50 protein-coding genes (1 of these 50 cut by a window edge) are annotated in these 56,902 nt (G+C 67.0%); 31 read left to right on the top strand and 19 right to left on the bottom strand.

Going from position 1 to position 56,902, the window contains the following annotated elements:
• The 3 genes in view from FJ386_03945 to FJ386_03935 are tightly spaced (at most 1 nt apart) and all read right to left on the bottom strand, a layout consistent with a single transcriptional unit that may run on beyond the window.
• Positions 1–1,169, bottom strand: the 5' portion of a protein-coding gene (locus FJ386_03945) for a hypothetical protein (GenBank protein ID MBM3875857.1). The gene continues 193 nt to the left of window position 1, outside the view; 1,169 of the gene's 1,362 nt are visible here — the first part of the coding sequence; its start codon is at positions 1,167–1,169; its stop codon lies beyond the left edge, outside the window.
• Positions 1,166–2,449 (bottom strand): MFS transporter, encoded by a 1,284-nt coding sequence (locus FJ386_03940; protein MBM3875856.1) that lies wholly within the window; start codon positions 2,447–2,449, stop codon positions 1,166–1,168. Before FJ386_03940 ends, FJ386_03945 begins: the two co-directional genes overlap by 4 nt.
• Position 2,450: 1 nt before the next feature.
• Positions 2,451–3,473 carry a hypothetical protein gene (locus FJ386_03935; protein MBM3875855.1) on the bottom strand — a complete coding sequence of 341 codons (1,023 nt, stop codon included), beginning with the start codon at positions 3,471–3,473 and terminating at the stop codon, positions 2,451–2,453.
• A 241-nt stretch (positions 3,474–3,714) separates the two neighbouring features.
• On the opposite strand from FJ386_03935, the gene FJ386_03930 reads away from it, so the two are divergent.
• From FJ386_03930 to FJ386_03920, 3 genes are all read left to right on the top strand, one after another.
• Entirely contained in the window at positions 3,715–5,118 is a 1,404-nt protein-coding gene (locus FJ386_03930) for a DUF1501 domain-containing protein (GenBank protein ID MBM3875854.1), read from the top strand.
• Between the two features lie 110 nt (positions 5,119–5,228).
• The gene (locus FJ386_03925) at positions 5,229–5,951 is read left to right on the top strand and encodes a UMP kinase (protein MBM3875853.1); all 723 of its coding nucleotides are present in this window, start codon (positions 5,229–5,231) and stop codon (positions 5,949–5,951) included.
• A gap of 91 nt (positions 5,952–6,042) precedes the next feature.
• Positions 6,043–6,603, top strand: a complete 561-nt coding sequence (locus tag FJ386_03920) for a ribosome recycling factor (protein ID MBM3875852.1) — start codon at positions 6,043–6,045, stop codon at positions 6,601–6,603.
• A 292-nt stretch (positions 6,604–6,895) separates the two neighbouring features.
• Here FJ386_03920 and FJ386_03915 read toward each other — a convergent pair whose 3' ends face one another.
• Both FJ386_03915 and gltB read right to left on the bottom strand, forming a co-directional pair.
• Positions 6,896–8,380 (bottom strand): glutamate synthase subunit beta, encoded by a 1,485-nt coding sequence (locus tag FJ386_03915; protein MBM3875851.1) that lies wholly within the window; start codon positions 8,378–8,380, stop codon positions 6,896–6,898.
• Positions 8,381–8,445: 65 nt separating this feature from the next.
• Positions 8,446–13,074 carry a glutamate synthase large subunit gene (gene gltB, locus FJ386_03910; protein MBM3875850.1) on the bottom strand — a complete coding sequence of 1,543 codons (4,629 nt, stop codon included), beginning with the start codon at positions 13,072–13,074 and terminating at the stop codon, positions 8,446–8,448.
• Between the two features lie 256 nt (positions 13,075–13,330).
• Here gltB and FJ386_03905 point away from each other — a divergent pair, with 256 nt between their 5' ends.
• Positions 13,331–14,200 (top strand): hypothetical protein, encoded by an 870-nt coding sequence (locus FJ386_03905; protein MBM3875849.1) that lies wholly within the window; start codon positions 13,331–13,333, stop codon positions 14,198–14,200.
• Positions 14,201–14,430: 230 nt separating this feature from the next.
• On the opposite strand, the gene FJ386_03900 is transcribed toward FJ386_03905, so the two are convergent.
• Entirely contained in the window at positions 14,431–16,542 is a 2,112-nt protein-coding gene (locus FJ386_03900) for a S9 family peptidase (protein ID MBM3875848.1), read from the bottom strand.
• A gap of 149 nt (positions 16,543–16,691) precedes the next feature.
• Between FJ386_03900 and FJ386_03895 the strand changes: the two genes are divergently transcribed.
• The 8 genes from FJ386_03895 (at position 16,692) to FJ386_03860 (ending at position 24,047) form a co-directional block, all read left to right on the top strand.
• Complete coding sequence (locus FJ386_03895; GenBank protein MBM3875847.1) at positions 16,692–17,963, top strand: CvpA family protein; 1,272 nt, start codon at positions 16,692–16,694, stop codon at positions 17,961–17,963.
• A gap of 118 nt (positions 17,964–18,081) precedes the next feature.
• Entirely contained in the window at positions 18,082–18,954 is an 873-nt protein-coding gene (ilvE, locus tag FJ386_03890) for a branched-chain-amino-acid transaminase (GenBank protein ID MBM3875846.1), read from the top strand.
• Between the two features lie 5 nt (positions 18,955–18,959).
• Positions 18,960–19,463 carry an excinuclease ABC subunit B gene (locus FJ386_03885; protein ID MBM3875845.1) on the top strand — a complete coding sequence of 168 codons (504 nt, stop codon included), beginning with the start codon at positions 18,960–18,962 and terminating at the stop codon, positions 19,461–19,463.
• Positions 19,464–19,466: 3 nt separating this feature from the next.
• Positions 19,467–20,555 (top strand): protein arginine kinase, encoded by a 1,089-nt coding sequence (locus tag FJ386_03880; protein MBM3875844.1) that lies wholly within the window; start codon positions 19,467–19,469, stop codon positions 20,553–20,555.
• Between the two features lie 132 nt (positions 20,556–20,687).
• On the top strand, positions 20,688–20,867 hold the full coding sequence (locus FJ386_03875; GenBank protein MBM3875843.1) for a hypothetical protein: 180 nt from the start codon (positions 20,688–20,690) through the stop codon (positions 20,865–20,867).
• Between the two features lie 9 nt (positions 20,868–20,876).
• Entirely contained in the window at positions 20,877–21,830 is a 954-nt protein-coding gene (locus tag FJ386_03870) for a tyrosine recombinase (GenBank protein MBM3875842.1), read from the top strand.
• 117 nt (positions 21,831–21,947) lie between these two features.
• The gene (locus tag FJ386_03865; GenBank protein ID MBM3875841.1) at positions 21,948–23,573 is read left to right on the top strand and encodes a hypothetical protein; all 1,626 of its coding nucleotides are present in this window, start codon (positions 21,948–21,950) and stop codon (positions 23,571–23,573) included.
• Between the two features lie 6 nt (positions 23,574–23,579).
• On the top strand, positions 23,580–24,047 hold the full coding sequence (locus FJ386_03860) for a DUF5069 domain-containing protein (GenBank protein MBM3875840.1): 468 nt from the start codon (positions 23,580–23,582) through the stop codon (positions 24,045–24,047).
• Positions 24,048–24,075: 28 nt separating this feature from the next.
• Here FJ386_03860 and FJ386_03855 read toward each other — a convergent pair whose 3' ends face one another.
• On the bottom strand, positions 24,076–24,378 hold the full coding sequence (locus FJ386_03855; protein ID MBM3875839.1) for a DUF971 domain-containing protein: 303 nt from the start codon (positions 24,376–24,378) through the stop codon (positions 24,076–24,078).
• A 2-nt stretch (positions 24,379–24,380) separates the two neighbouring features.
• Positions 24,381–24,713 carry a DUF4404 family protein gene (locus FJ386_03850; GenBank protein ID MBM3875838.1) on the bottom strand — a complete coding sequence of 111 codons (333 nt, stop codon included), beginning with the start codon at positions 24,711–24,713 and terminating at the stop codon, positions 24,381–24,383.
• Between the two features lie 159 nt (positions 24,714–24,872).
• On the opposite strand from FJ386_03850, the gene FJ386_03845 reads away from it, so the two are divergent.
• From FJ386_03845 to FJ386_03835, 3 genes are read left to right on the top strand one after another with little or no spacing between them, the layout of a single operon-like run.
• A complete protein-coding gene (locus FJ386_03845) occupies positions 24,873–25,760 on the top strand; it encodes a fumarate hydratase (GenBank protein ID MBM3875837.1) in 888 nt (295 codons plus the stop codon).
• Position 25,761: 1 nt separating this feature from the next.
• Positions 25,762–26,355 carry a fumarate hydrolyase gene (locus tag FJ386_03840; GenBank protein MBM3875836.1) on the top strand — a complete coding sequence of 198 codons (594 nt, stop codon included), beginning with the start codon at positions 25,762–25,764 and terminating at the stop codon, positions 26,353–26,355.
• Positions 26,352–26,711 carry a hypothetical protein gene (locus FJ386_03835; protein MBM3875835.1) on the top strand — a complete coding sequence of 120 codons (360 nt, stop codon included), beginning with the start codon at positions 26,352–26,354 and terminating at the stop codon, positions 26,709–26,711. Before FJ386_03840 ends, FJ386_03835 begins: the two co-directional genes overlap by 4 nt.
• 79 nt (positions 26,712–26,790) lie before the next feature.
• Here the strand turns inward: FJ386_03835 and FJ386_03830 are convergent, their stop codons facing one another.
• On the bottom strand, positions 26,791–28,347 hold the full coding sequence (locus FJ386_03830) for a hypothetical protein (protein ID MBM3875834.1): 1,557 nt from the start codon (positions 28,345–28,347) through the stop codon (positions 26,791–26,793).
• 232 nt (positions 28,348–28,579) lie between these two features.
• Between FJ386_03830 and FJ386_03825 the strand changes: the two genes are divergently transcribed.
• From FJ386_03825 to FJ386_03810, 4 genes are all read left to right on the top strand, one after another.
• Positions 28,580–29,305, top strand: coding sequence for an RluA family pseudouridine synthase (locus tag FJ386_03825; GenBank protein ID MBM3875833.1), 726 nt, complete (start codon positions 28,580–28,582; stop codon positions 29,303–29,305).
• Positions 29,306–29,408: 103 nt separating this feature from the next.
• Positions 29,409–29,831, top strand: coding sequence for a hypothetical protein (locus tag FJ386_03820; protein MBM3875832.1), 423 nt, complete (start codon positions 29,409–29,411; stop codon positions 29,829–29,831).
• Positions 29,828–31,258, top strand: coding sequence for a hypothetical protein (locus tag FJ386_03815; GenBank protein MBM3875831.1), 1,431 nt, complete (start codon positions 29,828–29,830; stop codon positions 31,256–31,258). The genes FJ386_03820 and FJ386_03815 overlap by 4 nt, the downstream gene beginning before the upstream one ends.
• 267 nt (positions 31,259–31,525) lie before the next feature.
• On the top strand, positions 31,526–33,394 hold the full coding sequence (locus FJ386_03810) for an ABC transporter ATP-binding protein (GenBank protein ID MBM3875830.1): 1,869 nt from the start codon (positions 31,526–31,528) through the stop codon (positions 33,392–33,394).
• A gap of 171 nt (positions 33,395–33,565) precedes the next feature.
• Here FJ386_03810 and FJ386_03805 read toward each other — a convergent pair whose 3' ends face one another.
• Positions 33,566–34,351, bottom strand: coding sequence for a class I SAM-dependent methyltransferase (locus FJ386_03805; protein MBM3875829.1), 786 nt, complete (start codon positions 34,349–34,351; stop codon positions 33,566–33,568).
• Between the two features lie 93 nt (positions 34,352–34,444).
• Here FJ386_03805 and FJ386_03800 point away from each other — a divergent pair, with 93 nt between their 5' ends.
• A complete protein-coding gene (locus FJ386_03800; GenBank protein MBM3875828.1) occupies positions 34,445–35,830 on the top strand; it encodes a hypothetical protein in 1,386 nt (461 codons plus the stop codon).
• A gap of 15 nt (positions 35,831–35,845) precedes the next feature.
• Here the strand turns inward: FJ386_03800 and FJ386_03795 are convergent, their stop codons facing one another.
• The gene (locus FJ386_03795) at positions 35,846–36,541 is read right to left on the bottom strand and encodes a DUF1080 domain-containing protein (protein MBM3875827.1); all 696 of its coding nucleotides are present in this window, start codon (positions 36,539–36,541) and stop codon (positions 35,846–35,848) included.
• 160 nt (positions 36,542–36,701) lie between these two features.
• On the opposite strand from FJ386_03795, the gene FJ386_03790 reads away from it, so the two are divergent.
• The 7 genes from FJ386_03790 to FJ386_03760 all read left to right on the top strand — a co-directional run bounded on the left by FJ386_03790 (position 36,702) and on the right by FJ386_03760 (position 42,896).
• Positions 36,702–38,861 (top strand): ATP-dependent DNA helicase, encoded by a 2,160-nt coding sequence (locus FJ386_03790; protein MBM3875826.1) that lies wholly within the window; start codon positions 36,702–36,704, stop codon positions 38,859–38,861.
• A gap of 118 nt (positions 38,862–38,979) precedes the next feature.
• Positions 38,980–39,924: a ribose-phosphate pyrophosphokinase gene (locus FJ386_03785; GenBank protein ID MBM3875825.1), complete on the top strand. Its 945-nt coding sequence runs from the start codon at positions 38,980–38,982 to the stop codon at positions 39,922–39,924.
• 37 nt (positions 39,925–39,961) lie between these two features.
• Entirely contained in the window at positions 39,962–40,762 is an 801-nt protein-coding gene (locus FJ386_03780; GenBank protein ID MBM3875824.1) for a 50S ribosomal protein L25, read from the top strand.
• 9 nt (positions 40,763–40,771) lie between these two features.
• Positions 40,772–41,437: an aminoacyl-tRNA hydrolase gene (locus tag FJ386_03775; protein MBM3875823.1), complete on the top strand. Its 666-nt coding sequence runs from the start codon at positions 40,772–40,774 to the stop codon at positions 41,435–41,437.
• Complete coding sequence (locus FJ386_03770; GenBank protein ID MBM3875822.1) at positions 41,311–41,760, top strand: 30S ribosomal protein S6; 450 nt, start codon at positions 41,311–41,313, stop codon at positions 41,758–41,760. The genes FJ386_03775 and FJ386_03770 overlap by 127 nt, the downstream gene beginning before the upstream one ends.
• 26 nt (positions 41,761–41,786) lie before the next feature.
• Complete coding sequence (gene ssb, locus FJ386_03765) at positions 41,787–42,257, top strand: single-stranded DNA-binding protein (GenBank protein MBM3875821.1); 471 nt, start codon at positions 41,787–41,789, stop codon at positions 42,255–42,257.
• Positions 42,258–42,293: 36 nt separating this feature from the next.
• Positions 42,294–42,896 (top strand): 50S ribosomal protein L9, encoded by a 603-nt coding sequence (locus FJ386_03760; protein ID MBM3875820.1) that lies wholly within the window; start codon positions 42,294–42,296, stop codon positions 42,894–42,896.
• 11 nt (positions 42,897–42,907) lie between these two features.
• On the opposite strand, the gene FJ386_03755 is transcribed toward FJ386_03760, so the two are convergent.
• From FJ386_03755 to FJ386_03725, 7 genes are all read right to left on the bottom strand, one after another.
• A complete protein-coding gene (locus FJ386_03755; GenBank protein MBM3875819.1) occupies positions 42,908–43,474 on the bottom strand; it encodes a gamma carbonic anhydrase family protein in 567 nt (188 codons plus the stop codon).
• A gap of 391 nt (positions 43,475–43,865) precedes the next feature.
• A complete protein-coding gene (locus FJ386_03750; protein ID MBM3875818.1) occupies positions 43,866–44,564 on the bottom strand; it encodes an SDR family NAD(P)-dependent oxidoreductase in 699 nt (232 codons plus the stop codon).
• 33 nt (positions 44,565–44,597) lie between these two features.
• Entirely contained in the window at positions 44,598–46,571 is a 1,974-nt protein-coding gene (mutL, locus tag FJ386_03745) for a DNA mismatch repair endonuclease MutL (protein ID MBM3875817.1), read from the bottom strand.
• A gap of 199 nt (positions 46,572–46,770) precedes the next feature.
• Complete coding sequence (locus tag FJ386_03740) at positions 46,771–49,863, bottom strand: c-type cytochrome (GenBank protein MBM3875816.1); 3,093 nt, start codon at positions 49,861–49,863, stop codon at positions 46,771–46,773.
• A complete protein-coding gene (locus FJ386_03735) occupies positions 49,860–50,375 on the bottom strand; it encodes a hypothetical protein (protein MBM3875815.1) in 516 nt (171 codons plus the stop codon). Before FJ386_03735 ends, FJ386_03740 begins: the two co-directional genes overlap by 4 nt.
• Before the next feature lie 8 nt (positions 50,376–50,383).
• A complete protein-coding gene (locus tag FJ386_03730) occupies positions 50,384–51,328 on the bottom strand; it encodes a prepilin-type N-terminal cleavage/methylation domain-containing protein (GenBank protein ID MBM3875814.1) in 945 nt (314 codons plus the stop codon).
• Positions 51,329–51,492: 164 nt separating this feature from the next.
• Entirely contained in the window at positions 51,493–52,254 is a 762-nt protein-coding gene (locus FJ386_03725) for a hypothetical protein (GenBank protein MBM3875813.1), read from the bottom strand.
• Between the two features lie 333 nt (positions 52,255–52,587).
• Between FJ386_03725 and FJ386_03720 the strand changes: the two genes are divergently transcribed.
• The 3 genes from FJ386_03720 to FJ386_03710 all read left to right on the top strand — a co-directional run bounded on the left by FJ386_03720 (position 52,588) and on the right by FJ386_03710 (position 55,289).
• Positions 52,588–53,061, top strand: coding sequence for a DUF1501 domain-containing protein (locus FJ386_03720; GenBank protein MBM3875812.1), 474 nt, complete (start codon positions 52,588–52,590; stop codon positions 53,059–53,061).
• Between the two features lie 39 nt (positions 53,062–53,100).
• On the top strand, positions 53,101–54,867 hold the full coding sequence (locus FJ386_03715; GenBank protein ID MBM3875811.1) for a hypothetical protein: 1,767 nt from the start codon (positions 53,101–53,103) through the stop codon (positions 54,865–54,867).
• Between the two features lie 65 nt (positions 54,868–54,932).
• Positions 54,933–55,289 carry a sulfite exporter TauE/SafE family protein gene (locus FJ386_03710; protein MBM3875810.1) on the top strand — a complete coding sequence of 119 codons (357 nt, stop codon included), beginning with the start codon at positions 54,933–54,935 and terminating at the stop codon, positions 55,287–55,289.
• Between the two features lie 310 nt (positions 55,290–55,599).
• On the opposite strand, the gene FJ386_03705 is transcribed toward FJ386_03710, so the two are convergent.
• The gene (locus FJ386_03705) at positions 55,600–56,034 is read right to left on the bottom strand and encodes a hypothetical protein (GenBank protein MBM3875809.1); all 435 of its coding nucleotides are present in this window, start codon (positions 56,032–56,034) and stop codon (positions 55,600–55,602) included.
• 88 nt (positions 56,035–56,122) lie between these two features.
• Here FJ386_03705 and FJ386_03700 point away from each other — a divergent pair.
• A partial coding sequence (locus FJ386_03700; GenBank protein ID MBM3875808.1) for an MBL fold metallo-hydrolase occupies positions 56,123–56,902 on the top strand: 780 nt, incomplete at its 3' end.

The following is a 56,902-nucleotide window of genomic DNA, read 5'->3' as shown; positions in this document are numbered from 1 at the left end:
AAACGGTCCACGCCCTCGAGCGCTTCCTTCAAGCCGGGCGTGGCCTTCACGTAGATGAACCGGTTCAGGCAGGACACTTGAAAGCGCGGGTCCACCTCGAAAATCACCGTCCACGCGGTCGAACCCTCGCTGGCCCACTGGCGCGTGCCGAGGCTGTGCGCCTGCCGGACTTCATAGAAGCCGCGCATCATCGCGATGCGCGACGCGGCCCCGGCATCCACCGGTCCGCGCGGCTCGGCGGCTTCGCGGCGGTCGAGCTCCGCGGCGAGCTGCGACGCGAACTGCTCCGCGTCGCCGGTCGCGTTGTCCTCGACGTAAAACGCGTGCGGCGAGAGGCAGCCGAGCTGGTTCCACGCGGTCACGTCGTCCGCCGCGGCCGCGACGATTTTCTTGAAGCGCCAGCCGCTGAGCGCTTCGCGCGTGATGTAGCCGAAGCTGACGCGGTGGCCGTAGCCGACGAAGCTGACGCGCGGCGGGAGTTTCTGCCGGACGGCCTGCAGGGTTTCGTCCGAACCCATCACGGTGACGCACCGGGCCTGCGAAAACAGCTCGCGCTCGAGTTCCTCGGTGCCGCCGGGCCACTCGGCGATCTCGATGCACGCGCCAAGTTTGGCCTCGGTCTGCCGCAACGCATGCGCGAAGAGGCGCGGGATGAACGACGTCCCGCGCGCGCACTTGACGAACTGCGCCGAGCGCAGCAGCAGGCCGAGCACGAGGTTGTTGATGACCGGATTGGGCACAAGCCCGCCGGTGATGTGCACCAGCAGGTCCGGCCCGGTGGCCATCGCGAAGCGCTGCGAGCGGTGCTCGTTCGGCGGCGACGCCATCCCGTCGAGGCGCTGCAAATGCCCGAGCTCCTGCAGCAGCAGCGACTCGATATGCTCGCCGTTGAGCTGCTTGAAATACGCGTCGAGCCCGCCCATCAGCGTGGCCTGCGAAAACCCCGTCTGCGCGGGGCCCTCCTGCGCGGCAAGCCGGCGCAGCGGGAACTCGTCGTCCAGCCAGTTTTCCGCCGTGAGGATGAGCGCGCGGACCAGGCTCTGCGTGCGGCGCACGGCAAGGTATTGAAGCCGGTTGCGCTTCAACGTGAGGCACGCCTCGCGGATCATCTCCGCGCTGAAGACCGTCCCCACCGGCAGGTCGGCCAGGAAATAATTGGGCAGCGTCATGAGGCGGCGGATGGTTCGCCCGCGGTGGAAGGCAGGACGGCCGGCCCGCGACCGCCGGCATCGCGGGCCGCCTGCTCCGCGCGCCGCAGCCAGTGCAGGCACGCGAGGCCCGCAAGCGAGATGACCATCAAACCGGAAAGTCCCGCATACACGCTGAAGTAGGCGGGCGGGTCCGAGGCGCGCGGGCCGAGGTTTTCCACGAGCCGGCCCGCGAGCGCGTGCGAGGTGTTGCCCACCATGCCGCCGATGGTGATGAACAGGCCGAACACCCGCCCGCGCACCGAGTCCGGCACCGACTCCATCAACGCCGCCTCGACCATCGGGTAGCTCGCCATGAGGAAGAATCCATACAGCAGAAACACCGGCACCAGCCCGCCGCGCGCGAGGTGCGGATACACCGCGATGAGCGCCGCGCTCGCCAAGAGCACGGCGCACGTCCATCGAATCCGCCCGCGGTCGCTGAAGTGGCCGAAGATCGGGTTGCTCAGGGCCGAGAGCAGATACATCGCGCCGAGCGCCGCGCCGACTTCCTTCACCGAGAACGCGTGCGCCTTCTGCAGAAACAGCGAGCCGAGGCTGGCCATCCCGTGACCCGCGAAATCCCGCAGCCCAAACGCCAGCGCCGCCCCGACGAACAGCACCCACGCCGCGCGCGTGTTGAACATCCGGGCCGGGACCGGCCGCGGCGGCTCCTTCGTGGAAGCACCCGTGGCGCGCACTTCCCTCGCAACCCACGCAAACACGCCGGCCATCACCACGCCCAGCACGCCGAGTTCGAGCACCGGCGCGCGCCAACTGCCCGTGGTCTCCGCGCGCCAACCGGAAAACAGCGGCCCAACGAAGAACCCGAGGCTCGCACCCACGCCGAGCAGGCCGAGCGCGCGGCCGGTCCCCACCGGGTAGAGCTGCGCCACGAGCGCCGTCGCCGACGGATGGAAAAAGCTGCCGCCCACGCCCGACACCGCGACGCAGGCGAGCGCGACGGCGTAGTTCGGCGCGAAGGCGAGCGCGATGAAAGCCACGGCGTTGAGCAGCAGGCCCCAGCCAAGCAGGGTCGTGCGGCTGAATTTGTCCGCGAGCATCCCGACCGGATACGCGGGCCCGAAATACGCCACGAGCATCACCGTCACCAGCAGCGTCGCCTGACCTTCTCCCTCGAGCTTGAGGTCTGCGACGATCGGCAGGTAAAGCGGCATGAGCGCCACCTGGTAGATGTGCGTGAAGGCATGCAGCACCGCGGCGAGCGCAAGCGTGCGGGAGCGATGGGGCGCCGGGCTCATGTCAGGCCGCCATCAGCGAACAGCCGCGCGGCTCGGCGGGCGCAGCGCGTCCCACCAGCTCGAACCCGGAGCCGCGCCTCACCGCGAGGTCCTCCGTTTGAATCGCCATCACCGACCAGACGTTGGCGAGGTCCACCACGCGGAGCAAGCCGGTTTCACCCTCGGCCACCTCCCGTCCCGTCTCGGGCGACACCACGAGCGCGCGCGCCCACGGCGGAAAGCGGAACCCGCCGCCGGCCGCGCCGCCGTAGGCCTGCGAGCTGAGTTCGCTCATGCCGTATTCGCGCACGATGTCGCGCGGAGCGACGCCGAGTTGCCGCGTCATGATCTCGTGCAACCGGCCCGGCGCAAGCTCGCGGGAGCGGCCCTTGTAACCGCCCGTTTCCATCACGCGCGAACCGGGGGCAAGCGCCACGCGGCGTCCCGCGCCGGCGAGCCCGTCCAGCAGGTGAACGAATGAAAACGCCGTGCCGAGAACAAGCGCCGGCAGCTCCGCCGCCGCCGACGCGGCGAGGGAATCCGCGAGCGGTTCCAAATCCAGGTGCCACGCCCCGGCCGAGTCGGCGCGACCGTGGAAACACGCGTCACCCGCGGACAGCTTGCGCCGCACCGTGTCGAACATGCGGACCAGCGAGGAGTGCGGCGCGGCGGCCGGCGGCGGCGTGAGAATGAAAAGCCGGCTCCGTTCCGCCGGTCTCACGCAACCTTCGAACCAGTGCCATGCGGAATCGTCGTAGAGCGCGAGCGAGTCGCGCCCGTGGAAGTGGCGGCTCGGCGTTGCGCCCGTGGTGCCGCTCGAGTGGAAGACGGCGGTCCGGTCCGCGGGTTCGAGGCACGAGAACTCAAACTCCCTGAACGCGCACGCGGGCACCGCCGGGATGTCGCGCCACGAGGCGACACCCGATGCCGGGAGCCCGCGCTGCCCGCCCAGGCGCCGGTAGGGTGGATTGGCGTGCGACTGCGCCGCATAGAGGCGCAGGGCAAGTCCGGAAAAGGCTGCATCGCTCGCCCCCGGGCTGCGCATCAGCGCGCGAACGTCGGAAGCCAGTGCGTGAAGGGAATCCGGGCAAGTCATGCGGTGTTTGATTCGCGGCTGGTTTTCCGCGACAGCCGTGCCGCGCATCTTCCGCGCACCCGGACCCAAGTCGAGCGGGAAATCGGATGCACCCCGCTGCCGGGCACCGGCCGGATTTCGAATTGCCAATGGCGGGAGACGCGCCCACAGTGGCGACCATCAAAGCCCGGGCAATCCCCGCCCACACGCCATGCTAGACTTTCAAGACTGCGTCTTGTCCGGTGCATCGCTTCGCCGGCGCCGCTTTCTGAGCGTCGGCGGGCTGGCGCTGGGCGGCTGGACGCTCGCGGATTTGCTTGCCGTCCGCGCGTTCGCCCGCGCGAACAAGCTGCCGCTGCGCGACAAGTCGGTCATCTTCCTCTTCATGCACGGCGGGCCGTCGCAGATCGAGACGTTCGATCCGAAGATGGACGCGCCCGACGGCATCCGCAGCGTGACCGGCGAGGTGAAGACCTCCATCCCCGGCGTCACGTTCGGCGGCACGTTCCAGCGACTCGCACGGCTCGCGGACAAGTTCAGCGTCGTGCGCTCGTTCGTCACGGGCGACGGCAACCACGACATCAAGCCCGTCGTCGGCCGCGACACGTTGCGTGCGAACATGGGCTCGCTCTACTCGCGCATCGCGGGTCCGCTTCGGCCGGACTCGGCCATCCCCACAAACATCGCGCTGTTCCCGCGCGCCGTGGACCCGTCGGCGGGGCCGCCGGTGGCGCAGTTTGGCAACTTCGAGTCCGCGGGCGAACTCGGTCCCGCCTGCGCGCCGTTCGTGCCGGGCTCGGGCGCGGGCTTGCAGCAGGACATGAGGCTCAACCTGCCGCAGGACCGGCTCAATGACCGCCGCGCGCTGCTCGGCGCGCTCGACCAGTGGAAGCGCCGCGCGGGCGAGGGCGGCGGGCTCGACGGGTTGGGCGCGTTCCAGCAACAGGCGTTCGACACGCTGCTCGGCGGCGCCTCCGATGCGTTCGACCTTTCGCGCGAGGACCCGCGGCTCGTGGCGCGTTACGACACCGCTCCGCTCGTGCCGAAGGACACCATCCGCACCGTGTGGAAAAACCATCCGCGCTACGCGGAGAACGCGGCGACGCTCGGCCGGCTGCTGCTCCTCGCGCGGCGCCTGTGCGAACGCGGCGCGGGATTCGTCACGGTGACCACAAACTTCGTGTGGGACATGCACGCGGACGCGAACAACGCAACGATGACCGAGGGCATGGGCTATGTCGGCACGCCGTTCGACCACGCGGTGTCGGCGTTCATCGAGGACGTCGAGGCGCGCGGGCTGCGGGACAAAATCCTCCTCGTGTGCTGCGGCGAGATGGGCCGCACGCCGCGCATCAACCGGAACGGTGGCCGCGACCACTGGGGCAACCTCGCGCCGCTCATGCTCTACGGCGGCGGGTTGAAGATGGGCCAGGTCATCGGCCAGTCGTCGCGCGACGGCGGCGAGCCGGCGTCCAATCCCGTGACGATCCCCGACCTGATGGCGACCATCATGCACACGCTGCTCGACATCGGGCAGGTGCGCGTGACGGACGGGCTCCCGCCAAACCTCATCGAGGCCGTGACCCGCGGACAGCCGATTCGCGGGCTTGCGTAGTTGCGGGAAAGCTTCAGTCCGAAGTCACGCAGCGGTTTTTCCCGCCGCAACCCCGGGTTCCCAAGCGGGCGTTGACGCTTCAAAGCCGCTGCCCCACACTCGCAGCGCCCATGGCACGGAAGCCCCAACCGAAGTTCAAGCGCGTCCTCCTCAAGCTCAGCGGCGAAGCCATCGGGGGCGAGGCGGGCTCGGGCATCTGCCCCGAGGTCGTCCGCGACATGGCGAAGCAGATCGCCGAGATTCGCGCGCTCGGCGTCCAGCTCGTGATCGTCGTCGGCGGCGGCAACATCTACCGCGGCATCCAGGGCGAGGAACGCGGCATCGACCGCGCCACCGGCGACTACATGGGCATGCTCGCGACGGTCATCAACGCGCTGGCCTTGCAGGACGCGCTCGAAAAGGCCGGCGTGGCCACGCGCGTCCAAACCGCCATCGCGATGGCGCAGATTGCCGAGACGTTCATCCGCCGGCGCGCGGTGCGGCACCTCGAGAAGGGCCGCGTGGTCATCTTCGCCGGCGGCACGGGCAACCCGTTTTTCAGCACCGACACCGCCGCCGCCCTTCGCGCGAACGAGATCGGCGCCGAGGTCATCCTCAAGGCGACGAAAGTGGACGGCATTTACGACAGCGACCCGAAGAAAAACCCGCGGGCGAAGAAGTTCGCCGAGATCAAGTATCTGGACGCGCTGCAGCGCCAGTTGAAGGTCATGGACTCGACGGCGTTCTCGCTCTGCATGGACAACAAGACGCCGATCATCGTGTTCGACCTGTTCAAGCCGCACAACATCCGGCGCGTGATCCTCGGCGAAAAGGTCGGAACCCTCGTCCACTGACACGCATGGCGGGAGTCTCAGGTTTGAAGTTGAACGCCGGCACGCCGAACCCGAAACTCGAGGCCCGAAACCCAAAACCGACGACAGGCTTATGACCGTGGACGACATCCTGCTGGAGACCGAGGAGAAGATGATCAAGACCGAGCAGCACGTGGTGAGCGAGTTCTCCGCGCTGCGCACGGGCAAGGCTTCACCCGCGCTCATCGAGAACATCCAGGTCGAGGCCTACGGCGCGACGATGCGACTGCGCGAACTGGCCTCCATCAGCACGCCCGAACCGCGCGCGCTCGTGGTGCAGCCCTTCGACGCCGGCAACGCAAAGGCCATCGAGAAGGCCATCCAAGCCGCCAACATCGGGCTGAACCCATCCGTGCAGGGACGCGTGATCCGGCTCTTCCTCCCCGAGCTCAGCACCGAGCGCCGGCAGGAACTCGTCAAGGTCGGCAAGAAAATGGCCGAGGACAACCGCATCGCCATCCGAAACGAACGCCGTCAAGCCATTGAGGCTCTGAAGAAGCTCAAGAAGGACGGCCACATCTCCGAGGACGACATCAAGGGCGGCGAGGAGGAAGTGCAGAAGCTCACCGACCAATACATCAAGAAGATAGACGATCACCTTGCACACAAGGAAAAGGAGATCATGACGGTGTAGCGCCGAGTCGGGCGGACCTTCGAACCATGAGCAATCCGTGGTTGCCACCCAGTCCGCGATGCCACAACGATCGGCGGAAGCCCAGCTCCGCAGCCTTGTCACCCGCTACTCACCAAACGAGCGCGGATACGAGGGCGTTCTTGCAATCCGGGCGAGCGCGAACGGCGCCAGGCGCTGCTTCCATCGCGGCAGGGACTTGCCGGATCCTGCGAATGAGTTGCGGGGGGCCGGCAACCAGACCCGCTTGATTCACCCGGATGGCGCGTCCACCCCGCCTGCACGAGGGGTTTGCTCAGGGCAGGTTCGTCGCGCCCATCAGGTAGCGGTCGCACTCGCGCGCGGCGCCGCGGCCTTCGTTGAAGGCCCAGACGACGAGGCTCTGGCCGCGACGGCAGTCGCCCGCGGCGAAGACGTTCGGCAGGCTGGTCTGGAATTTGCCGTGGTCGGCCTTCACGTTGGAACGCGGGTCGCGCTCGACGCCGAGGGCTTCGAGGAGCGGCTGCTCGGGTCCGAGGAAGCCCATCGCCAGCAGGACGAGTTGCGCGGGAAGGACGCGTTCAGTGCCCGGGATGTTCTTCGGGATGAACTGCCCTTTCTCGTTGCGGGACCACTCGACGTTGATGAGGTGAACGGCTTTGACCTGACCGTTCTCGTCGCCCTCGAACTTCGTCGCCGTGGTGAGATACACGCGCGGATCGGCGCCAAACTTCGCCGCAGCTTCCTCCTGCCCGTAGTCGAGCTTGTAGGTCCTGGGCCATTCAGGCCAGGGGTTGTCTTTGGCACGGTCCAGCGGCGGCTTGGGAAGAATTTCCACCTGCACAAGGCTCTTGCATCCGTGCCGCATCGCGGTGCCGACGCAGTCGGTGCCGGTGTCGCCGCCGCCGATGACGACGACGTCCTTGCCCCCGGCCGTGATGAAGCTGCCGTTCTTGTGCTGGTCGAGAAGCGCCTTGGTGTTGTTGTGCAGGAACTCCATCGCGAAGTGGACGCCCTTGAGCTGGCGGCCCTCGATCGGCAGGTCGCGCGGCTTGGTCGCGCCGGTGGCGAGCACGACGGCGTCGAACTCCTCCATGAGCTGCTTGGTGGTGAGGTCTTTGCCGACTTCGCAGTTGCAGACGAACTTGATGCCCTCCTCCTCCATCAGCTTGAGGCGGCGCAGCACGACCTCGTTCTTGTCGAGTTTCATGTTGGGGATGCCATACATGAGCAGGCCGCCGGGGCGGTCGGCGCGCTCGAAGACGAGCACGCGGTGGCCGACGCGGTTGAGTTGCGCGGCGGCGCTGAGGCCGGCGGGACCCGAGCCGACGACGGCGACTTTCTTGCCGGTGCGCGTGGCGGGCGGCTCGGGTTTGACCCAGCCTTCGTCCCAGCCGCGGTCAATGATTGCATTCTCGATGTTCTTGATCGTGACGGGCGGCGCGCTGAGGCCGAGCACGCAGGAGCCTTCGCACGGCGCGGGGCAGACGCGGCCGGTGAACTCGGGGAAGTTGTTTGTCTTGTGCAGGCGTTCGAGGGCCTCCTGCCAGAGGCCGCGATAGATGAGGTCGTTCCACTCCGGGATGAGGTTGTTGATGGGGCAGCCGCTGGCCATGCCGCTGAGGAGCTGGCCGGTGTGGCAGAAGGGCACGCCGCAATCCATGCAGCGCGCGCCCTGCTCGCGGAGCTTGGGCTCCGGCATGGGGTCGTGAAACTCGCGCCAGTCGGCGGTGCGCACGAGCGGTTCGCGGTCGGCGGGAAGCTGCCGCGTGAATTCAAGGAATCCGGTGGGTTTGCCCATGTCAGTGGTTGAGAATCGGTGCGGGGGTTTCCGCTCGGTTGACGGTCGGCCAGAAGGTCATCGCATCAACCGCCGCCCACGCGCGCGGCGTCCTTCGAGTTCTCCTCGAACGCGGCGGTGAGGGCGTCGTCGCCGGTGAGTCCCGCCGCCTCGGCCTTCTTCAGCGAAGCCAGCACGCGCTTGTAGTCCTTGGGCATCACCTTCACGAACTTCGGCACGATGGCCTGCCACATCGCAAGCACGTTGCGGCCGCGCTCGCTGCCGGTGTAGATCACGTGCCGCTCGATCAAGTCGCGCACCGCGTTCGACTCGTCGCGGCCCTCGATGCGCTCCAAGCCGACCATCTGCATGTTGCAGCGCCGGGCGAAGTCGCCGTCCTCATCAAGCACGTAGGCGACGCCGCCGCTCATGCCCGCCGCGAAGTTGCGGCCCGTCCTGCCGAGCACGACCACGGTGCCGCCGGTCATGTATTCGCAGCCGTGGTCGCCGACGGCCTCGACGACCGTGCACACGCCGGAGTTGCGCACACCGAAGCGCTCGCCCGCCATGCCGCGGATGAACGCCTCGCCGCCCGTCGCGCCATAGAGCGCCACATTGCCGACGATGATGTTGTGCTCCGCGCGGAACGTGGAGCCGCCGGGCGGATAGATGATGAGCCGGCCGCCGCTCAGTCCCTTGCCGCAATAATCGTTGGCGTCGCCTTCGAGGCGGATGGTGACACCGCCCGGCACGAACGCGGCGAGGCTCTGTCCCGCCGACCCCTTGAAGTGAAGCTGAATGGTGTCCTCGGGCAAACCCCCCGCGCCGTGGCGCTTGGTGATTTCGTTGCCGAGGATCGTGCCGACGACGCGATTCGTGTTCCGAATCGGCAACTGCACCACCACCTTTTCCCGCTTCTCAATCGCGGGCTTGCACAGGTCGAGTAGGATCGTCATGTCGAGAGACTTCTCGAGGCCGTGTTCCTGCGGCACCTGGCAGTAGCGCCCGACGCTGAGATGCACGTCGGGTGAGTGCAGGATGTTGCTGAAGTCCAGCCCGCGCGCCTTCCAATGCTCGACGGCCTTGCGCGGCTCGAGCACGTCCACGCGACCGATCATCTCGTTGATCGTGCGGAAGCCGAGCTGCGCCATCAGCTCGCGGACTTCCTGCGCGATGAAGGTCATGAAATTCACCACGTCCTCGGGCTTGCCGGGGAAGAGGCCGCGCAACCGCGGATCCTGCGTGGCCACGCCGACCGGGCAGGTGTTCAGATGGCAGACGCGCATCATGATGCAGCCCATGGCGACGAGCGGGCCGGTGGCGAAGCCGAACTCCTCCGCGCCAAGCAGCGCGGCGAGGATGACGTCGCGACCGGTCTTGAGCTGGCCATCGGTCTCGACCGCGATGCGCGCGCGCAGGTTGTTCAGCACGAGCGTCTGGTGCGTCTCGGCGAGGCCGAGTTCCCACGGAATGCCCGCGTGCTTGATGCTCGTCTGCGGCGATGCGCCCGTGCCGCCGTCGTAACCGCTGATGAGCACGACATCCGCGTGCGCCTTCGCGACGCCCGCGGCGACGGTGCCCACGCCGACTTCGGCGACGAGCTTGACGCTGATGCGCGCCTCGCGGTTCGAGTTCTTGAGGTCGTGGATGAGTTCCGCGAGGTCCTCGATGGAATAGATGTCGTGATGCGGCGGCGGTGAAATGAGTCCGACCCCGGGTGTCGAGTGGCGGACGCGCGCGATCCACGGATACACCTTGCCGCCGGGAAGCTGGCCGCCTTCGCCGGGCTTCGCGCCCTGCGCCATCTTGATTTGCAGTTCCTTCGCGTGCGTGAGGTAAAGGCTCGTGACGCCGAAGCGCCCGCTCGCGACCTGCTTGATCGCGGAATTCTTCGAGTCGCCGCGGTCGTTGGTCCACGCGTAGCGCGCGGGATCCTCGCCGCCTTCGCCGGTGTTGGATTTGCCGCCGATGCGGTTCATCGCGATGGCGAGGGTCTCGTGCGCCTCGCCGCTGATGGAGCCGTAGCTCATCGCGCCCGACTTGAAGCGCCGCATGATGCTCTCGACGGGCTCGACCAGCCCGATCGGGATGGCCGTCGCCGGCTTGAACTCCAGCAGCCCGCGCAGCGTGTAGAGGTCGCGCATCTGCGAGTTCACGAGCGCGGAGTATTCCTTGAAGGTCTTGTAATCGTTGTTGCGAACGGCCTTCTGCAGCTTGTGGACGGTCTGCGGATTGAAGAGGTGCAGCTCGCCGTCCGCGCGCCACTGATACTGGCCGCCCACGTCGAGCGCGTGCCCGTTCGCCGGGCGGTCGGGGAACGCGTGCTCGTGCCGCGTGAGCACTTCCCTGCCGATGGCTTCGATGCCGATGCCGCCGACGCGCGAGGGCGTCCAGGTGAAATACTTGTCTATGACCGCGTCGTTGAGGCCGATGGCCTCGAAGATCTGCGCGCCGCGGTAACTCTGGATGGTGCTGATGCCCATCTTGGACGTCACCTTCACGACGCCTTTCACGGCCGCCTTCGTGTAGTTCTTCACCGCGGTCTTGTGATTGATGCCGGTGAGCAAGCCCTGCTGGATGAGGTCGTCGAGCGTCTCGTAAGCGAGATACGGATTGATCGCGCCGCAGCCGTAGCCGATGAGCAGCGAGTAGTGGTGCACCTCGCGCGGCTCGCCGGATTCGAGCACGAGTCCGGTGCGCGTGCGCGTGCCCTCGCGGATGAGATGATGATGCACGCCGGCGACCGCGAGCAGCGCGGGGATGGGCGCGTTGTCCTTGTTCACGCCGCGGTCGGAGAGGATGAGCACGTTCGCGCCGTCCTTGATGGCCTTCGTCGCGGCCTCGCACAAGTCGTCCATCGCCTTCTCCAAGCCGCCGGGTCCCTCGCCCGCCTTGAAGAGGATCGGCAGCGTGGCGGACTTGAAGTGCGGATGGTTGAGGTGCTTGAGCTTCGCAAACTCCTCGTTGCTGAGGATGGGCTGCTTGAGCTCGATGAGCCGGCAGCTCTCGGCCTCGGGCTTGAGCAGGCTGCGCTCGGAGCCGATGGTCGTCTCGGTCGAGGTGACAATTTCCTCGCGGATGCAGTCAATCGGCGGGTTGGTGACCTGCGCGAAGAGCTGCTTGAAATAAGTGTAGAGCAACTGCGGCTTCTGCGAGAGCACCGCGAGCGGGGTGTCCGTGCCCATCGAGCCGACGGCCTCCACGCCGTCGCGCGCCATCGGGACCATCAGCAGCCGCAAGTCCTCGAACGTGTAGCCGAACGCCATCTGCCGGTGCAGCACCGTGTTGTGGTCGGGCTCGGGCACGTGCGGCGCGTCGGGCAGCTTGTCGAGCTCGACCATGTTCTCGTTGATCCACTGGCGATACGGCTGCGCCTTGGCGATGGAGTCCTTGATCTCCTCGTCGGCGATGATGCGGCCCTGCGCGGTGTCCACAAGAAACATGCGGCCGGGCTGGAGGCGGCCCTTTTGCAACACGCGCTCCGGCGCGATGTCGAGCACGCCGACTTCGCTCGCCATCACCACGAGGTCGTCCTTGGTGACGTAGTAGCGCGAAGGCCGCAGCCCGTTGCGGTCAAGGCACGCGCCGATTTGAACGCCGTCGGTGAACGCAATCGAGGCCGGACCATCCCACGGCTCCATCAGGCACGAGTGGTATTCGTAAAACGCCTTGCGCTCGTCGCTCATGGACTCGTGGTTCGTCCACGGCTCGGGGATCATCATCATCATTGCGTGCGGCAGCGGGCGGCCGGCGAGCACGAGCAGTTCGAGGCAGTTGTCGAACATCGAGGAGTCCGAGCCGTTCGGGTTGATGATGGGGAAGATCTTGTTGATGTCCTTGCCGAAGACGTCCGACTCGAACATCGCCTGGCGCGCGTGCATCCAGTTGATGTTGCCGCGGAGCGTGTTGATCTCGCCGTTGTGCGCGAGGTAGCGATACGGGTGCGCGCGCTCCCAGCTCGGGAAGGTGTTCGTCGAGAAGCGCGAGTGCACCAGCGCCAGCGCCGTCTCCATGTCCGGGTCGCGCAGGTCGGGATAATAATGGTCCACCTGCCCCGGCATGAGCATGCCCTTGTAAACGATCGTGCGGCACGAAATGCTCGGCACATACCACCACTGCGTGCCGCGCTCGCCGGAGTTGCGGATCTCGGTGAGGGCGCGCTTGCGGATGATGAACAGCTTGCGCTCGAACGTCTGCTCGTCGCGCGCCTTGCGCGTGTTGCGGCCGATGAAGCACTGGCGGACGAACGGCTCGGCCGCGCGCGCGGTCGCGCCGAGCGTCGAGTTGTCCGTCGGCACCGTGCGCCAGCCGAGCACCGTCTGCCCTTCCTCGCGCACCACCCGCTCGAAGATCCGCTCGCAATGGTGGCGGTCATCCGACTTCTTCGTCATGTAGATCATCGCCACGCCGTAGCGGCCGGGCGCGGGCAGTTCGAAGTCGTGCGCGGTGGCGACCTTCTGGAAAAACTTGTGCGGAATCTGGAACAGCACGCCCGCGCCGTCGCCCGTGTTCGGCTCGCATCCGCACGCGCCGCGATGGTCGAGGTTGACCAGGATCTGGACGCCCTGCCGCAAAATCTCATGCGACTTCTTCCCTTTGATGTTCACGACGAAGCCGACGCCGCACGCGTCATGCTCGAACCGCGGATCGTAAAGGCCCTGCTTGGGCGGGAGGCCGTGCCAGCGGGCCTGGGTGCTCGTCTGTGACTGGCTCATCGTGATGATGCTTCGGTTTGCGCTGCGTGGAAGCCGGCGGGGTTCTGTCGGAGAAGCGACTCAACCGGGAATGGGTCAGCCAGCCGGACACCAAGCTCGCGAAACGTATCGAAGCCCGTCACGGAGTGCAAAAGCTATTTCAGACAATGACCGCGCAGGCAGCGCAGGCCTGAATCGCCTCCCGAGCCCGGCGAAACCCGCCCGCGAAAATCTGTTCGCCTTCCGGCCCGCGCGCGCCTACAACCCTCGCACCCCCATGACACTCGCGCGCCTCCCGCTGCTCCTCGCCGCCTTCACCGCCGCCGCCGCCGCGCAGGACTTCGAAATCCGGCTCCACCGCCCTCTGAAGGCCGGCGACCGCTTCGCCATCACCAAAACCGTCCACGAGGAAACCGAGACCGCGCTCTCCGCTGGCGGCAAGGCCGTCACCAATCGCAGGGAAAAGCTCCTCATCGAGTTCAAGTCCGAGGCGACCGTCGAGGAGGTGGACGCGAAGGGCAAGCCCCAACGCTTCACGCACAAGGTCTCGAACCTCGCGCTCACCGTCGGCGCGGAGCGCAAACAGCTCCTCGGCGGCGGCGCCGTGGTGAAGGCCTTCCTTGAGGACGGCAAGCCCGTGTTCGAAGCCGCCGGTGAGCGCGCGACGGGCGAACTCGCGCGCGCGTTGAGCGCCGCCGCGTCCGTCGGCAAGTCCGGCGCGTCCGACGACGAGTTCTTCGGCACCAAGGAGCGCAAGAAAGTCGGCGACTCGTGGAACGTCAACGCCGCCGCCATGATCAAGGACATGCAGGCCAAGGGCAACCTCCGCGCCGAGAATCTCGCGGGCAAGGTGACGCTTGAGAAAGTGACCACCGACGGCGGCAAGCGCATCCTGCACCTCGGCAGCGAGGTCAAGGGCAGCTTCTTCCCGCCGCTGCCCCCCGGGCTGACCATCAAGGAATCCACCATGCGCATCAAACTCGGCGCCAAAGTGCCCGCGAGCGTCACCGACACGCACACCGAGGAGGAAGGCGACGTGTCTTTCGCGCTCATTGCCACCGGCAAGCCCGACCCCAACGGCGCGGAAGTCGAACTCAAATCCTCGCAACGCCGCTGGGGCACCTCCGCTCAGATTCCGATCAAGTAGCCAGATGGCAGCCAGCGCAAGCCTGCCGTCGTTCCGGAACAGCAACCGGTCCGCGCCAGACTTGCCGTCCGCCGTCAGCATTGCATCCCGGGCGGGCACTGATACCGCCGGTCGAAATCCCGCGGAAGAGCACGACGAGGCCAACCAGCCTTGCCGGGAGCCCGCGCCCTCGGCATCTCCCCGGTGACATGCTTCCGTCAGGCTCGGCGGCAAAGGACAATCCCGCTGGTTCAATTCGCCGGCAGCTTCATCCCCAGCTCGCGCACGAGGAAGCCGAACTTGTCCGCCGACTCCTCGATGAGCTTCGTCGTCGGTTTGCCCGCGCCGTGGCCGGCCTTGGTCTCGATGCGGATGAGCACGGGCGGGCCGTCGGAGGGCTGGCATTCCTGCAGGCGCGCGGCAAATTTGAAGCTGTGCGCCGGCACCACGCGGTCGTCGTGGTCCGCCGTCGTCACGAGCGTGGGCGGATACTTCACGCCGGGCTTGAGGTTGTGCAGCGGCGAGTAGGCAAGGAGCGCCTTGAACTCGTCCGCGTTGTCCGCGCTGCCGTAGTCGCTCGTCCACGCCCAGCCGATGGTGAACTTGTGGAAGCGGAGCATGTCCATCACGCCCACCGCGGGCAGCGCCGCGCCGAACAGCTCGGGCCGCTGCGTCATGCACGCGCCGACGAGCAGGCCGCCGTTCGAGCCGCCGGCGATGGCGAGCGTCTTCGGCGAGGTGTATTTCTGCGCGATGAGCCGCTCCGCCGCGGCGATGAAGTCGTCGAAGACGTTCTGCTTGCGCGCCTTCGTGCCGGAGAGGTGCCATTCCTCGCCGTATTCGCCGCCGCCGCGCAGGTTCGCCACGGCGAACACGCCGCCCATCTCCAGCCACACGGCCATGCTCACGCTGAAGCCCGGCGTCTGCGGGATGTTGAAGCCGCCGTAGCCGTAGAGATACGTCGGGTTCGAGCCGTCGAGCTTCAGCCCTTTGCGGTGCGTGATGAACATCGGCACGCGCGTGCCGTCCTTGCTCGCGTAGAAGACCTGCTTGGTCTCGAAGCCGGCGGAGTTGAAGTCCACCTTCGGCTTGCGGAACACGGAACTCTTCCCCGTCTTCATGTCGTGCCGGTAGATCGAGCCGGGCACGGTGTAGCTCGTGAACGAGTAGAACGTCTCGGTGTCCGTGCGCTTGCCTCCAAAGCCGCCCGTGCTGCCGATGCCGGGCAGCGCAATCTCGCGGGCAAACTTGCCGTCGCGCGCGAACACCTTCACCTGCGAGCGCGCGTCCTTGAGGTAGCTGGCGACGAACTGGTCGCTGAGCAGGTTCACGCCGCGCAGCGTCTCGGCGGCTTGCGGGATGACTTCCTTCCAGTTCGTTTTCTCCGGTTTCGCGAGGTCAATCGCCACGACGCGACCGCGGGGCGCGTTGAGATCGGTGCGCAGATAAAACGTCGAACCGACGTTGTCCACGAAACCGTAGTCGGCCTCGAAGTCCTTGATGAGTTCGACGACGGGCGCGTTCGCCTGCGAAAGGTCGCGGTAGAAGAGGAGGTTCTTGCGCAGCGTGCCCTTCCAAATGGAGAGGACGAGGAACTTGCCGTCGTCCGTGACGTGGCCGCCGAAGCCCCATTCCTTCTGGTCGGGCCGTTCGTAGATGAGCGTGTCGTCGGATTGCGGCGTGCCGAGTTTGTGGAAGTAGAGTTTCTGGAAATAGTTCGCGCCCTTGAGCGACTCGCCGGGTTTGGGCTCGGCGTAGCGCGAGTAGAAGAATCCCTTGCCGTCCTTCGTCCACGACGCGCCGCTGAACTTCACCCACTTGATGTGGTCGGACAGGTCCGCGCCGGTCTTCACGTCGCGCACCTTCCACTCCTGCCAGTCCGAACCGCTGGCCGAGAGGCCGTAGGCCATCAAGTTGCCGTCCGCGCTGATGCTGTAGCTTGAAAGCGCGACGGTGCCGTCGGCGGAAAGTTTGTTCGGATCGAGCAGCACGCGCGGCTCCGCGTCGAGCGTGTCCGCGACGTAGAGCACGCTTTGGTTTTGCAGGCCGTCGTTCTTGGACCAGAAGTAGCGCGAGCCTTCGCGGTGCGGCAGGCCGTAGCGCTCGAAGTTCCAGAGCTTCGTGAGCCGTTCCTTGATGCGGGCGCGCTCGGGGATCGTGTCGAGATAGCCGAAGGTGACCTTGTTCTGCGCCTCGACCCACGCCTTGGTGTCGGCAGCGTTGTCGTCCTCGAGCCAGCGGAACGGGTCGGGGATCTTCGTGCCGTGGTAGTCGTCCACGTGGTTGGTCCTGGCCGTGACGGGATACGCGAGCCGCGGCTGGTCGGCGGCGTGTGAAGGGGCGCTGGTTGCGGCAAGCGACATGAGGAAGAGGTGCGTGAATTTCATGCGAACGCTGGATTGAGCCACGGCGCGGCGGTGCGGGCAAGGGGAAGAGAACCGACGGCGTGTGCACCGGGCGGGGCGCATTTTCTTCGTGCCTTTTCCCGGGGAGGCCATTATCTGTCACGGCCATGACCATTTGGATTTTTGCGCTGTTCTTGATGTTGATGTTCGGGTCGGCGGGCGCGATGGGCGGCGGCATCCGGCTTTCGATCCAATTGCTCGGAGTCATCATCTCGTTTTCGCTGGCGAGCCCGCTTTCCCCGATGCTCGACTGGGTGCCGAAGGTGATGGGGTTCCACAATCCGGTGACGGCGTGGGCCCTGCCGCCGATCCTCACGTTCGTGCTGCTGAACCTGATCTTCGCGAGCATCGCCTTCGGGGTGCATCACAAGATCGAAATCCACTACCAATACCGCGCGGCGGACGACGTGCGGCTCAACTGGGAGCGGGTCAACTCCCGGCTCGGGATCATCGTCGGCATGATCGTGGGCTCGCTTTACGTGGTGATTCTCGGCGTGCTCATCCACACGGCGGGCTACTTCACGACGCAGGTGAAGAACGGGACGAGCGACCCGATGGGCTTCCAGATTCTCACGCGCATGACGGCCGACATGAAGACCACGGGCCTGGACCGCGTGGTGCTGGCGGTCAGTCCCGTCGGCGAGAATTTCTACCTCACGTCGGACCTCGTCGGCCTGCTTTACCACAACCCCGACCTGCGCAAGCGGCTCATGGATTATCCGCTCTTCAACACCCTGGAGGACCGGCCCGATTTTCAAGCCTTCGAGGAAGAGCGACGGACCAACTACCTGGCCCGCATCGCCTCGAAGACGAACTTCATGGTCGTGCTCAAGAGCGGGATGACGCAGGAGTTGATGAAGAACAAGGACCTGCAGGCTCTCTACCGGGATATGGACCTGGGCGACGTGCTCAAGTTCGCCACGAACGGGACATCGCCGAAGTATGAAAAGGAGAAGCTGCTCGGCCGCTGGCAGCTCGACCTCGTGCCGACGGTGCAGGCCATCCGCAAGAAGCGCAACCCGCCGCTGCCCGAGCTCAAATACCTCACGACGATGTATCGCTCCATGCTCAAGGACATCACGATCGTCGCGAGCGCGAACAACCAGATTTCCGTGCGAGGCTCCATCGCGGACGGCCAGACGTTGGGACGGGTGCTGGCTTACACGCTTCCGAAGAACATCGACATCTCGAAGCTCTCCACCAATTTCTCCAATACAAACATCTTCAAGACCTTCCTCACGGGCACCTGGAAAAGCGGCTCCTCCGACTCCTACACGCTGACGCTCGGCGACCTCGGCGACAGCGAGGTGACCCTCAAGGATGACAAACTCACCACCACCGTCGGCGGTCAGCCCGTGGTGTTCGGCAAGGTTGACTGAGCCGGGACAACGCCAGCCGCGAGTGAATCGCGGACAGTTCGAGTGTCCCGCCGCCGCCGGCCCAGTTCCTCATTGCGCCGCATTCGCGCGCTGCCGTAAGGTGCGCGCCGCTTGACACATGAAGGTTTACGTTGACGGCAAATTCTACGACGAGAAGAACGCGAAGGTCTCCGTGTTCGACCACGGGCTGCTTTATGGCGACGGCGTATTCGAGGGCATTCGCGCCTACAACGGCCGCGTCTTCCGGCTCACGGAGCACGTCGAGCGGCTGTTCAATTCCGCGAAGTCCATCCTGCTCACCATCCCGCTGACGCCGGCCGAAATGGGCCGGGCCGTCGTCGAGACCTGCCGCCGCAACAAACTCACCGACGCCTACATCCGGCTCGTCGTCACCCGCGGCGTCGGCACGCTCGGCCTCGACCCGAACCGCTGCAAGCGCGCGTCCGTGATCATCATCGCGGGGAAAATCCAGGTCTACCCGCCCGCGCTCTACGAACGCGGCATGGACATCGTCACCGTGCCGACCACGCGCAACCTCGTGAACGCGGTCAACCCGGCCATCAAGTCGCTCAACTACCTGAACAACATCCTCGCCAAGATCGAGGCAAACATCGCGGGCGTCGAGGAGGCCATCCTGCTCAACGGCGAGGGCTTCGTGGCGGAGTGCACGGCGGACAACCTGTTCATCGTGAAGGGCCGTCGGCTGCTCACCCCGCCGTTGTCCGCCGGCGCGCTTTACGGCATCACGCGCGGCGTGGTGCTCGACCTCGGGCGCGAGTCCGGCCTCGAGACGGGCGAGCCGAACCTCACGCGCTACGACCTCTACATCGCGGACGAGTGCTTCCTGACCGGCACCGGCGCGGAGATCATCCCCGTGGTGAAGATCGACGGCCGTGTGATCGGCACCGGGCGCCCCGGGGCGACCACCCGGAGTTTGATTGAAAAATACAAGGCGTTGACGCAGGTTTCCGGCGAGCCGATCGGCGGCTGATTGTCATGCTCTGCAACGTCTGCAAAGAGAACGAGGCCACGGTCCACTTCACGCAAGTCCACATGGACAAGATGAAGCAGGTGGACCTCTGCGAGGCCTGCTCCAAGAAGAACAACGCCACGGACCCGGAGAACTTTTCCTTCGCCGACCTGCTGCTCGGCGTCGGCGCCGCGCAGGAAATCGAGGAGCCCTCCGGCCCCGAGCTCAAGTGCCCCGCCTGCGGCTACACGCACGCCGACTTCAAGAAATCCGGCCGGTTCGGCTGCGCCGAGTGTTACCAGACTTTCTCCGAAGGCCTCGAGGTGCTGCTCAAAAGCATGCACAAGGGCACGCAGCACAAGGGCAAGGCACCCGTCTCCATGCAGCAGTTCCGCGACGCAAGCGGCAAGCTCAAGCAGCTCCAGAAGCGCCTCGAAAAGGCCATCCTCGAGGAGGACTACGAGACCGCCGCCGCGTTGCGCGACGAAATCCGGCAGGCCCGCGAAAAGCTCGGCAACGTCCCCGCCTGAGCCATGAACGTCCACCAGTTCCTCGCCCCGCTTGCGCAGTCGTGCCGGCGCACCGGGCCGCATGACCGCATCGTGCTGAGCAGCCGCGTCCGCCTCGCGCGCAACCTCCGCGGCCATTCCTTCCCCGGCCACGCCAAGAAGCCCGACCGCGTCCGCGCGCTCGAACTCATCCGGCCGACCGTCGAGGGCCTGCCCGAAATGGCCGGCGCCTACTCGGCGACGATGGACGAGCTCACGCCGCAGGACAAACTCACGCTGGTCGAGCGCCACCTCATCAGCCGCGAACACGCCGCGCGCAGCTCCGGCAGCGGGCTCGTCCTCAACAAGGAGGAATCCCTCTGCGTGATGATCAACGAGGAAGACCACCTGCGGATGCAGTCGCTGCAAACCGGCCTGCACGTGCGCAAGGCCTGGGCGCTCATTGACCAGGTGGATTCCACGCTCGAGAAGCGCCTCGACTACGCGTTCTCTCCCGACCTCGGCTATCTCACGGCCTGCCCCACCAATCTGGGCACCGGCATCCGCGTCAGCGCCATGCTGCATCTGCCCGGCCTTGTGCTCGACGAGCAGATCAACGCCATCATCAACTCCGTGAACAAACTCGGCCTCGCCGTCCGCGGCCTTTACGGCGAAGGCACCGAGGCGCTCGGCAACATTTTCCAGGTCTCCAACCAGAAGACCCTCGGCGAGGCCGAGCTCGAAATCGTCGAGCGGGTCGCCAAGGCGCTCGACCAGGTGCTCACCACCGAGCTCGACGCCCGCAAGCGCCTCCTCCAGCGCAAGCCCAAGGCGCTCTTCAACTACATCGGCCGCGCCTACGGCATCCTCACCAACTCCCACATCATCACGTCGAAGGAGGCGATGAACCAGCTCTCGCTCCTGCGGCTGGGCGTGGACTTGAACCTCTTCCCCGAAATCCCGCGCTCACTCCTCGAGGAGATGTTCATCCTCATCCAGCAGGCCCATCTCCAGCAGCATTGCGGCGAAAAACTCGAGCCCGAGAAGCGCGACCTCATCCGCGCCGACATTCTCCGCGAGCGCCTCCAAGCCGCGCCACGGCCGAAGACCACCGACGCCCGCTGCCTCGAGTGAACGCCGCGAATCTGCTTGCCGCTCCGCCGTTCACGCCGCCACCCTTTCCCGGAGCGCCGCCCCGTTCCGACGTCCGCTGAAACCCACGAGGCGAGCGCCGCACCAGCCCCCCACTCGCCTATGTGCGGAATCATGGCCGTCTTCAGCCTGCATCGGAGCCTCCGGATTGATGCGGAGAACCTGCTCGCGCGCCCCGCGCGCCCTTCAGCCACAAACACCGCAGGCACCTTGACTGGCTCGAACTCCATCGAGCTGCGCGTGCTCAACGAGTGGATGGACCAGTATCTGCGTGCGCCGGCGTCGGCGAAGTGAGGCGGGCTCATGCACGCGCTCATCGAGGATTTCCTCGTCCACCTGCGGCACGAGCGCGGGCAGGCGGCAAACACGGTGGCCACCTACGCCGGCCTGCTGACACGGTTTGTCACGTGGGCCGGGGCGCACGGCGTGAGCGACTGGCGCGAGGTGCAATTGAAGCACCTGATGGACTTCCTCCAGCACGAGCGGGACCGCGCGCTCGCCAACGCGCCCGAAGGTTCGCCGCGCCGGCTCAGTGGCGCGAGCGTGTATCTGCAGATTGCCGCTCTTCGCGCCCTCTATCGCTTCGCCGAGCGGGAGAAATTCGTCCCCGCGAACGTCGCCGAAAAGCTCTCGCTGCCGCGCCGCTGGAAACGCCTCCCCAAGTCGCTGACCGACGCCGAAATCCAGCAACTGCTCGCGCCGCCCGCCGAGGGAACGCCCGACGCGCTCTGCGACCACGCCGCGCTCGAGCTCGCCTACGCCAGCGGGTTGCGCCTGTCCGAACTGCGCGGCCTGCGGCTCGAACAGCTCCACCTCGAAGCGGGCTTCATCACCGTCGTCGGCAAGGGCAACAAGGAACGCGTCGTGCCCGTCGGCTCCAAGGCGGTCGCGGCGCTCCACCGCTACCTCGACACCGCGCGCCCCAGGCTCGTCACGCCGCGCACGCCCGCGAATGTGTTTCTCACGCGGCGCGGCACGCCCTTCGCCCGCACGACATTGTGGCTGCGGATCAAGCGCCGGGCGCGGCTCGCGGGCATCGCCCGCAACGTCACGCCGCACATGCTGCGCCACAGCTTCGCCACGCACCTCCTCGATCACGGCGCGGACTTGCGCGTCATTCAGGAACTGCTCGGCCACGCCTCCATCAGCACGACGGAAGTTTACACGCACGTCGCCGGCAGCCGCCTGCGCGAGGTGCACGACAAATTCCACCCGCGCTCCCGCCGCGCCGCTGCCGCAAAGTCCGCCCCCAAATGACGGCCCGACGCCCTCCCGTGGGACGCCACCGCGCACTTGCATTCCTCAAACTCCCGTCCCATTGTTGGCGCCCCCTGACCCGGAACGCAGGAAAAGTGCCTGCCGCGGCAGAGTAGCATGAGCCAGACACCCGATCCCGAGTTTGACCTCGAGTCGCTGTTCCTCCCCACGTGGGCCAAGCAGCCGGCGGCCAACAAGTATGCCAACTTCGCCGGCGGCGAGGACCGTCCCCGCCGCGGCGGGCCCGGCGGGCACGAGGATCGTGGCCGGCGCGGCTTCGGTGGCGGCGGCGACCGCGGGCCGCGCGGACCCCGCCGCGATGGACCGCGCCGGGAAGGTCCCGGCGGACCCGGGCGTTCCGGCGACCGTGGTCGCGGGCCGAGGCAGGACTTTGAAGGCCGGCGAGAAGAGCGGCGCGAGACCGGCCCGCCGCCGCCCGAGCTCAATGTCACTTTCATCCCCGAGGAAAAAGGCGTCGAGGGACTCGCGCGACAGGTGCGCCTCACGGGGCGCGCGTATCCGCTCTTCGAGATCGCGCAGCTCATCCTGCGCAAGCCCGAGCGGTTCAACGTCCAGCTCGGCATCGTCAAGAAACCCGACGGCTCACCGGCGCAACCGCTCTTCCTGTGCAGCCTCGACGACACGTTGTGGCTCTCCGAGGCCGAGGTCGCCGGCCACCTGTTGCACCGGCACTTCGACACCTTTTATGCGAGCGAGCGCATCGCCGGCGATTCGCCGAAGGGCACCTACACCTTCGTCGCACAGTGCGGCATGAGCGGCGTGGTGCTCGGCCCGCCCAACTATCACGGCTACCAGGAAAAGCTCCGCCAGCTCCACACGGAGCGCTTTTCGCGGATGCCCTTCGACGTGTTCAAGTCCCGCGTGAAGATCGTGAAGGACGAGGCCGTGGTGAAGCAATGGCTCGAGGAGCAGAGCTACAAGACCTCGTTCACCGCGCTCAACGTGCCCGAGCCGCTGAAGTTCGACACCCGCGACCAGGTCGAGCAGCACTTCCGCGTCACGCACCTGCCGAACCTCGTCAAGCCCGCCGAGTCGCACACGGTCCCCGGCGTCGCCGCCCGCGCGCTCCCGTGCACGCCCCTCCGCAACCTCGTGCGCGTCGCGTGGGAGGACCAGTCAAAGTTCCCGATCCGGCTCGCCACGACGCTCAGCCAGCAGTTCGGCGGGCACGGGCTTCAGTTCTTCAAGGTCAACAAGACCGTGACGCACGTTTGCGTTGCGCGGCCGCATTTCCTCGACCTCGACTCCACGCCCGTCTCGGGCAACGTGCGCAGGCTGATCGAGTTCATCAACTCGCACCCGAAGTGCACGCGCCGCAGGCTGCTCGACACGCTCGCGCCCGCGCCTGTTCCCGCCGCCGCGCCACCGGAAGCGGCGGCAACACCCCCCGCGCCGGCTGCGCCCGCCGCGCCGCCCATGTCACCCGAGCAGGAGGCGCTCAACGCCGATTTGCACTGGCTCATTCACGAGGGGCACGTGATTGAGTTTGCCACCAACGGAATCCTCGAAACGGCAAAGCGCCCGCTGCCCCGGCCCGAACGCCCCGCCAAGAAACCCGCCCCCGATGCGAAGCCCGCGCCCGCTGCCGATGCACCCTCCACCGAGGACGGCGTCGTGGAACTGAGCGAGTCACCCGCGCCCGCACCCGCGAATGCCGGGCCCGCGCCGGCGCCGGAGGTTCCCACACCCGCGCCCGAACCCGCGCCCGCCGCCACCGCCTGACCGATCATGGCCTCGACCCAAGCCGCCCTCGCCGCGCCCGACCTCACGCAACGCCCGCCCCGCAGCGCCCGCGTGCGACTCGGCGGCTACGTCATTCTCCCGCGCATGCTCGACAAAGGCCGCGCGCAACTTGTGGGCAGGAACGGCGAGTATCACTTCAACTGCCCGCTTGACCGGCACTTCCTCGACTTCGCCGGTGTGAATCCCGACGCGTTGCTGAAGCAACTCGCCGCGGGAAAGGGCGACGGTGAAATCCTTGCCTGGATCGGGAAGCACGCGAAGCAGAAGCACAGCGTCATCGAAGTATCGGCATGGAGCGCCTACCACGAGAACCGCGGCCCGGCGGATTTCGAGTCCCGCGAATACTTCAACCACAAATATCTCGAAAAGCTCGCCCCGGCGCGCACGGACATCCTGAGCTGGTTCGATGTGCTCGACGTGGACGACCATGTGAGCTTCGGCGGCAAGGCTTGAGGCGCCGGCCGCCGTCCGACACGCCCACCTATTCTGCGCCCGCCACCCGCCGCAGGTAGTCAAAGGCGAACAGCCCCGAGGAGTGTCCGTCCGCCCAGAACGGCTGCACCGCGTATCCACCCACGGGAACCACCCGCGACAGCTTGAAGGACTCCGGCGTGAACGCGCGTTCCGGTCCCTTGTAAACCTTGCCGAAGATGTCCTGCTCGCCGTGGCATGCCGCGCACGGGCACGCGCGGCGGAGCGCTTCGAGCGGGATGAAACTCTCCGAGCCGTCGTCCCATTTCACGGCGAGTTCCGTGCCGATCACCTGCACGTCCGTGGGGTGCATGGTCAGATGCCGAGATTGGAAAGCGCCATGCACACACGGTTCACCGCGGCGGCCAGCTTCGGATGCGATTCCTCGAACCCCGCGACTGACGCGCGCAAGCCTTCGATCGAGAGCTCCTTCAGGCGCGTGTCCGGTCGCTCGCGCGTGGCCTCGTGCGCCGAGACCTGCGTGAAGCCCGCGATGCTCCGCGCCTGGTCCGCGTGCGTGGCGGACAACTCGTTCACCTCGGACTTGAGCGTCTCCAGCAGGCCGAGCACCGCGGACTTGGCCTCGGGCTTGAGCGCGCCCGATGCTTCGAGCCGACCGCGAAGCTGCGCAATCGTGTCGTGAATCATGGTCGTCCCGCGACGGCGGGACACAGCCACGATAACCGCCACGGGAAAAAACCCAAGCCGCGAGTGGCGCACTTTGGTTTCCGGGATCAAACCCACGGCGGACGGGAGATTCTTGGTGCCGAGGCGCCGCGCCGCGTGTAGCGTCGGCGCACAGGCCTGATGGAAGTTCCGGAGACATTCTACCCGCTCGTCGAGCACACCTGCCGCGAGCTCTACATCCGGTCGCTCAAGGAAATCCCCCCCGACGTCGTTGAGGCCATCCGCCGCGCGGCCGCGCGCGAGACGAAGGAAGTCGCCCGGCGCATCTTCGCCGCGTATCTTGAATCCATCGAACTCGGCCGCGCCCGCGACATGATTGTATGCCAGGATACCGGCATCCCCATCTACTGGGCCGGCATCGGCTGCCGGCTGCGGCTCGATGGCGCGCGACTTGCCGACGCCATCCGCCTCGGCACCGAACGCGCCACGCGCGACCATCCGCTCCGCAGCAGCATCGTCTCGCCACTGACCCGCGAGAACCGCCAGACCAGCACCGGCGAAGGCATCCCCATCATCCACTTCGACTTCGTGCCGGACGCCGACACGCTCGACATTTTATTCATGCCGAAAGGCAGCGGCTCGGAGAACATGAGCTCGCTGAAAATGCTCGTGCCCGCCGACGGCGTAAACGGCATCAAGCGCTTCGTGCTCGAACAAGTCGTCGGCGCGGGCGCCAAGCCGTGCCCGCCCACCATCGTCGGCATCGGCATCGGCGGCTCGTCCGATCTCTGCCTGGCGCTCGCCAAAAAAGCCACCGCGCGCCCGCTCGGCACGCGCAACCCCGACCCGCAATTCGCCGCCCTCGAGGAGGAACTCTTCAACGCCATCAACGCCACCGGCATCGGCCCGCAGGGACTCGGAGGCGACACCACGGCGCTGGCCGTTCACATCGAGGCTGCGTGGACGCACATCACCTGCAACCCCGTCGCCGTGAACCTGCAATGCTGGCGTGCTGAACGCCGCCGCGCGACTTTGTCCGCGGACGGAACGGTGGAGTTCGGTTTTTGACATGGCTTCCTTTCGTTTCACCACCCCGCCTTCCGAGGCCGCCGTGCGCCAACTCAAGGCCGGCGATTCCGTCACGCTCGACGGCGTCGTGTTCGGCATCCGCGACGCGGGCCTCATCCGCCTGTTCGACCAAGGCGTGCCATGCCCGGTGGATTTGCGCGGAGCCGCGCTGCTGCACACGGCGCCGAACGTCCGCAAACTTCCCGACGGCCGCTACGAGCCGTTGTCCATCGGCACCACCACGAGCCTGCGTATGGACCGCTACACCGAGCCGCTGCTGCGCGACCACGGCGTGCGCGCGATCCTCGGCAAGGGCGGCCTCTCGGCGTCGAGCGCGGCGTTGATGGCGCGATACGGCGCGGTGTATTTGAGCGTCACCGGCGGCGCGGCGGCGGGCCAGACGTTGCAGACCGAGGCGATCGAGCGCGTGTTTTGGGAAGACCTGATGCCCGAGTGCCTGTGGCAATTCCGCGTGAAGGGCATGGGGCCTCTGATCGTGGGCATTGATGCGCAGGGGAACAACCTCCAGCTCGACGTGCAGGGAGAAGCCGAGCGCAGGTCGGCGGACATTCTGCGCAAGATGGGTGTCGCATGAACGAACCGCCCGGACCTCCGCGCCGCGCGCCGTATCGCGGCACCGTGGCGTGGGTCATCCAGCGCATCTCGGCCATCGTGATGATCGTGCTGCTGCCGCTGAAACTCTACACCGGCTGGGCCGCGCGCGACCGCCTGCCGTGGATCCTGCCGGGTTCGCCGAAGCAGATGCACTTCAACGCCGCCCTCGACCTCGTGCTGCTGCTCTGCCTGCTCATCCACATGGCCTACGGCATTCGCGTGATGCTCATCGACGCCGGTGTCATCCGTGAAGACCGCTGGTTCTGGAGATTCACCGCGGGCGCGCTCGCCCTCTTCGCGGTCATCGTGTGGGCGGTGTATCTGCGGGCGGATTGAGCGCGCGTCCGACATCGTGCGGTCGACGCCAAGGATGAACACCATGCCTGCGCCCGGAAGGATGGGCGGCGGAACAGGCTCAGGCGCGCAGCGTCCGGCGCAGGAGGTTGTGTGTGATGCGCTGCACGCGCGCGTCGGGACCGTGCGGGCGCGACCAGTGTGACCACGGCAGGATGTGGCCCGGCGGCGAACTCAGTCCCTGCGCCCACCAGATCGTCGCGGCGTTGAAGACGATGTTGTTCTTCGGCCCCGGGAAGATCGTAGCCGTCCAGTGCGCCGGCGTGACGCCGCCGCGCCACACGGTTCCCTCGGCCACGACTTCGAGTCCGGGGATGTTCGCCGGCGCCCCGTGATGTTCCCAACCGACCAGCCCGGGCACCGACTCGCCCTGCTTCATGCCGGTGCCCTCGAAGATCCAGTGTTCGGGTTTCGTGCAGGTCCAGTCGCCGCCGCCGTTGAAGGGCACGATGCTCCGCGCGCCGATGAGGTCCGCCTCGTTGCGGGAATCGCGTTTCCAGTCCTTCGTGAAGACGCTGATGGAATCCTCGATTTCCGGGTCCGTGAGTCCCGCGTAAATGCCGGTGCGCGTCAGGATGCGTCCGCCCGCGCCGCCCGAGGAGGGCGAGAACGGCGTGACACCGAAGACCGAATTCCCGCAGAGCCACAGCGCGTTCGTGCCCGCGGCAATCGCGCCCTTCACGGCGTCGAACTGCCGAGGATCCCAATACTCGTCGTGCCCGACGCTGAGGAATGTCTTGCAGCGCGTGATGTTGCCAGGTTCGAGGCAGTCGCGGTTCGAGCAGTAGGTCACGTCGTAGCCGTGTTCCTCGAGCCAGTAGGCGAGCGGGAATTCCCACAGCAGGAATTCGCCCGACCCGATCGAAAGCGGGTGCTCGTAAATCTGCGCGTATTTGCCGTAAGGCCGGTCGAAGCTCGCCGCCACGCCCACCGCGTGCGCGCCGCGCGGGTCCGTGTAGAGCGAGTAATTGTCAGGCCACTTGTTGTAGGCCTGCCACGTGTTGTCGCTGCATTGAAAGAGAAAGTCCGCGCGGCGCTCGTCCTTCACGATGAACACCACGTAGCTCTGCCAATAGGGCCCGGCGGCTTGGTCGGGCACGGTCGTGATCCGGCCGAGATACACGCCGCTCGTCCAGTCGGCGGGAATCTTGAACGAGAGGACCGGCTCCCACCTGCACTCGCGCAGGCGCTTGTCGCCCACGGGCGGGTCGGACTGTTTCGTGCATGGAATGGGGTCCGTCTTCATCATCCGCCGCGCACCGCGCCCTCCGTAGAAGCCCATGCGGAAAACCTCGAGCGTGAAGCGCGCGGCGGGGTTCGTGCTGACCATGAAGTCGAGCTGCTCGCCGGCTCTCACGCTCTGGCGCGAGCAATAGCCCTCGATGGCGGGCGACCGGAAGCCCAGGTTCTTGTCGAGCCGCACGCGCGTGAGCTGCCAGTCGAGCGCGCCGGGCCTCGCGTTCTCGGCGGCGATGGCCGATGCCCGGCGCGCCGTGGCGCGGGTTTGCGCCCGCGCTTCCGCCCCGGCTGCGGCCGACGCCGCGAACGTGGCGACGCTGCCTTTCAGGAACTCGCGCCGCCTTAACCGGGCGGCGGTGCGGGGATGACGTGGGTTCATGAGGATGTTCGATTCGCGGCCGCGCCGGGCGCGGGCTGGAGCAGAAGCGCAAGCCACAAGGCAATCAACACAAGGCGCAACATCGCCGCGGAGCGTAGCAGCGCGCCGCGTTTGCTCAATGCCGAAGCGAGTCCGCATCGCCCACCCCCGCGGCGCATCGGCACGCGCGGGAATCGGGACGCATTGCCCGTTGCAACTTCGACCCCGCTGCCCGAGCCTCGCTCGCGGCACGATGGAACCCCTTGTTCGAATCCTCCACGAGGACGCCGACCTCCTCGCCCTGAACAAGCCCGCGGGCCTCGCCTGCCACCCGACCAAGTCTGGCCCGCTCTCCAGCCTCATCAGCCGCGCGCGGCTGCACCTCGGCGGGGCCGTGAAGCCTCACCTGATCAACCGGCTCGATCGCGAGACCAGCGGCGTCATCCTCATCGCCAAGTCTGACGCCACCGCGCGCGACCTGCGCAAGTTGTGGGAGTCGCGCCTCGTCGCGAAGGAGTATCTCGCCATCGTCCACGGCCACATCCGCGACGAGCGCGGCCTGGTGGATGCCCCGCTCGGCCACGACGAGTCCGCGCAGACGTTCATCAAGGATTGCGTGTGCGCGGATGGCGCCCCGTCGCAGACGGGCTACGACGTGGTGAGCCGCTTCGCGCGGGACGGGCGTGAGTTTACGCTCACGCGGGTGCACCTGCTCACCGGCCGGAAGCACCAGATTCGCATCCACCTCGCGCACATCGGCCACCCGGTCGTGGGCGACAAGCTCTACGGCGGCGACGAACGGTTGTATCTCGATTTCGTGCGCGGCCGGCAGACGGACGAGCAGCGCGCGCGCTTGATGCTGGAACATCAGGCGTTGCACGCGAACACAATCCGGGTCGGATGGCGCGGACGGGCGTGGGAATTCACCGCGCCCCCCGAGCCCGAGTTCGCGCGCTTCGCGGGACTCCCGCAGCCGTGAACTGCGCGAAGAAGCGGAGACCTGTCCAGTTTCGCCGCCCGGAAAGCCGCCCACTTTCCCCTCGCGCGTCCACGTTGCCGTCCGTTTAATGGCCGCGCGTCTCATGGCGCATCCCATGGAAGTCCAGGTCGCCGCCCTTTGTGATTTCGCCGCCGACTACGGCGGCAAGCTCTGCGTCGTCGGCGTGTTCGACACGGTCGTCGCGCCCTCGTTCCCCATCAAGCGTGCGCACTGCTACATCGCGCTGCGCATCCTGTTTCGCGACGATGACCGCGGTCGCCACCTGCTCAAGTTCTCGCTCATCGACGAGGACGGCTGCAACCTGCTCCCGAAGCTCGGCGGCGAGATGAACGTCGCGCTCCCGGACCACCTCTTCTTCCTCAGCACCAACGTGTGCCTCAACCTGCAAGGCATCGAATTCAAGCGCCCCGGCCAGTATTCCATCGACATCTCGGTTGACGACAAGATGATCGCCCGCATCCCGCTCCAAGTCGTCCTCCTCCAGCCCCCGCCCGCACTGGCATGAAGACGCGCGTCCTCGGCGGCGACCTGCACATGATCGAGCTGCGCACGCGGATGCCGTTCAAATACGGCATCGCCACGATGACGCAGATGCCGATGGCCTTCGTGCGGCTCGCCGTCGAGACCGGCCGCACGCAATCGCCCGGCATCGCCGCGGACCTGCTCCCGCCCAAGTGGTTCACGAAGGATCCCGCCCGCCCGCTCGCCGGGGAAATCGTCGAGATGCTCCGTGTCATCCGCCACGCGATGACCCTCGCGCGCGGGATGAGCGCGGAGACACCGTTCGACCTGTGGAAGATGCTGCACGCCGCGCAATCGCGCTGGGCCGCGCAGCAGAATCTCCCGCCGCTGCTCGCGCACTTCGGCACGTCGCTCGTCGAGCGCGCCGTGCTCGACGCCGCATGCCGGGCCGCCGGCAAGCCCTTCGCGCGGCTGCTGCGCGAACACGCCTTCGGAATGCGGATGGGCGAGCTGCACGCGGAACTCGGCGGCTCCCATCCCGCGGACTTCCTGCCGGAGAAGCCCCTCGAGCACATCACCGCCCGCCACACCGTCGGCCTGTCCGACCCGCTCGCGGAGGCCGACATCGCGCCGGCCGACCGGGTGAGCGACGGCCTGCCGCAGTCGCTCGCGTTGTGCATCCGCCACTACGGCCTGCGGCATTTCAAAATCAAGGTCAACGGAGACCTCGAGCGTGACCTCGACCGGATGCACCGCGTGGCGGGGATCATCCGCGACCACGCGCCCGCGGACTTCGCGTTCACGCTCGACGGCAACGAGCAGTTCAAGTCGCTCGCCGACTTCCGCCGCTTCTGGGAGGCGCTGCGAGCGAGCGAGGCGCTCCGGCCGTTCCTCGAACGCCTGCTGTTCGTGGAACAACCGCTGCACCGCGACGTGGCGCTCGACCCCGCCGCGGTCGGTCCGCTGCGCGACTGGCCCGACGCGCCGCCGATGATCATCGACGAATCGGACGCCACGCTCGAAAGCCTGCCCGCCGCGCTCGCGCTCGGCTACGCGGGCACGAGCCACAAAAATTGCAAGGGCGTGTTCAAGGGCGTCGCCAACCGGTGCCTGCTCAAGCGCCGCGCCACGGCCGCGCCCGCGGACGCGCGGTTCATGATGAGCGGCGAGGATCTCTGCAACGTCGGCCCGGTCGCATTGCTGCAGGACCTCGCGGTCTGCGCCGCGCTCGGCATCGAGAGCGTCGAGCGCAACGGTCACCACTACAACGCCGGCCTGTCGCAGTTTCCCAAGCCCGTGCAGGAACAGATGCTCAAGCTCCACGGCGACCTCTACCACGCGAGCGACGCGGGCTGGCCGACGTTGACGCTCCGCGAAGGCAGGATCCCGCTCGGCTCCGTGAACGGCTCGCCGTTCGGCGTGAGATTCCTCGTGGACGTCGCGGCGTTCACGAAGCTCGAGGAGAATTGAAACCGGTTCCCGGCGATGGGCCGCCCGGGGAACTTGAAGCACGAGCGCCATCCGGCCGGGCCGGGCGTCGGGCAGGCGGGGCAGGCGCGCGCACTGGCGGAACGCGCCGAGCGGATTGAACAGTGCGGAGGGCGCCAGGCGCGGCAAGTGTCCGTGAACGGCCGCCGCCTTTTCAACACGGTTCAACCCGCGCCCGCGCTTGCGCGGGCCGACGCGGGTCTGCGAAAGTCCGGCCGCGTCACGCGACACGCGACGCCGCTGAAGTCCATGCACCACCACGCCGGCGCGCACGCCGACCCGACCTTCTCCGCGAGGAAGCGCTCGACGATGGAAATCCTCCGTCGCGTGGCGGTTTATCTGCGTCCCTACAAGCTGATGGCCGCGGGCACGATCGCCTGCGCGCTGCTCTCGCTCGCGTTCGCCTTCGCCTATCCCAAGCTCACGCAGCTCATCATCGACGACGTGATCGTCAAGAAGGACGCCGCCCGCCTCGCGCCCGTGATGCTGATGCTCATGGCGGCGTTCGCGCTGCGCGAACTCTTCAACAGCCTGCGCATCCGCATCAACAACGAGTTCGAGCAGAAGGTCATCTTCGACATGCGCCGCGATGTCTATGCGCGGCTGCAACGGCTGCCGGTCGGGTGGTTCGACCAGCGCGCGTCGGGCGACTTGATGACGCGTGTGATCGAGGACGTGAACTCGGTCGAGCGCGTGCTCATTGACGGCACGGAGCAGGGCACCGTGGCCGTGCTGAGCATCGTGGGTGTGCTGGTGATTCTCTTCGCGACGAACGCCCCGCTCACGGGGGTCGCGCTCGCGCCGCTGCCCTTCCTCGCGGGCGGCGCGCTCTGGTATACGCTCACGGCGCACCGCCGCTACCGGGCCCAACGCGAGGCCGCGAGCGCGATGAACGCGCTGCTCATGGACAACCTGCAGGGCGTGCGCCAGATCAAGACCTTCGGCCGCGAGCCGCACGAGGACAGGCGCTTCGCAGAGCGCGCGAACGACCTGCGGCTCGGCACGCTCGGCGTGATGCGCGTGTGGGCGATGTATTCGCCGGCGATGGCGTTCTTCGCGTCGGCGGGCGCGGGTCTCGTGCTGTGGGTCGGCGGCGCGACGGTGATCCGCGGCGAGATGACCGTGGGGGAACTGGTCGGGTTCATCTTTTACCTCGTGCTGTTTTACGAGCCGGTCGCGCGGTTGCACGGCCTCAACCAGATGCTTCAGTCCGCGCGCGCGGCGGGCGAGCGCGTGTTTGACATCCTCGACACCGGCGAGGAACGCAGCAACCTCGTGAGTGCGCCCGCCATCCTCCGCTCGACGCCGGGCGCGGACGCGCAGGCGCCCTCGGGCGCGATCCACTGGCGCGCGCGGGGCGAGGTGAGCTACGAATCCGTCGGCTTCAGCTACGGGCCCGAGCGCGTCGTGCTCAAGGACATCTCCCTCGGCGCGAGGCCCGGGCAGATGATTGCGCTCGTCGGCCCGACCGGCGCGGGCAAGTCCACGCTTGTGAACCTGCTGCCCGGCTTTTACCGGGCCACGTCGGGCCGGATCACCATTGATGACTGCGACATCGCGAACCTCACGCTTCACGAACTGCGCCAGCAGATCAGCGTCGTGAGCCAGGAGGCGTTCCTCTTCAACGGCACCGTGCGCGAGAACATCCTCTACGGCCGGCTCGACGCGACGGCGGCGGAACTCCTCGCCGCGTCGAACGCGGCCAACTGCCACGAGTTCATCTCGCGCCTGCCGCAGGGCTACGACTCGCGCGTGGGCGAGCGCGGCGTGAAGCTGAGCGTCGGAGAGAAACAGCGCGTCAGCATCGCCCGCGCGCTCCTCAAGGACGCGCCCATCCTCATCCTCGACGAGGCGACGGCGAGCGTGGACACGCAGACCGAGCGGCTGATTCAGGAGGCGCTCGAACGGTTGATGGCGGGGCGCACGAGCTTCGTCATCGCGCACCGGCTGAGCACCATCCGCAACGCCGACCGCATCCTCGTGATGATGCACGGCCAAATCGTCGAGCGCGGCACGCACGACGAACTGCTCGCGGCCGGCGGCCTCTACGCGAAACTCGCGCGCATCCAGAACACGACGTTCATCGAGGAAGGGTTTGAGAAGCTGGCGGTGACGTGAGTGAATCTCCGGCCGCCGCGGCGCGCGATGGGTTCAACTTAACCCGCCCGGCCACCCCTCACCCGTCCCGCTCCGGGCGGGGCGGTCGGGGCAGCACAGGTTCGAAGAACGGGAATCGAAGGATGACCCGGGGAGAGCGACCGACGATTCGGCGATCCGCCACGTCAGCCTTCATGCCTTTCGCTTCTCTCCCACGTTGATGCTCATCGCCCCGCCGACGAGGTTGATCGTGCGCAAGTTCACCGCGCCGAGTTCGCGGAGCTTCGCCTCCACGCCGCGTTGCGCCGGGTAGTGCAGAAGCGACTCGTGGATGTAAGCGTAAGCCGGCGCGTTCCGGCAGAAGACGCGGCCGAGCACCGGCACCGCGCAGCGGAGCCAGCCAAAGTAGATCGATCGCCAGAGCGCGTTGTCGGGCCTGCCGAAATCGAGCACGAGCAACCGCGCGCCCGGCCGCGTGACGCGCCACATCTCGCGCAGCCCGGCGTCGAAGTCCGCGAGGTTGCGCAGTCCATAGCTGATGCTCACCACGGCGAAGCTCGCGTCCGCGAACGGCGTGCGAAGCGCGTCACCTTGGATGAAATGCGGATGGCGGATGGCCGGTTGGGGATTGGCCGGGGTTCGATTCGCCGTCCCGTCAGCCTCGAACTGTGAACTTCTTTCGCGCGCGACTTGGAGCATCGGCTCGCTGAAGTCGAGTCCCGTGACTTCCGCGCCCGCGCGGGCGAGCGCGAAGGCGACGTCGCCCGTGCCGCAGCACAGGTCGAGCGCGGTGTCGCCCGGCTTCACGCGCGCGAGTTCGACAAGCTGCCGCTTCCACCGACGGTGCAGGCCGAAGCTTTGCAGGTCGTTGAGCAGGTCGTAGCGGTCCGCGATGCCGGCAAAAAGGTCGCCGACCTTCTCCGCGCGCGGCGCGCCCGCCGCGTAGTAGCGATTGGCCACGCGGCAAGCGTAACACAACGGCTCGGCAACTTGCGACTCGCGCGCGGGGTGACTTTGCCGGGTCGACTCTTGCCAAGCCCCGGAGCGCGAAGCACAGTCCGCCACACGCCCATGCCCATCCTGGAACTCATCGCGGCCTCGGCGCAACTCGTGGTGTGCGCGGCGTTCGTCGCCGGATTCCTCGTCGAGCTGAACCGCACAAAGCAGCTTCGCGGCGAGGCGCGGAGCCGGCGGCGGCTCATCGCGGGGCTATTCCTCCTGCTGCCCCTGTTCGGTCCGAATTTCGGCTCGGGGCTCGTGGTGCTGGTGAAGGGCTCGTATTTCGCCGGCGTGCTCGGCCTCGTGTGGCTTTATCACACGCAGGACGACCCGGTGCGGCTCGTGGTCAAGTGGATGGTTTCGCTGGGACTGATCGTGCTCGCGGGATTCGCCGTGCCGATGCTCGGCATTTACGGTGTGCCGCTGCTGGCGGTGGTGGGTGTCGGCATGTCCGTGATGTGGGCGCCGAACATCGGCGCGATGCTGGCCCGGCCGTTCACGAGCATGTTTGAGGGCGGCGACGAGCCCGACCACAAGGCCTGTTACTCGCAGGCGCACGCGCAACGCATGCGCGGCCGTTATCCCGAGGCCATCGCGCTCGTGCGCGCCGAGCTGGAGCGGTTCCCGGAGGACTTCGACGGCATGATGTTCATCGCGTCGGTGCAGGCGGAGAATTTCAACGACCTCGCCGCCGCCACACGCACGGTCAAGGAGGCGCTGGCGCAGACAGCGCGCGAGCCGCATCAAGTGAGCTACGCGCTGAACACGCTCGCGGACTGGCTGCTCAAGACCGGCGACACCGCGGGCGCGACGGCCGCGCTCGAGCGCATCGTCTCGGCGTTCCCGGGCACCGAGCTCGAACAACAGACGATCCAGCGGCTCTCGCGCCTGGCCACGGCGGGCCCGCGCGAGAAACGCGAGTCCGTGGTGATGCCCGAGTATGAGCGCGACCTGGGATTGCGCGGCATGAAGCTCGCCGTCAAGGCGCCCGAGGAGGAATCGGCCGGGCAAAAGGCGCAGCGCTATGTCGAGCGGCTTCAGCATTATCCGTCGGACTGGGAGGCGCGGGAGGAACTCGCGCTCATCTACGCCGATCACTACCAGCGGCTCGACCTCGCGCTTGACCAGCTCGAACAACTCATTGCCGCGCCGCACCAACCGCAGAAGCAGGTCGTCCGGTGGCTGAACCGCGCCGCGGACCTGAACCTGCGCATCGGCCGCGACCCGGCCGCAGCCCGCGCCGCGCACGCGCGGATTGTCGCGCTCTTCCCCGGCTCGCCCGCGGCGGTGCGCGCCGAGGAGGCGATCATCGCGCTCGCGGACGCGAAGGCTCCCGACGCGGCAAAGGCCAAAGCAACCGCCGAGGAGTTCATTGATTACGCGGCGCGCGCGGGGTTGAAGCGGAAGGAACAGGAACCGGGTGCGAACGCGCCGCGGGTCCGCGGCCTCCCCTCGTGACCCGGCCGCCGACAACTACTGAATCTCGCGCACCTTCACGTTTCGGAAGCTGCACTCGTCGGAGTGATACGTGAGCAGGAGGTGCCCGCGCCGCCGCGTGCCGAAGCCGGCGGCGTTCTTGAACTTTGACCTGGACACACGCTCGAGGATTTGGGGATCGCCGCAGTCGTATTCGACCACCTTCTCGCCGTTGAGCCAGTGCTCGACGTGGTTTCCCTTCACCAGGATTCGCGACGAGTTCCATTCGCCCCACGGCTTGAGCTTCTTCTTCTCCGGGTCGGGCGCGACGATGAGATAGAACGACGCGCAACTCGACAACGTGTCCTTGGTGAGCACGTCGTCCAGCAGTTGATACTCGTGCCCGACGCCCGTGGCTTCGCTGAAAAAGTATTTCACCCCGTTGTTGGAGCGCGGCGGCATCTTCCACTCCCACGCGAACTCGAACTGCTCGTAGGTCTCCACCGACAGCAGGTTGCCGCCCTTGCCGCCCTTCACGCACGTGAGCGCGCCGTCCTTGATCTCCCAGCCGCTCTCGGGCGGGCCGGGTTTCTTGATGCCGCGCCAGTTCGCGAGTGACTTGCCGTCGAAGAGCAGTTTCCACCCGGCCCGCTTCTCGGCTTCGGTGAGCGTGTTGTGCGGCGCGTCGGCGGCGGGCATGGCCGCGGGATGTGCGAAAACCAGCGCGGCGAGAAGGAGTGAATTCGCATGCATGGCAGGTGAATGCCTGACGCCGCGCGCCGCGCGAGGATTCGAGGCGGCCGCGGTTACTTCGTCACGCGACCCAGCCCGAACTGGTCGCCCGCGCGCGCGGGCCTCCTTGCAACGGACGCGGCGGCGGTGCAGGCTCGGCGTCCCGCAGCCGCGGGATCGCGTGATCAGCCTTGACGAAGCCCAGCCCGCCGCCGGTGTGACCGACCTCGTCGCGCAGGTCGGGGAGTTTTTCGGCCCGGCCGGTCGGCTCGCGCGCGCGAAGAACTTCGAGTATCGCCCGCAGCAGCAGCAGATGGCCGTGGCCGTCACACGCGCGCTGCTCGACCACTCGCACCTCGCGGTCGAGGCGGGCACGGGCGTCGGCAAGTCGCTCGCGTATCTCATCCCGGCCGTCCTCTGCGCCACCGCGCACGGGCGGAAGGCCGTCGTCTCCACGCACACCATCAACTTGCAGGAGCAACTCTCGCAAAAGGACCTGCCAATGCTCGAGGCGATCCTTCCGGTGAAGTTCTCGCACACGCTCCTCAAGGGCCGCGGGAATTATCTGTGCCTGCGCCGGCTCCACAAGGCGATGCTGCAGGCCGACCACCTCTTCACCTCGCCCGAGCAGGAGGAACTCAAGCGCGTCTTCGAATGGTCGAAGCGGACCACCGACGGCAGCTTGTCGGACTTCGACACCGAGCCCGATCCAAAAGTGTGGGCGCAAGTGTGCTCCGAGCGCGGGCTGTGCTCGCCGAAGCTTTGCGGACGCGACAGCGACTTCGCGAAGGACCGGGACGTGTGCTTTTTCCAGCGCGCGCGCCAGCGGTTCCTTTCGGCCGACGTGCTCGTGGTGAACCACACGCTTTTCTTCACACTGCTCGGCGCCATGGAAGAGGAGGGCGACAGCGAGGGCATCCTGTTCAAGAACGACTTCCTCATCTTCGACGAGGCGCACACGATGGAGCAGGTCGCCGCGAAGCACATCGGCCTCAACATCTCCAGCGGGCAGGTGCGTTACGCGCTGCAGCGGCTGTGGAACCCGCGCACGGAGAAAGGCCTGCTCGCGGTGTTGCGGCAGGGCGGAGCGGTGAAGCTCGTCGCCGACCTGCTCGGCGAGGCCGATGGCTTCTTCCACAAGATCGAGGAGGCGTGCGAGGAACTCCGCGCCGCGCCCGCTCCGGCCACTTCGCGCCGCGCCGCGCCCGAATCCGCCGCCGGCCGCGCGCGGGCGTGGACCGAACTGCGCATCCGCAGGCCCGACCTCGTGAAAGACTCGCTCACGCTCCCGATCACGCGCGTGCGCGAGGCCGTGAGCGAGCTGATCAAGCAGTCCGGGGACAAGGAAATGGCGGAGGAACTCGCCGAATGCAACCGGCGGCTGCTCGAACTGCGGGGCGCCGTGGCGGCATTCCTGAGCCAGACCGCCGAGGATCACGTTTACTGGGTCGAGCGCGGCGGCAAGGTGCAGCGCACCCTCTCGCTCAACGCCGCGCCGGTCCGCGTGGCGGATTACCTGCGCCGCCGGCTGTTTGAACGCGGGACATCGGTGGTGATGACCAGCGCGACGCTGGCCACGCAGGTTTCACCGCCCGGCATCGAGGCGGCGGATTCCGAACGCCCGCCCAGGCCCGCAACCCGCGGCCCGAACCCCGCAACAGCGGGCGGCGGGATGGATTACTTCGCGCGGCAGGTCGGCGCGGAAAACGCCACGCTGCTGCAGGTGGGCTCGCCTTTCGACTACGAGCGGCAGATGAAGGTGTTCGTCGCCAACCGCATGCCCGACCCGCGCGACGCCGACTACGCCGGGGCCCTTGAGCATTGGATCGGGCACTTCGTGAAAATGACCCACGGCAAGGCGTTCGTGCTGTTCACAAGCACGAAGCTCATGCAGGACGTCGGCTCGCGAATGGAGCCATTCTTCGGGCGGCTCGGCGTGAAATGCTTCGTCCAAGGCACCGGCATGCCACGCAACACGATGCTCGAGCACTTCAAGGAGGACGTGAACTCGGTGCTCTTCGGCACCGCGAGCTTCTGGCAGGGCGTGGACGTGCCGGGCGAGGCGTTGAGCAACGTGATCATCACCCGGCTGCCCTTCGCCGTGCCCGACCACCCGCTCATCGAGGCGAAGCTCGAGGCCATCGAGGCGCGCGGGGGCAACTCCTTCATGGAACTCTCGCTGCCCGAGGCCGTGCTGAGATTCCGCCAGGGCGTCGGCCGGCTCATCCGCACCAAGTCCGACACGGGCATCGTCGTCATCCTCGACAACCGCGTCCTCGCCAAACGCTACGGCCGCGACTTCCTCAACTCCCTGCCCAAGTGCCCGGTGGAGGTTGTGTGAGTGGCGTCGCGGCCGATTCGCACTTGCCTGCCCTTTGCTCGCTGATACAGTCCGCGCACAACTCGGCGGCCACGGACGGAAAACATGTCGCCGTGAGAGACCCACGGAGCCACGCACCTTGAAAGTATTCAGCGGCACATCCAACGAGCCCCTTGCCAGGGCCATCTGCGAATACATGGGCATCGATCTGGGCAAGTGCACCGTGTCGGCGTTCCCCGATGGCGAGACGTTTGTGAAGATTGACGAGAACGTCCGCGGCGAGGATGTGTTCATCGTCCAGTCCACGAGTCCGCCGACCAACCATCACTTGATGGAGTTGTTCATCATGATGGACGCGCTGCGCCGGTCGAGCGCCTCGCGCATCACCGCGGTGCTGCCCTTCTACGGTTACGCGCGGCAGGATCGCAAAGACCAGCCGCGCGTGCCCATCACGGCCAAGCTCGTCGCCAACCTGCTCGTCGCCGCGGGCGCGAACCGGGTGCTGACGATGGACCTGCACGCGCAGCAGATTCAGGGCTTCTTCGACATCCCCGTGGACCATCTCTACGCGGCGCCCGTGATGTTCGACTACCTGCTCGGCAAGGAAATCCCCGACCTCGTGGTGGTGAGTCCCGACGTCGGCGGGTTGAAGATGGCCTACGCGTATTCGCAGTTCCTGGAGGCCGGACTGGCCATCGTCGCCAAGCGCCGCAAGAGCGCCACCGAGGTCGAGTCCATGAGCGTCATCGGCGAAATCCGCGGCAAGAACGTGCTGCTGGTGGACGACCTGACCGAGACGGCCGGCACGCTGACGACGGCGGCCAAGCTGCTCCGGCGCAAGGGCGCGAGGCGCATTTACGCCTGCGTTTCCCACGCCATTCTCAATCAACTGGGCATCGAAAGATTGCGCAAATCGAAGATTGACGAACTCATCACCACTGATACTGTCCAGCGCCCTGCGATAGACGGGGTGCGCATCACGACCCTTTCCGTCGCAGGAATGCTCGGCGAAGCCATCAAGCGGATTCACAGCAATTCCTCGGTGACATCGCTGTTTGAATTTAAGGGCGGGCGCGCCGGCTGAACGTGGGTTCAGCCGCGGACCCGAGGTAGAATTTGACATGAAATCAGTCGCACTCTCCGCGTCCCCGCGCACGGCCACCCGCCGCACCGCGGTCAAGAAACTCCGGGCCCAGGGCCTCGTGCCCGCCGTCATTTACGGCCGGCAACTCCAGTCCCAGAGCCTCGCGCTCAGCGACAAGGAGTTCAGCCTGCTCCTCAAGCACTCGGTCTCCGAGAACATCCTCGTGGACCTCGCCGTCAACGGCGACGACCGCCCCAAGCGCCTCGCCCTCGTGCAGGAGGTCCAGCACCATCCCCTTTCCGGCAAGGTCCTCCACGTGGACTTCCACGAGGTGAAGGAAGACGAGAAGGTCGCCATCAGCGTCCCTGTCGAAACCGTCGGCGAGGCCATCGGCGTCAAGAACGGCGGCACCCTCGAACACGTCCTCTTCAAGCTCCGTATCCGCGCCTTCCCGAAGGACCTTCCCGAAACCCTTTCGGTGGACGTCTCCGCCCTCGACATCGGCAAGATCATCCACATCGGCGAAATCCCTGCGCCCGAAGGCGTCGAGATTTTGGGTGACAAGAAAGTCCCCGTCATCGCGGTCGTCGCGCCCATCACCGAGGAGCAGGAGGCCGCGGCCGCGGCCGCCGCCGCCGAGGCGCCGACCGAGGTCGAGATGATCAAGGAAAAGAAAGACGAAGAAGGCGCCGCCCCCGCCGACGCGAAGGATGCGAAGGCCGCAAAGGGCGACAGAGCCGCCGCAAAACCCGACGACAAGGCCGCGGCCAAGGCCGCCGCCCCCGCCAAGGGCGCTGCACCGGCAAAAGAAGAGAAGAAGCCGGAGAAAAAGAAGTAGCTTTCGACCGTGCTTCCGGCCACTGCCTTGGGCGGGGAACCGGACGCGGGCGACTGCGAGGCTGCGATGGAGAACCTGTATCTCATCGCGGGCTTGGGCAACCCGGGCGCCGAATACGAACGGACGCGCCACAACATCGGGTTCATGCTCGCCGATGCGCTCGCCGCGCGCTGGCGGGCCGTCTGGAAGACCGTCAGAAAGTTTGACGCGCGCATGGCCGAGGCCGGAGTCGCCGACCGGCGCGTGTTGCTCTGCGAGCCGCAGACGTTCATGAACGAGAGCGGCTCAGCCGTGCAGGCGGCGCGCGCGTTTTACCACGTGCCGCTGGAACGGGTGCTCGTGGCGGTGGACGATGCCGACCTGCCGCTGGGCAGCATCCGCATGCGCGGCAACGGCAGCGCGGGCGGGCATCACGGGCTCGAGTCCGTGGAGCGGCACCTCGGCACGCGCCATTACGCGCGGCTACGGATGGGCATCGGCCGGCGCGACCCGGCGGTGCGGGAAATCACCGGCCATGTGCTGGGACGCTTCGCGAAGGCCGAGGCCGAATGCGTCGCGACAGTCTTGGACCGCGCGGCAAGCCAGGTCGAGTGCTGGCTGGCGGGCGGGTTGTCGAAGGCAATGAGTCAGTTCAACGGGCCCGTCGAGGGCCCAGAGCAGAAGGACACGAAGTGAAACGATACGAAGGCCTGTTTATCCTGAACACCGCCGGACGCGAAGACGGCGTGAAGGAAATCATCGACCACATCTCCGCCGACATCGCCGCCGCGGGCGGCAAAGTCGAGACCGTCCAGAAAATGGACAAGCGCCCGTTCACGCGCGTCGCCGACAAGAAACACGCCTCCGGCTACTACGTGAACATCATTTTCGAGACCGACCCGAAGGCGCTGCCCAAGCTCCGGCACAAGTTCAAGATGAGCGCGGACGTCTTTCGCACCCTTTTCACGATCGCGCCGCCGCCGAAGGCCGCAACACCCGGGCTGATCCCGGCGGCTTGACACCCCCACTCCGACCCCACTGGCTTATGGCCGCCAACATCAACAAAGTCCTCCTGGCCGGGAATCTCACCCGCGACCCCGAGTTGAAGTTCACCGCCCAGGGAACCGCCATCGCCAATCTCGGAATCGCCGTGAACCGCGTGTTCACCAACCAGGCCGGCGAAAAAAAGGAAGACGTCACCTTCGTGGATGTCGAGGCATGGGGAAAGACCGCCGAGATCATGGGCCAGTATCTCAAGAAGGGCCGGCCCGTGTTCATCGAGGGCCGGCTAAAGCTCGACCAGTGGGACGACAAGCAAAGCGGCCAGAAGCGCAGCAAACTCAAAGTGGTTTGCGAGTCCTTCCACTTTATGGATTCCGGCGGCAGGCCCGCGCAAGGCGAAGGTTCCTCCCCCTCGACAGCCGCCACCACGCGCCCCGCCGCCCCGGCCGCCCAATCCACGCCCGCCGAACCCGATGAACCGCCCGCCGAACCGCACGACGACGTGCCGTTCTGATCCCGACCGCCCGCACCCTTTCAACATACGCCCACCATGGCCAAGAAGATTGAAATCATCCTGCTGCAGCACATCGTCGGCCTCGGCGCCGAAGGTGACCAAGTGAAGGTCGCCGCCGGTTACGCCCGCAACTACCTCCTGCCGCACCGTCTCGCCCTGCTCCACACGGCCGTCGGCAAGCGCCGGCTCGAGGCACTCCGGCAGGCCCGCGCCCAGCGCGAAGCCCACGAGCTGAACACAATGACCGAGCTCGCCAAGAGCCTCTCCAAGATGCTCCTGACCATCACGGTCAAGACGGGCGAGGACGGCAAGATGCACGGCGCCGTCACCAACGGCACCATTGCCGACGAGCTCAAGAACCAGTTCGAAATCGCGCTCGACCGGAAGAAAATCCACCTCGAGAAACCCATCAAGTCGCTCGGCGAACTCGAGGTCGAGATGCGCCTCCACCCGGAGGTCAAGACCACGCTCAAGATCACCGTCGTCAGCTCCACACCGCCGCCCGCGCCCGTCGCGCCGCCTCCTGCGAATGAAGGCGAGCAGCCGAAGGACGCGCGCGGCCGCCGCGGACCGCGCCCCGACCGCGGAGAGCGCCGGGCGCGTCCCGCAAGGGACGCCGCGCCCGAAGCGGCGAAGTAAGCTGACGGGCTTCAGTTCGGAATCACCGCGCCCACGGCGATGCGGTGCCGGAGATAATACTCCGCGCTCCACACATACTTGTCCGCCCACCAGCGGAGGCCAGCGCGTTCCTCGGACTTGAGTTCACGCACCACCTTCGCGGGCGAGCCCAGCACGAGCGAGCCCGGCGGAATCTTCGTGCGCTGCGTCACCAACGCGTTCGCACCCACGATGGACTGCGCGCCGATCTCCGCGCCGTCGAGGATCGTCGCGCCCATCCCGATGAGGCACTCGTCCGCGATGGTGCAGGCGTGCACCACGGCGGAGTGGCCGACGGTGACCCAGTTGCCGATCAGGCACGGGAAATCATCCGCCAGATGGACCATCGAGAGGTCTTGAATGTTGGAGTGGTGCCCGATCTCGATGCGGTTGATGTCGCCGCGAAGCACCGAGCCGAACCACACGCTCGAGTGGTCACCGATCGTCACGTCGCCGACAACCACGGCTGTGTTCGCGAGGTAAACCCCGGCGCCCAGCCGCGGCGTGCGTCGCAGATACGTGTCGAGTTGCTGGAAGTGCTCCCCGGCGGTGCGGCTCATGGTCGTGGATTAAGACCGGCGGTTCCGAAGTTCAAAGTTCAAAGTTCAAGGTTCCGGATCCTGGGTCGCGATCGAGCCGCGCGAGCCCCGTCCGCGTCGCGCCGGAATCGCAACTTGGAACTTGAAGCTCATCTGCCCTTCCCGCGCCCGATGCCGCCGGGTGTTTCCTTGAGCCCGCGCTCCCACGCCGCGTTGGTCACGTCCACAAGGCCGCTCCGCTCGCGCGCGGCGACGCCGCGTCGGCACGCGCGACGGCGAGCACCAGCGCGCCGCCGGACAAGGCGCGCGCGAGGAAGACGGGCGTGTGGACCATGGACGCAAGGACCGTCGTTGCCGCGCAGGATAAACGCCCCCCGCAGACGCGGGAAGTCCGATTCTGCAAGGCGGCGCCTCAACCGCCCGGCGCGGTGAGCGGCTTGCCGTTGTCCTTCGGGCCAAGCTTGAGGAGGAACGGCACCGCCGTCTGCGCCCACGCGCGCGGAGATGGAAAGCCCGCGGCGGACGACCCGAAGCAGCTCTGCAACATATCCGTGTGGATGATGCCCGGGTTGAGCGCGACCGCCGCGAGCCCGTCGGGAAGTTCCTGCGCGAGCGACTGCGTGAGGCCCTCGATGGCCCACTTCGTCGCGCAATACGGCGCGACCTGCGCGTCCGTCGAGCGGCCCCAACCGGAGCTGAAGTTGACGATGACTCCCGCCTTGCGCGCGATCATCGGCGGCGCGAACCACCGGATCACGTTCGCCACGCCCTTGAGATTCACGTCAATCACCGCCGAGAATTCCTCCGCGCCCACCCGCCAGAGCGGCGCGTTGCGGTTGATGAGCGCGGCATTGTTCAACACCAACTGCGGCGCACCGAACGCCTCGACCAGCCGCGCCGCCCAGCGTTCGACCGCTTCGTCGTCCGCGACGTCCACGCAGTCGAAGTCGTGCGGCGCGCCGAGGTCCACGCGAAGCCGCTCGACCGCGTCCTCCGAACGCCCGCAGCCCGCGACCCTGTGACCGAGCCGCGCAAACTCCACCGCCATCGCGCGCCCCAGCCCGCGCGTGACTCCGGTGATGACGATGAACCGGCCGTCCGTTGGTTTCATGCGATTGTCACCCGGCTGGCGGCCTGTTCCATCTCACTGCGTCCTTCCGAACTTTTTTTCCAGTTCGCGGAAGTTCATCTCGATGAGCGTCGGGCGGCCGTGCGGGCAGGTATAGGGCATCGCGCAGCGCCGCAGGTCCGCGAGCAGCGCCTCCAGCTCCGGCAGCGCGAGCGGGTCGTTCGCCTTCACCGCGTGGCGGCACACGGTCTTGGTCACGACGGCTTCGCCGAGCCGCAGCGGGTTGACGCCGTCGCCCGCGGCCTTCAGCTCGTCCACCAGCTCCAGCACGAACCGCCGCGCGTCCGATGTCTTCACCAGCGGCGGCAGGCCGTCGAGCAGGAACGTGCGCTCGCCGAACTCCGCGAGTCCCACGCCGAGCCGCGTGAGCGTGGGCAGCAGGTCGCGGAGGAACTGCGCGTCGCGCGGCGACAGATCGACCGTCTCCGGCAACAGAAGCTTTTGCGACGCCGCCACGCCGCCCGCCTCGAGCCGCGCGAGCATTTGCTCGAACAGCACGCGCTCGTGCGCCGCATGCTGATCCATCAGCACCAGGCCGCGGTCCGACTCCAGCACCACGTAGAGGCGGCCCACCACGCCGAGGATGCGGAGCGGGACGGCGAGCAGCGGGGGCGGGGCGGATGGGGGATGGGGAATGGTGGACGGGGGCGGAGTGGTGCGTGGTGTGTGCTGCGTGACGGGGGCGGGCGGCGCGAAGCCCATGGGGAGCGGGCGTTGTTCGCCGCGCGCGACAGGCCATTCGGGGATGGGCTTGGCGGGCAGCGGGAAGTTCGGCAACTGCGGCGGTTCCGCGACGGCGGCCTTCCCGACCTGCGGGTGACCGGGAATCGAAATCTCGCGCGGCGCCGGGCTCGAAGAACTTTGAACCTTGACCGTCGAGCCTTGAGCGTCGATCTCCGCCGTGCCGCGATGGAACGCGAGCAGCGTCTGGCGGACGGATTCTGAAACGAACCCGCGCACGTCGCGTTCGCGGTGGAATTTCACCTCGCGCTTCGCGGGATGGATGTTCACGTCCACCTCGGCCGGGTCGATCTCGAGGAACAGGCAGCACACGGGGAAGCGGCCCTTCATGAGCGCGGTGTGGTAGCCCTCGATGAGCGCATGGTTCAGCCCGCGGTTCTCGACCGGGCGGCGGTTCACGAACAAGTGCTGGTCCTCGCGCGTCGCGCGCGACACACCGGGCGCGCCGAGGAAACCCCGGAGCCGGATTTGTGATTGCCGGTTGCCGGTCGCGGATGGAGCGGAGGCGTCTTCCATGACGCTTGCGTCAATCGTGCCCGTGCAGTCCACGGGGAGCAGCTTGAGTTCCGCGCCGTGAAAGGCGCGGAGGCGCTCGCGCAGCGCGGCGAGTTGCGACGCGGCGTCCGCGCCGGACTTCGCCGCGGGCAACTGCCACACGGCCCGGCCGTCGTGCGTGAAGCTGAAGGCGACGTGCGGATGCGCCAGCGCGGCGAGCATCACGTAGTGCTGGATGTGCGCGCGCTCCGTTTCCTCGGCGCGGAGGAATTTGCGGCGCGCGGGCAGGTTGAAGAAAAGCTGCCGCGCCTCGACGCTTGTGCCCGGCGCGCAACCCGCCGCCCTCACCTCGATGATCTTGCCGCCGTTGATCACGACCTGCGTGCCCTCGGGCGAGCCGCTGTCGCGCTCGCGCGTCGTGAGCGTGAACCGGCTCACGCTTGCGATGCTCGGAAGCGCCTCGCCGCGGAAGCCCATCGTGCCGATGGACGCGAGGTCCTCGGCGCGCCGGATCTTGCTCGTCGCGTGGCGTTCGAGGCAGAGCAGCGCGTCGTCGCGGCTCATGCCCAGGCCGTCATCCGTCACGCGGATGAGGCTGCGCCCGCCGGCCTGCACCTCGACGTGGATGCGCGCGGCCTGCGCGTCGAGCGCGTTCTCGACGAGTTCCTTGACGACACTCGCGGGCCGTTCGACGACCTCGCCCGCGGCGATCTGGTTCGCCACGTGGTCGGGCAGGAGTCGGATGCGGTTCATCGGCGCTTCAGTGGGCGAGTGTTGTGCGGAGAAGAATCGAAGTCGAAAACTTTTCCTGCCCGCCGCCGGCAACGTGGCTTGCACCGTGCCGCGGGTCCGCCAGACATCGGCGCGACCCGCATGACCCTTCCCGCGCCAGCCCTTGCCGCGGGGTGATCTGCGCCGCTGTGTTTCGCGGCGACGATCCAGCGCGGCGCTCCTATTTCAGGGTCATCACGAACTCGATCAAGTCCGCCAGCCCCTGCGGCGTGAGATTCTGTTCAAGACCCTCGGGCATGAGCGACTGGCCGGAGCTTTTCATGCCGCGGATGCTCGCGCGCGGGAGCGTCCGCTCGATGCCGCTGGCCATGCGCAGCGTGACGTGCGTGGTGGTCTCGTTCGCGATGAGCGCGGCGAGGCTCTCGTCGTCCTTCGTCTCGACGGTGAAGGCGAGGAACTGCGGCGCGACCTCGCGGTTTGGGTCGAGGATGTTCACGAGCAGTTTCTCCGCGCCGGTGTTCTTCACGGTCACGAGGTCGGGGCCGAGCACAAAGCCCTCCGTGCCGGCACGGTGGCACGAGGCGCAGCGCTCGGTGTAGATGGCTTTGCCCTTGGCCGCGTCGCCTTTCATTGTAAGCGCGGGCATGAAGGTCTTCACCACCGTGTCGCGCGGTTGCGGAAGGACGGCGCCGAGCAGTTTCGTGGCGCGCTCGCGGATGGCTGCGTCGCGATGGGCGAGCAACGGCTTGATCTGCGTGGAACTCAACTCGGCGGGCTTGATGACACCGCCCTCGAGGGCCGCAAGCAGCGCACCGGTGCGCTCGGGCCGCGCGAGCAACGCGGTGAGCGCCTCGCTCTTGAGGCGTGAACTGAAGCCGCTCCAGCGCTTCGTCAACTCGCCGCCCAGCGCCGGCTCCGTGAAGCGCGAGAGCGTGCCGAGCGCGGCGAGCTGCACGGGCTGCGGCTGCGCGGCGTCGAGCAGCGCGAGCAATGTCGCTCCTGAATCGGCGTAACTGGTGAGGCCGAGCAACTGAATGGCCTCGGCGCGCGTGGACTCGTGCGTCTTGGCGTCGGCAGCGAGACGCGCGGCCTGCGCAAACTGCGGTTTCAACTTGCCCTCCGGGTCGGCCTTCGCGAGCGAACTGCCCGCGCGCTGCAAGCCCTCGCCGAGAGCGCGGATGAGTGGGAATGCAACGGATGGCAAGCGAGCGCCACTCAATTGCGACGCGACCTTTGCGACATTCTTTGGCTGGCTCTTGGAACCAATCAAAGCCGCCATGTCCCTCAGCAGTCTGTGAAAGTCTGGCGCGGTAACCGTTGCGTCTTCCAAAGCGAGCGAGGCGAGAACTTCAAAGACATCAATCGCCTCATCACCCAGCGAATTCAGCAGCGCTGAACGGAACCAAGGGCTATCGAACTGCTTGAACACAACCGCGATCCACACCGCCCCTTTGTCCTTGAAGCGAAGGCCTCCCAGGGTCAGTGCTGCTTGAAAGGCGAGGCGATTGTTGAAATGGTGGCATTGGGCTGCAATCGCGCCGAGAAGGTCGTCGGAAAGTTCTCCATTTGTGGCGAACGATTCGCTGAGCATGATGGCCCGTTCCCGCGCAAGCGTTCCTTCGGCCTTCCTGAGCGCTGCGAGCAAGTCTGCCTCGGTGAGGGCGTTGAGACCTTGCAGCCCCTGCAGCGCGTGAGCGCACGTCAGCTCAAACGGTGAGTCATTCAGCAACTTCCGCAACATCACAACCCCCGCCTTGTCCTGCCGCTCATAAAGCAACCGCGCCGCCGTCTCTCGGTGCCAGCCGTTCGGATGTTCGAGCAGTTTCACCAGCTCGGCAGTGGTGGCCTTGCCGAGCTGCGCGGGTTTGGGCTGCTTGAAGTTCTCCGGCACGATGCGCCAGATGCGGCCGCGGTCGCTGCCGCTGTTGAGGTCAATGTGCTGCTTGATGCTCTCGGGAATGCTCCACGGATGCTCGATGACCTCGCGATACATGTCCGCGATGTAGAGGCACCCGTCAGGCGCATTCTGGAACTGCACCGGGCGGAACCACGTGTCCGTGCTCGCGAGGAACTCGAAGCCCTGCTCGTCGTCCGGCCGCTTCGCGACGAGTCCCACGCCGTCGGGCGCGGGATAAATCTTCTTCCGGTGAACGAGGTTGCCGCCGGCGTCGCCGATGAAGGCATTGTCCGCGAAGTCCGGCCCGTAGGCGTCGCCGCGGTAGATGGTCGCGCCGGTTGCGCCGGTGAAGTAGCCGGAGACGCGCCCGCCGCCTTCGACCCCGCCGGGCACCACGCCGCTGATGCGCCAGCGCGTGCGGATGATGCGCCACGGTTCGTCCGGGCTGATGCGGAAGACCTCCGCCGCCGGGCCGTCCGCCGCGATGCTCACGCGCGGGCTGGGCATGGCGTAGTGCGGGTTGCGGCCGGCGTAGCGCGCGTCATACATGAGCACCTGCAAGTGGTCGGAGTTCGAGCAGACGAACTTGCGGCCCTTGCTGTCGAAGCTCATCCCGTATTGCGCGGTCGGCCCCTCGGCGCGCATCACGAGCGTGCGCGGGTCGAAGGAGAAGTCGCGGCCATTCAGCGCGAGGTCCGGCGGCGGCGGGTTCGCGGCGACCTGTTTGATGACGCCGCCGTTGCCCGCGGTCGCGCCGTGGATGCGATTGTCGAGTCCCCAGTTCAAGCTGTTCGGCAACGCCTGCACGTTGAGCCGGGACGCCGTGGAGCCGAAGCCGGTGAAGACGACCTTGCGCTCGTCGGCCTTGCCGTCGCCGTTGGTGTCCTTGAGCCAGAGGATGTCCGGCGTGGCGATGACGAAGATGCCGCCGTTCCAGCAGATCACGCCCGTGGGCCACGGCAGGTCGTCGGCGAAGACGGTGGCCTTGTCGAACACGCCGTCGCCGCGCGTGCTTTCGAGCATGCGGACGCGGCCGAGGTGGGGCTTCTCGTCGCGCAGCTCGGAGTAGTCGCGCATCTCGACGACGAAGAGGCGGTTGTTCTCGTCGAAAACCATCGCGATGGGGCTGTTCACGAGCGGCTCGCCCGCGGCCAGCTCGACGCGGAAGCCTTTCTTCACTTTGAACGACTTGACCGCGTCGGCGGGCGAGAGCGCGGGGAATCGCGGCAGGTCCTTCGCGGCGTCGAGCTTGGGCTGCTCGCCTTTTTTGCCGTAGGCGTCGGAGTAGGTGACGTTTGACTTCTGCTTCGCAGGAGCCTTGGGCGCGGGCTTGGAATCCTGCCCGGGCCCGGGGGCGGCGAGGGCGAGCGTGAGGGCGAGGCCGGGCGCGGCGGCGGACCAGCGGCGGCGGTTCATGCTGGAAGCCAAGACGCGACGAAACGGGAGGTCAAGGAGGGAGTTGAACGCGAGCGAGGCGAGGACGGCCCGACTAGTCCGTGATCGTCGCCTGGCCGGTGGCGGCGTTGTATTGGACTTTCTTGCCGGGGGGCAGGTCGATGCAGGCCGATGCCTGCCTCGGCGAGGCTGCGGGGCCACCGGCCGTTGTTCTCCTTGAACCGGTCGATGTGATACGCGAGCACGGAGTTGGCGCGGGTGAGCACGCTGGCTTGATCCATCCTTGCGCCAAAGTGCGCGAGCGCGTCGGCGCTGGCTGCCGCCTTTTCAGCGGGAGACATCTCGGCAACGGGCGCGGCCGGTGCGGCGGGCGCTGTTGCCGCGGGTGCCGTGACGGGCGAGGCGGGCGCCTTGCGCTCGGAGGGCGGCGTGGCGACCTGGATGGGCTTGGTCGCTTCGGGCGGCGGCTTGCCGCTGCACGCCGCGAGGGCGAACGCACCGGCGGCCACGCAAGTGTTGAGCGCGCGGATCATCGGTCGAACTAGTCGCCCTTTCGGATGCTCCACATGCCTCGGCGCTGGTTGAGGGCAGGCGTCGTCTCGAATGTCTTCAGGAATTGCGCATGTCCGTCCACGAACAGGTAGTTGTAGTTGTCCATGCCGTGATGCTCGTTTTTGATGTAGTTGTAGACGCTGCCGGGCGAGGCGTAGTGGCCGGCCGCATCGCGAAGCACCGCCCGGTCGGGGTAACCGGCGATGTTGTCGACGTGGAAATACTCGGTGATCATGATCGTGCCGGTGGGGTCGTTGAAGGTGTTTTCACGGAGGGCCAGTTGACGGCTTGGCGCGGGATTCGGCGGCGTCACCCCGTTGAAGCTTGGCGAGGACGAGTCGGCGTTGTTCCACGTCGCGGTCGTCGCGGCATTGGCGGGGAAGCTCCAGTTCAATCCGGCCCCTTCCTGCACATCCGGCCCCGGCGGCCACGTGGGCGCCGCCGTGTCCTGATACATCGGCATCGTGTAGGACCGGCGCGAATACTTCGGCGGGCTGGCCAGCGTCGCGAGGAAGGCCTGGGTCGTCGGCCGGAAGAGCGGGTTGCGGTCCGAGGGGCAGGCGAGCGCGGCCGTGGCTTTCTGGTTCACGACGAACCACTGCTCCGCCAGCGTGAGCGGCGTGCCGAGGTAGCTGGCGATCAAGTCGTCCCACGTCATGCTCGCGGTGAGCAGGGGGTTGGCGTTGCCGAAGGTGATGTTCGCGTAGGCCATCTTGTCGTCGGCGTCGCTCATATACATGATCATGGCGGTTCCGACCTGTTTGTTGTTGCTCATGCACTTGGCCATCTGGCCGCGCTTCTTGGCCTGCGCAAGCGCCGGGAGAAGCATGGCGGCGAGAATCGCAATGATCGCGATGACGACGAGCAATTCGATGAGGGTGAAACCGCGCGCGCGGGCGCGAGGCGTGCCGGATCGGGAGACGATGGCATTCATGATCGTGGGCTTGGGCAGGCTTTGTTTCAGCCGTGACACGACCGCGGGGCCGATGGAAGTGCCAATCACACCGCGGGGTGCTGCCGGCTTTTGGATTGGTCGGACGCTTGCACAAGCGGATGACGCTGACAAGCGGTTTTCCGGCGCCCCCATCCCGCCCCGGTTCACTGCGGCAGCACGCCGGTGACGAAGGCGCCGCCCGCCGTGGTGCCATTCACGGCGGTGATTGAGAGCGTGAGCATTCCGTCGAACCCCTTCGAGTCCATCTGCTGGATGCTCCCGTCGGACAGCGCGATGTTGCCGGCGAGGTCATGGTGCGCGGCCGCGCCTCCGGCCATGATGCCGGAGTTGCTGCCGATGACCCAGGCGATCGAGTTCGGTGTGCTGACCGAAAACTGCCCGCCGTAGCGCCCGTTCGATGGCGTCATCGGGCTGTTGTAAGCCTGCACGGACTGGCCGTTGTTCCCGCTGCCATAAGGCGGCACCGACGGCGAGAGGGCGCTCGCCGAGATGCCGGGGCCGATGTTGCCATCGCCGCTGAGCGGAACCGTCGGACGGATTTCATCCGCATCGTAGCCGATCGCGTAGCTCGCGGCGCCGCGGTCGAGCGCGAAGTTCCCCGGGATGGGGTGGGGGACAATCGCGCCGCTGGGGTTGGCGAAGTAACCGATGTTCGCCGGCGGGCTGATCGTCGTGCCCCAGTCGGTGGCCATGACGTTGCGGCGAAGCTTGTCGCCGGGGCACATCAGGATTTTCGCGCTGCCCAGCTCGTTCGAAAGGAAGCCAAACGTGTCGAACACCGCCTCGGAACTGCGGATGTAGCGCGCCCCGGCCGCCTGGACCGTGCGGCAGGCGCCGAGCGCCACGTCGGGCGTGACCTGCCCGGCCGAGCCGGTGAGCCAGTTGCCCTGCGTGCGGTAGGGCATGCGGGCGTCGTTGTCGTTGGCGAACACGTGGAACGCGAGGCAGACCTGCTTGAGATTGCTGACGCACTTGATGCGCGCGGGACGTTCGCACGCGACGGACTCGAGGGGATGGCGTGGGTTTTCATGACGGTGGGTCCGGCAATGTGTCTGGGATCGTCCGCACCGTTGCAGAACCGTCGCGGTTGGACAAGCTGAATTCCTCAACCGGATGGGAAAGGCTGACTCGGCGCGTTCGGAGGATTAGGATCAGGATGAAGATCAGGATTAAGAGCTGAGGACCAACTCCCCCAATGCCGGCGCGGGTCGGGTGATACACTCCCCCACGGTTCACCGATGCGCTCCACCCGCACCCATTCGCCCGCCTGCGCCGGCTTCCACGCCGCGGCGTTCAACCGCCGCCACGCGCTGAAGGTCGGCGGGCACGACCCGCTGCTCGTCACGCAGAATCCCAACGACCCGGCCTTCGCGCTGCCCGAGTTGAGCCTGCCCGCGGACATCACGCCCGGGCGCCTGCAACAGCGCCGCGAAGTGCAGAAGCTCATTGATGCGCAGGCGCGCCTGCTCGATTACTCGGCCACCGCGCGCGGCATCAACGACTACTACGAGCGCGCGATGGCGATGCTCACGTCGCCGAAGCTGCGCAAGGCCTTCGACCTCGCGAGCGAGCCCGACAAGGTGCGCGACCGCTACGGCCGCACGACCTACGGACAGAGCGTGCTGCTCGCGCGCCGGCAAGCCGGTGATGGGTGTGGTGGCGTGAAGCTTGCGGACTGCCGCCGCAGTTCGAACGGCGAACTGAACGCTTGAAGTGAAATCGCGCGAATATTGAGAGGGATGAGGTGAGGGGTGAATCGCGTGTCCAAACCACGCTTGGCGCGGGCTGGCGCGGCCGGTTACGATTCGACGGTGACCATCAAGCCGGCTCTGACTTTCCTCGCGCTCGCGCTCGCGTTTCCGTGCTTCGCCCAAAGCCCCTCGGTCAACTCCGCGTCGCCCGCCGCCGCCGCGCCGGGCAGGGCCACTGAAATCACCTTCGCCGGCGCGAACCTCGCGGGCACGGCCGCGCTGTGGACGAGCTTCAACGCGAAGGCCGAGCTTGTCCCGCCCGCGGGCACGAACGCGCCGGACGCGTCGAAGGTCACGTTTCGCCTCACGCTGCCCGCGACGCAACCCGTCGGCATCGGCGCGGTGCGCGTCGCCACGACGAACGGCGTCTCGGGCCTCGTGCCGTTCCTGGTGGACGACCTGCCGAGCATCGCGGACAACGGCACGAACAAGGCCGTCACCAACGCGCAGGCGCTCACGCTGCCCGTGGCCGTGGACGGCGCGTGCGAGGAACTCAGCTACGACTTCTTCAAGTTCACCGCGAAGAAGGGCGACCGCATCGCCGTGGACTGCGTGGCGCGGCGGCTCGGCTCGGCGCTCGACCCGGTCGTGCGCGTGTTCGACGCGAAGGGCCGCGAGCTCGCGTGGAGCGACGACGACCCGTCCGCGGGCCGCGACAGCCGCGCGCTGTTCGAGATTCCCGCGGCGGGCGCGTATTTCATCGAGGTGCGCGACATCGAATATCGCGGCGGCGCGGCGTTTCGCTACCGGCTGCGCGTGGGGAGCTTCCCGCTCGTGGAATTTCCGTTTCCCTTCGCGGCGAAGGCGGGCGATGCCGGAAGCTTCTCGCTCGTCGGCAAGGGGCTCGAAACGGCGAAACCGCTGGCGCTGCTCGCGCCGAAGTCCGCCTTCGCCGGCCGCGTGCCGGTGAACGCGAAACTGCCGCGCGGCGCAGCCACGGGCTTCGGCGGCGTGCTCGTCACAGGCTTCAACGAAGTGAACGAGGTGGAGCCAAACGACACGAACACGCTCGCGCAGAAGCTCGCGCTGCCGTGCGCGGTGAACGGGCGGTTCGCCAGGCCGCGCGACCGCGACTGGTTCGAGTTCACCGTGGCGAAGGGCGAGCGCCTGCTCATCGCGAGCCGCACGCGCACGCTCGGTTCGCCGTGCGACTGTTACATGGAATTGTTCAAACCCGACGGCACGCGCCTCGCCGCGACGCGGCCCACCGCGGTCGAGGAGGCCGCGATCACGAACACCTTCACCGAGGCGGGCACGTATCGGTTGCGCGTCGAGGAGGTGAACCGGCTTGGCGGCACGAATCTCGCCTATCGCATCGAGCTTGCGCCCGCGCCCGCGTTCGCGCTGAGCGTGGACACGGACAAGTTCGAGGCGGCGGCGGGCGGGAGTTTTTCGTTGAAGGTGGACTGCGCGCGCGCCGGTCACGACGGGCCGGTGAAGCTCGCGTTCGCGGAGCCGTCGCCGGGTTTCACGATCGAGAATGACATCATCGCCGCGAAAGCCACGAACACCACGATGAAGGTCACGCTGCCCGCCGGGCTCGCGCCGGGCCGGTTGGTGCACCTGCGGCTCCGGGGCGCGGCGAAAGTAGGGGAACGCGAGGAATCGGCGGCGGTGGGCACGATGCCCGCGCTGCGAAAGGTCTTTGCGGACACCGTCCACTCGACGCTGATGATTCCGCCGGAGTTGGACGGACTCATTGCGGTCGGAGTGAAGCCCGCGTTTCCCGCGAAGCCCGTGGAGCCCAAATCGCCATCCGCGAAGTGACGCGCGGCGCGGCGGGCGCCGAGAAATGAGTTGTCGGCTGCGCCGGGCGGGGGCATGAAGCGCCCATGCAATACGTGATCGCAGGGCTCATCGGCCTTTTCGGGGGAGTGACCAGCGGACTCTTCGGCGTCGGCGGCGGCGTGGTGATGGTGCCGGCCATGATGCTCCTGCTGAAAATGGACATCAAAATGGCGGTCGGCACCTCGCTGGCCGTGATCATCCCCACCGCGCTCTCCGGCACGATCAAGCATCACGCGCAGGGCCACGTGGACTGGCGCGCCGCGGCATCGCTCATCCCGATGGCGATCCTCGGGGGCTATCTCGGCGCGCTGCTGGTCGGGCACATTCCGTCCGAGATGCTCAAGCGCGGCTTCGGCGCGTTTCTGGTGCTGGTGGGGGTGAAGTTGTTGTTCTTCAAGTAAGCCAAACCGCACGCGCGAATCCGCATGAACCCGGCCCCATCTCGCAGCACCATGAGTTCAAGCTGCCCGATGGACGCGCGGAGCTGCTTGCGGTGATGAAGAAGGACCTGGCTGTGCTGCGCAATTGGCTGGCGTGAAGCTCGCGCGGATGCGGGACGGTTTTTCGCGCCGGAGCGCGGATGACTTCGTAAATGCGCTGAAATCAAGGCGCGCTCCGCGGCGCTTCAGCAGGCACGCCTCCTGCAAAGGAAAAACCCGCCGGACGAGCGTCCGGCGGGATTTAACCCAATCAGTCCTCCTTTGAAATGGACTACCAGCGAGCGCCGATAAACACGCGGGGTCGGCAGACCGGCCCGTAAGTGTAAGTCACGACAGGCGCAGGGTGCACCATGACCGGCACCTGCTGGACGTAGACGACTGGTCCCGCCGGCGCCGTCTGGACATAGACAGGAGCAGGTTGAACCTGAACCGCGGGCTGCTGCACCAAGACCTGCGGCGGCGGCGCGTAGATGATCTGGGGCTGGTGCGGCGCGACGAAGGCCGGTGCGGGCTGGTAGTAAATGACTTGCGGCGGCGCTTGCACGACCACGCGGCGGGGTTCGGCGATTTCGTGGATGACCTTCGCCGCCAGGAGTCCGGTGAGGACTTTCCCGGCCGTGGCCCATTCACGATCCCCGGCGGCTGCCCTCGGGGCCTTTGCGCTGAACAAGGCGAGGACGAGGAGCATGGCCAGCGTGAGTTTCATCGATCCCTTTCTTTGGTGATTGTTGGCGTGTTCGACGGAATGAGTTGGCCAATATTCAGGACGCGGCCTAAGTTGGCCACGCATCCCGATGACCTCCGACCCCGGCCCAAGTCATCCCGGCGCCGACAAACCGCGGCGGCGCCTGCCGCGATCCTTCAGCGACCTGACCCCCAGCAGACACTTCAGCCCGCGCACATTCTTCCGCGAGATGGTGTGGAAGGCGTGGCTCACGCGCCGCACGGGCGCGCACCGGGCGCCAGCGTTCCCGCGCCTGCGCGAGGGGCAGATGGCGGTGACGTGGATCGGGCACGCGTCGTTCCTGGTGCAGTTCACGGACTTGAACGTGCTGGTGGACCCGAACTTCGCCAACTGGCTCTTCCTGATCAAACGCATCAAGCGCGCGGGGCTCAAGCTGAAGGACCTGCCGCCGGTTGACCTGGTGCTGCTGACGCACGCGCACTTCGACCACTTCCACAAACCGACGCTCCGACGGCTGCCGCATCCGAAGATCGGCGTGATGCCGTGGGGCATGGGGGATCTGGCGCGCGGGTTGGGCTTCTCGCGCATCGTGGAGTTGCAGTGGTGGGAAAGCTTTCAGCACGGCGACTGGCGCGTGACGCTCACGCCGTGCAAACACTGGGGCGCACGGATGCTCCACGACCAGCACCGGGGCTACGGCGGTTTCGTGCTGGAACACCAGGGCCGTTCAGTCTATCACGCCGGCGACAGCGCCTACTTCGAGGGCTTCAAGGACATCGGCGTGCGCCTCAAGCCGCAGGTCGCGCTGCTGCCCATCGGCGCGTATTTCCCGGAGAGTTTTCGCAATGTCCACATGGGCCCGGACGACGCGGTGAAAGTCTTCCGCGAC

The sequence above is a fragment of the Verrucomicrobiota bacterium genome, assembly GCA_016871675.1.
Taxonomy (GTDB): domain Bacteria; phylum Verrucomicrobiota; class Verrucomicrobiia; order Limisphaerales; family VHCN01; genus VHCN01.
Note: the sequence above shows the minus strand (reverse complement) of the source record. Positions and strands in the feature narration are given on the sequence as shown.

Bases quoted from the DNA above. Each gene is read 5' to 3' on its own strand.
- FJ386_03940 (MBM3875856.1), bottom strand. From the start codon at position 2,449: ATGAGCCCGGCGCCCCATCGCTCCCGCACGCTTGCGCTCGCCGCGGTG.
- FJ386_03935 (MBM3875855.1), bottom strand. From the start codon at position 3,473: ATGCGCAGCCCGGGGGCGAGCGATGCAGCCTTTTCCGGACTTGCCCTG.
- FJ386_03930 (MBM3875854.1), top strand. From the start codon at position 3,715: ATGCTAGACTTTCAAGACTGCGTCTTGTCCGGTGCATCGCTTCGCCGG.
- FJ386_03925 (MBM3875853.1), top strand. From the start codon at position 5,229: ATGGCACGGAAGCCCCAACCGAAGTTCAAGCGCGTCCTCCTCAAGCTC.
- FJ386_03920 (MBM3875852.1), top strand. From the start codon at position 6,043: ATGACCGTGGACGACATCCTGCTGGAGACCGAGGAGAAGATGATCAAG.
- FJ386_03915 (MBM3875851.1), bottom strand. From the start codon at position 8,380: ATGGGCAAACCCACCGGATTCCTTGAATTCACGCGGCAGCTTCCCGCC.
- gltB (MBM3875850.1), bottom strand. From the start codon at position 13,074: ATGAGCCAGTCACAGACGAGCACCCAGGCCCGCTGGCACGGCCTCCCG.
- FJ386_03905 (MBM3875849.1), top strand. From the start codon at position 13,331: ATGACACTCGCGCGCCTCCCGCTGCTCCTCGCCGCCTTCACCGCCGCC.
- FJ386_03900 (MBM3875848.1), bottom strand. From the start codon at position 16,542: ATGTCGCTTGCCGCAACCAGCGCCCCTTCACACGCCGCCGACCAGCCG.
- FJ386_03895 (MBM3875847.1), top strand. From the start codon at position 16,692: ATGACCATTTGGATTTTTGCGCTGTTCTTGATGTTGATGTTCGGGTCG.
- ilvE (MBM3875846.1), top strand. From the start codon at position 18,082: ATGAAGGTTTACGTTGACGGCAAATTCTACGACGAGAAGAACGCGAAG.
- FJ386_03885 (MBM3875845.1), top strand. From the start codon at position 18,960: ATGCTCTGCAACGTCTGCAAAGAGAACGAGGCCACGGTCCACTTCACG.
- FJ386_03880 (MBM3875844.1), top strand. From the start codon at position 19,467: ATGAACGTCCACCAGTTCCTCGCCCCGCTTGCGCAGTCGTGCCGGCGC.
- FJ386_03875 (MBM3875843.1), top strand. From the start codon at position 20,688: ATGGCCGTCTTCAGCCTGCATCGGAGCCTCCGGATTGATGCGGAGAAC.
- FJ386_03870 (MBM3875842.1), top strand. From the start codon at position 20,877: ATGCACGCGCTCATCGAGGATTTCCTCGTCCACCTGCGGCACGAGCGC.
- FJ386_03865 (MBM3875841.1), top strand. From the start codon at position 21,948: ATGAGCCAGACACCCGATCCCGAGTTTGACCTCGAGTCGCTGTTCCTC.
- FJ386_03860 (MBM3875840.1), top strand. From the start codon at position 23,580: ATGGCCTCGACCCAAGCCGCCCTCGCCGCGCCCGACCTCACGCAACGC.
- FJ386_03855 (MBM3875839.1), bottom strand. From the start codon at position 24,378: ATGCACCCCACGGACGTGCAGGTGATCGGCACGGAACTCGCCGTGAAA.
- FJ386_03850 (MBM3875838.1), bottom strand. From the start codon at position 24,713: ATGATTCACGACACGATTGCGCAGCTTCGCGGTCGGCTCGAAGCATCG.
- FJ386_03845 (MBM3875837.1), top strand. From the start codon at position 24,873: ATGGAAGTTCCGGAGACATTCTACCCGCTCGTCGAGCACACCTGCCGC.
- FJ386_03840 (MBM3875836.1), top strand. From the start codon at position 25,762: ATGGCTTCCTTTCGTTTCACCACCCCGCCTTCCGAGGCCGCCGTGCGC.
- FJ386_03835 (MBM3875835.1), top strand. From the start codon at position 26,352: ATGAACGAACCGCCCGGACCTCCGCGCCGCGCGCCGTATCGCGGCACC.
- FJ386_03830 (MBM3875834.1), bottom strand. From the start codon at position 28,347: ATGAACCCACGTCATCCCCGCACCGCCGCCCGGTTAAGGCGGCGCGAG.
- FJ386_03825 (MBM3875833.1), top strand. From the start codon at position 28,580: ATGGAACCCCTTGTTCGAATCCTCCACGAGGACGCCGACCTCCTCGCC.
- FJ386_03820 (MBM3875832.1), top strand. From the start codon at position 29,409: ATGGCGCATCCCATGGAAGTCCAGGTCGCCGCCCTTTGTGATTTCGCC.
- FJ386_03815 (MBM3875831.1), top strand. From the start codon at position 29,828: ATGAAGACGCGCGTCCTCGGCGGCGACCTGCACATGATCGAGCTGCGC.
- FJ386_03810 (MBM3875830.1), top strand. From the start codon at position 31,526: ATGCACCACCACGCCGGCGCGCACGCCGACCCGACCTTCTCCGCGAGG.
- FJ386_03800 (MBM3875828.1), top strand. From the start codon at position 34,445: ATGCCCATCCTGGAACTCATCGCGGCCTCGGCGCAACTCGTGGTGTGC.
- FJ386_03795 (MBM3875827.1), bottom strand. From the start codon at position 36,541: ATGCATGCGAATTCACTCCTTCTCGCCGCGCTGGTTTTCGCACATCCC.
- FJ386_03780 (MBM3875824.1), top strand. From the start codon at position 39,962: ATGAAATCAGTCGCACTCTCCGCGTCCCCGCGCACGGCCACCCGCCGC.
- FJ386_03770 (MBM3875822.1), top strand. From the start codon at position 41,311: ATGCGTCGCGACAGTCTTGGACCGCGCGGCAAGCCAGGTCGAGTGCTG.
- ssb (MBM3875821.1), top strand. From the start codon at position 41,787: ATGGCCGCCAACATCAACAAAGTCCTCCTGGCCGGGAATCTCACCCGC.
- FJ386_03760 (MBM3875820.1), top strand. From the start codon at position 42,294: ATGGCCAAGAAGATTGAAATCATCCTGCTGCAGCACATCGTCGGCCTC.
- FJ386_03755 (MBM3875819.1), bottom strand. From the start codon at position 43,474: ATGAGCCGCACCGCCGGGGAGCACTTCCAGCAACTCGACACGTATCTG.
- FJ386_03750 (MBM3875818.1), bottom strand. From the start codon at position 44,564: ATGAAACCAACGGACGGCCGGTTCATCGTCATCACCGGAGTCACGCGC.
- mutL (MBM3875817.1), bottom strand. From the start codon at position 46,571: ATGAACCGCATCCGACTCCTGCCCGACCACGTGGCGAACCAGATCGCC.
- FJ386_03740 (MBM3875816.1), bottom strand. From the start codon at position 49,863: ATGAACCGCCGCCGCTGGTCCGCCGCCGCGCCCGGCCTCGCCCTCACG.
- FJ386_03735 (MBM3875815.1), bottom strand. From the start codon at position 50,375: ATGATCCGCGCGCTCAACACTTGCGTGGCCGCCGGTGCGTTCGCCCTC.
- FJ386_03730 (MBM3875814.1), bottom strand. From the start codon at position 51,328: ATGAATGCCATCGTCTCCCGATCCGGCACGCCTCGCGCCCGCGCGCGC.
- FJ386_03725 (MBM3875813.1), bottom strand. From the start codon at position 52,254: ATGCCCTACCGCACGCAGGGCAACTGGCTCACCGGCTCGGCCGGGCAG.
- FJ386_03720 (MBM3875812.1), top strand. From the start codon at position 52,588: ATGCGCTCCACCCGCACCCATTCGCCCGCCTGCGCCGGCTTCCACGCC.
- FJ386_03710 (MBM3875810.1), top strand. From the start codon at position 54,933: ATGCAATACGTGATCGCAGGGCTCATCGGCCTTTTCGGGGGAGTGACC.
- FJ386_03705 (MBM3875809.1), bottom strand. From the start codon at position 56,034: ATGAAACTCACGCTGGCCATGCTCCTCGTCCTCGCCTTGTTCAGCGCA.